General features: G+C 37.0%; 65 protein-coding genes, 1 riboswitch and 2 other annotated features (1 of these 68 only partly in view). Of the genes, 40 read left to right on the top strand and 25 right to left on the bottom strand.

Going from position 1 to position 56381, the window contains the following annotated elements; genetic code table 11:
• A protein-coding gene (locus tag FH508_RS22565) for an AI-2E family transporter (RefSeq protein WP_173479292.1) crosses the window boundary here: on the top strand, positions 1-598 show its 3' portion. 446 nt of this gene lie to the left of the window's left edge; only the last 598 of its 1044 coding nucleotides appear in the window; the start codon falls outside the window, past its left edge; it ends in the stop codon at positions 596-598.
• A 313-nt stretch (positions 599-911) separates the two neighbouring features.
• Here the strand turns inward: FH508_RS22565 and FH508_RS22560 are convergent, their stop codons facing one another.
• Together FH508_RS22560 and FH508_RS22555 are read right to left on the bottom strand one after the other, a co-directional pair.
• Positions 912-2246: an MATE family efflux transporter gene (locus FH508_RS22560; RefSeq protein ID WP_173479293.1), complete on the bottom strand. Its 1335-nt coding sequence runs from the start codon at positions 2244-2246 to the stop codon at positions 912-914.
• Positions 2233-2700, bottom strand: coding sequence for a GNAT family N-acetyltransferase (locus FH508_RS22555; protein ID WP_173479294.1), 468 nt, complete (start codon positions 2698-2700; stop codon positions 2233-2235). Before FH508_RS22555 ends, FH508_RS22560 begins: the two co-directional genes overlap by 14 nt.
• 84 nt (positions 2701-2784) lie before the next feature.
• Here FH508_RS22555 and FH508_RS22550 point away from each other — a divergent pair, with 84 nt between their 5' ends.
• Positions 2785-3618, top strand: a complete 834-nt coding sequence (locus FH508_RS22550) for a MerR family transcriptional regulator (RefSeq protein ID WP_173479295.1) — start codon at positions 2785-2787, stop codon at positions 3616-3618.
• Positions 3619-3676: 58 nt separating this feature from the next.
• Here the strand turns inward: FH508_RS22550 and FH508_RS22545 are convergent, their stop codons facing one another.
• Both FH508_RS22545 and FH508_RS22540 read right to left on the bottom strand, forming a co-directional pair.
• Positions 3677-4030, bottom strand: a complete 354-nt coding sequence (locus tag FH508_RS22545; protein WP_173479296.1) for a hypothetical protein — start codon at positions 4028-4030, stop codon at positions 3677-3679.
• 21 nt (positions 4031-4051) lie between these two features.
• Positions 4052-4747 carry a DUF2225 domain-containing protein gene (locus tag FH508_RS22540; protein WP_139860608.1) on the bottom strand — a complete coding sequence of 232 codons (696 nt, stop codon included), beginning with the start codon at positions 4745-4747 and terminating at the stop codon, positions 4052-4054.
• Between the two features lie 465 nt (positions 4748-5212).
• Here FH508_RS22540 and FH508_RS22535 point away from each other — a divergent pair, with 465 nt between their 5' ends.
• Together FH508_RS22535 and FH508_RS22530 are read left to right on the top strand one after the other, a co-directional pair.
• On the top strand, positions 5213-5986 hold the full coding sequence (locus FH508_RS22535) for a Cof-type HAD-IIB family hydrolase (protein ID WP_139860611.1): 774 nt from the start codon (positions 5213-5215) through the stop codon (positions 5984-5986).
• A 466-nt stretch (positions 5987-6452) separates the two neighbouring features.
• Positions 6453-7049 (top strand): DedA family protein, encoded by a 597-nt coding sequence (locus tag FH508_RS22530; protein WP_173479297.1) that lies wholly within the window; start codon positions 6453-6455, stop codon positions 7047-7049.
• Positions 7050-7114: 65 nt separating this feature from the next.
• On the opposite strand, the gene FH508_RS22525 is transcribed toward FH508_RS22530, so the two are convergent.
• Both FH508_RS22525 and FH508_RS22520 read right to left on the bottom strand, forming a co-directional pair.
• Entirely contained in the window at positions 7115-7852 is a 738-nt protein-coding gene (locus FH508_RS22525; RefSeq protein ID WP_173479298.1) for a cyclase family protein, read from the bottom strand.
• 250 nt (positions 7853-8102) lie between these two features.
• Positions 8103-8204: riboswitch (SAM riboswitch) on the bottom strand.
• 109 nt (positions 8205-8313) lie between these two features.
• Positions 8314-8619 carry a YuzC family spore coat inner layer protein gene (locus FH508_RS22520; protein ID WP_228134199.1) on the bottom strand — a complete coding sequence of 102 codons (306 nt, stop codon included), beginning with the start codon at positions 8617-8619 and terminating at the stop codon, positions 8314-8316.
• A gap of 455 nt (positions 8620-9074) precedes the next feature.
• Between FH508_RS22520 and FH508_RS22515 the strand changes: the two genes are divergently transcribed.
• From FH508_RS22515 to FH508_RS22505, 3 genes are all read left to right on the top strand, one after another.
• Entirely contained in the window at positions 9075-9518 is a 444-nt protein-coding gene (locus FH508_RS22515) for a VOC family protein (RefSeq protein ID WP_173479299.1), read from the top strand.
• Between the two features lie 69 nt (positions 9519-9587).
• A complete protein-coding gene (locus FH508_RS22510; protein WP_173479300.1) occupies positions 9588-10199 on the top strand; it encodes a methyltransferase domain-containing protein in 612 nt (203 codons plus the stop codon).
• A 108-nt stretch (positions 10200-10307) separates the two neighbouring features.
• Complete coding sequence (locus FH508_RS22505) at positions 10308-10466, top strand: DUF1540 domain-containing protein (RefSeq protein WP_173479301.1); 159 nt, start codon at positions 10308-10310, stop codon at positions 10464-10466.
• 38 nt (positions 10467-10504) lie between these two features.
• Here the strand turns inward: FH508_RS22505 and FH508_RS22500 are convergent, their stop codons facing one another.
• Positions 10505-10756, bottom strand: coding sequence for a group-specific protein (locus FH508_RS22500; protein ID WP_370635696.1), 252 nt, complete (start codon positions 10754-10756; stop codon positions 10505-10507).
• A 139-nt stretch (positions 10757-10895) separates the two neighbouring features.
• Here FH508_RS22500 and FH508_RS22495 point away from each other — a divergent pair, with 139 nt between their 5' ends.
• Positions 10896-11441: a histidine phosphatase family protein gene (locus FH508_RS22495; protein ID WP_173479303.1), complete on the top strand. Its 546-nt coding sequence runs from the start codon at positions 10896-10898 to the stop codon at positions 11439-11441.
• A 55-nt stretch (positions 11442-11496) separates the two neighbouring features.
• On the opposite strand, the gene FH508_RS22490 is transcribed toward FH508_RS22495, so the two are convergent.
• The 3 genes from FH508_RS22490 to FH508_RS24010 all read right to left on the bottom strand — a co-directional run bounded on the left by FH508_RS22490 (position 11497) and on the right by FH508_RS24010 (position 12710).
• Positions 11497-12147 (bottom strand): SIMPL domain-containing protein, encoded by a 651-nt coding sequence (locus FH508_RS22490; RefSeq protein WP_173479304.1) that lies wholly within the window; start codon positions 12145-12147, stop codon positions 11497-11499.
• A gap of 35 nt (positions 12148-12182) precedes the next feature.
• Complete coding sequence (locus tag FH508_RS22485; RefSeq protein ID WP_173479305.1) at positions 12183-12485, bottom strand: YunC family protein; 303 nt, start codon at positions 12483-12485, stop codon at positions 12183-12185.
• Positions 12486-12587: 102 nt separating this feature from the next.
• Positions 12588-12710, bottom strand: a complete 123-nt coding sequence (locus FH508_RS24010; RefSeq protein WP_255639596.1) for a hypothetical protein — start codon at positions 12708-12710, stop codon at positions 12588-12590.
• 434 nt (positions 12711-13144) lie between these two features.
• Between FH508_RS24010 and FH508_RS22480 the strand changes: the two genes are divergently transcribed.
• Positions 13145-13816 carry a polysaccharide deacetylase family protein gene (locus tag FH508_RS22480; protein WP_228134531.1) on the top strand — a complete coding sequence of 224 codons (672 nt, stop codon included), beginning with the start codon at positions 13145-13147 and terminating at the stop codon, positions 13814-13816.
• Positions 13817-13890: 74 nt separating this feature from the next.
• On the opposite strand, the gene FH508_RS22475 is transcribed toward FH508_RS22480, so the two are convergent.
• Entirely contained in the window at positions 13891-14148 is a 258-nt protein-coding gene (locus FH508_RS22475; RefSeq protein ID WP_173479307.1) for a hypothetical protein, read from the bottom strand.
• 108 nt (positions 14149-14256) lie between these two features.
• On the opposite strand from FH508_RS22475, the gene FH508_RS22470 reads away from it, so the two are divergent.
• Positions 14257-15045 (top strand): DUF2268 domain-containing putative Zn-dependent protease, encoded by a 789-nt coding sequence (locus FH508_RS22470; protein WP_173479308.1) that lies wholly within the window; start codon positions 14257-14259, stop codon positions 15043-15045.
• A gap of 49 nt (positions 15046-15094) precedes the next feature.
• Here the strand turns inward: FH508_RS22470 and FH508_RS22465 are convergent, their stop codons facing one another.
• From FH508_RS22465 to FH508_RS22450, 4 genes are all read right to left on the bottom strand, one after another.
• A complete protein-coding gene (locus tag FH508_RS22465) occupies positions 15095-16417 on the bottom strand; it encodes a CitMHS family transporter (protein ID WP_139860367.1) in 1323 nt (440 codons plus the stop codon).
• A 99-nt stretch (positions 16418-16516) separates the two neighbouring features.
• Entirely contained in the window at positions 16517-17224 is a 708-nt protein-coding gene (locus FH508_RS22460) for a response regulator (RefSeq protein WP_139860365.1), read from the bottom strand.
• Positions 17221-17826 carry a sensor histidine kinase gene (locus FH508_RS22455; protein ID WP_139860363.1) on the bottom strand — a complete coding sequence of 202 codons (606 nt, stop codon included), beginning with the start codon at positions 17824-17826 and terminating at the stop codon, positions 17221-17223. The genes FH508_RS22460 and FH508_RS22455 overlap by 4 nt, the downstream gene beginning before the upstream one ends.
• 50 nt (positions 17827-17876) lie before the next feature.
• Complete coding sequence (locus FH508_RS22450; RefSeq protein ID WP_173479309.1) at positions 17877-18731, bottom strand: sensor histidine kinase; 855 nt, start codon at positions 18729-18731, stop codon at positions 17877-17879.
• Between the two features lie 268 nt (positions 18732-18999).
• On the opposite strand from FH508_RS22450, the gene FH508_RS22445 reads away from it, so the two are divergent.
• The 4 genes from FH508_RS22445 (at position 19000) to FH508_RS22430 (ending at position 23230) form a co-directional block, all read left to right on the top strand.
• A complete protein-coding gene (locus FH508_RS22445; protein ID WP_173479310.1) occupies positions 19000-19512 on the top strand; it encodes a DNA-deoxyinosine glycosylase in 513 nt (170 codons plus the stop codon).
• Positions 19513-19966: 454 nt separating this feature from the next.
• The gene (locus tag FH508_RS22440) at positions 19967-20209 is read left to right on the top strand and encodes a hypothetical protein (RefSeq protein ID WP_173479311.1); all 243 of its coding nucleotides are present in this window, start codon (positions 19967-19969) and stop codon (positions 20207-20209) included.
• Between the two features lie 421 nt (positions 20210-20630).
• Positions 20631-22262 carry a ribosomal protection-like ABC-F family protein gene (gene abc-f / locus FH508_RS22435; protein ID WP_173479312.1) on the top strand — a complete coding sequence of 544 codons (1632 nt, stop codon included), beginning with the start codon at positions 20631-20633 and terminating at the stop codon, positions 22260-22262.
• 158 nt (positions 22263-22420) lie between these two features.
• Positions 22421-23230: a hypothetical protein gene (locus FH508_RS22430; RefSeq protein WP_139859639.1), complete on the top strand. Its 810-nt coding sequence runs from the start codon at positions 22421-22423 to the stop codon at positions 23228-23230.
• Positions 23231-23278: 48 nt separating this feature from the next.
• Here FH508_RS22430 and FH508_RS22425 read toward each other — a convergent pair whose 3' ends face one another.
• Together FH508_RS22425 and FH508_RS22420 are read right to left on the bottom strand one after the other, a co-directional pair.
• Positions 23279-23770: an SRPBCC domain-containing protein gene (locus FH508_RS22425; protein ID WP_139859641.1), complete on the bottom strand. Its 492-nt coding sequence runs from the start codon at positions 23768-23770 to the stop codon at positions 23279-23281.
• 35 nt (positions 23771-23805) lie between these two features.
• On the bottom strand, positions 23806-25197 hold the full coding sequence (locus tag FH508_RS22420) for a MocR-like pyridoxine biosynthesis transcription factor PdxR (protein ID WP_139859643.1): 1392 nt from the start codon (positions 25195-25197) through the stop codon (positions 23806-23808).
• A gap of 114 nt (positions 25198-25311) precedes the next feature.
• Between FH508_RS22420 and FH508_RS22415 the strand changes: the two genes are divergently transcribed.
• Genes FH508_RS22415 through FH508_RS22405 form a run of 3 tightly spaced genes read left to right on the top strand, consistent with a single transcriptional unit; the run spans position 25312 to position 27563 of the window.
• Positions 25312-26271: a proline dehydrogenase family protein gene (locus FH508_RS22415; protein WP_139859645.1), complete on the top strand. Its 960-nt coding sequence runs from the start codon at positions 25312-25314 to the stop codon at positions 26269-26271.
• On the top strand, positions 26268-27161 hold the full coding sequence (locus FH508_RS22410) for a DMT family transporter (RefSeq protein WP_139859646.1): 894 nt from the start codon (positions 26268-26270) through the stop codon (positions 27159-27161). The genes FH508_RS22415 and FH508_RS22410 overlap by 4 nt, the downstream gene beginning before the upstream one ends.
• Positions 27162-27203: 42 nt before the next feature.
• Positions 27204-27563, top strand: coding sequence for a YybH family protein (locus tag FH508_RS22405; protein ID WP_139859648.1), 360 nt, complete (start codon positions 27204-27206; stop codon positions 27561-27563).
• Positions 27564-27601: 38 nt separating this feature from the next.
• Here the strand turns inward: FH508_RS22405 and FH508_RS22400 are convergent, their stop codons facing one another.
• Positions 27602-28057: a GNAT family N-acetyltransferase gene (locus tag FH508_RS22400; protein ID WP_139859650.1), complete on the bottom strand. Its 456-nt coding sequence runs from the start codon at positions 28055-28057 to the stop codon at positions 27602-27604.
• Between the two features lie 96 nt (positions 28058-28153).
• On the opposite strand from FH508_RS22400, the gene FH508_RS22395 reads away from it, so the two are divergent.
• From FH508_RS22395 to FH508_RS22340, 12 genes are all read left to right on the top strand, one after another.
• Positions 28154-28585: a GNAT family N-acetyltransferase gene (locus FH508_RS22395; protein ID WP_139860273.1), complete on the top strand. Its 432-nt coding sequence runs from the start codon at positions 28154-28156 to the stop codon at positions 28583-28585.
• Positions 28586-28609: 24 nt separating this feature from the next.
• On the top strand, positions 28610-29182 hold the full coding sequence (locus FH508_RS22390; protein WP_139860275.1) for a nucleotidyltransferase family protein: 573 nt from the start codon (positions 28610-28612) through the stop codon (positions 29180-29182).
• Between the two features lie 18 nt (positions 29183-29200).
• Entirely contained in the window at positions 29201-29677 is a 477-nt protein-coding gene (locus FH508_RS22385) for a DinB family protein (RefSeq protein ID WP_139860277.1), read from the top strand.
• Positions 29668-30504, top strand: a complete 837-nt coding sequence (locus tag FH508_RS22380) for an AraC family transcriptional regulator (RefSeq protein WP_217270340.1) — start codon at positions 29668-29670, stop codon at positions 30502-30504. The genes FH508_RS22385 and FH508_RS22380 overlap by 10 nt, the downstream gene beginning before the upstream one ends.
• A 315-nt stretch (positions 30505-30819) precedes the next feature.
• On the top strand, positions 30820-31800 hold the full coding sequence (locus FH508_RS22375) for an ABC transporter substrate-binding protein (RefSeq protein WP_305068703.1): 981 nt from the start codon (positions 30820-30822) through the stop codon (positions 31798-31800).
• Between the two features lie 91 nt (positions 31801-31891).
• Positions 31892-32899 carry a FecCD family ABC transporter permease gene (locus FH508_RS22370; RefSeq protein ID WP_173479313.1) on the top strand — a complete coding sequence of 336 codons (1008 nt, stop codon included), beginning with the start codon at positions 31892-31894 and terminating at the stop codon, positions 32897-32899.
• A complete protein-coding gene (locus FH508_RS22365) occupies positions 32892-33923 on the top strand; it encodes a FecCD family ABC transporter permease (protein WP_173479314.1) in 1032 nt (343 codons plus the stop codon). The genes FH508_RS22370 and FH508_RS22365 overlap by 8 nt, the downstream gene beginning before the upstream one ends.
• Before the next feature lie 29 nt (positions 33924-33952).
• Positions 33953-34735 carry an ABC transporter ATP-binding protein gene (locus tag FH508_RS22360; protein WP_173479415.1) on the top strand — a complete coding sequence of 261 codons (783 nt, stop codon included), beginning with the start codon at positions 33953-33955 and terminating at the stop codon, positions 34733-34735.
• Entirely contained in the window at positions 34732-35511 is a 780-nt protein-coding gene (locus FH508_RS22355) for an alpha/beta hydrolase (RefSeq protein WP_228134198.1), read from the top strand. The genes FH508_RS22360 and FH508_RS22355 overlap by 4 nt, the downstream gene beginning before the upstream one ends.
• Positions 35512-35603: 92 nt before the next feature.
• On the top strand, positions 35604-36071 hold the full coding sequence (locus tag FH508_RS22350; RefSeq protein WP_173479315.1) for a GNAT family N-acetyltransferase: 468 nt from the start codon (positions 35604-35606) through the stop codon (positions 36069-36071).
• 5 nt (positions 36072-36076) lie between these two features.
• Complete coding sequence (locus FH508_RS22345; protein ID WP_173479316.1) at positions 36077-36718, top strand: hypothetical protein; 642 nt, start codon at positions 36077-36079, stop codon at positions 36716-36718.
• 176 nt (positions 36719-36894) lie between these two features.
• Positions 36895-37407 (top strand): YfiT family bacillithiol transferase, encoded by a 513-nt coding sequence (locus tag FH508_RS22340; RefSeq protein WP_139860199.1) that lies wholly within the window; start codon positions 36895-36897, stop codon positions 37405-37407.
• Positions 37408-37519: 112 nt separating this feature from the next.
• Here the strand turns inward: FH508_RS22340 and FH508_RS22335 are convergent, their stop codons facing one another.
• Together FH508_RS22335 and FH508_RS22330 are read right to left on the bottom strand one after the other, a co-directional pair.
• A complete protein-coding gene (locus FH508_RS22335; RefSeq protein ID WP_139860197.1) occupies positions 37520-38146 on the bottom strand; it encodes an exosporium glycoprotein BclB-related protein in 627 nt (208 codons plus the stop codon).
• 332 nt (positions 38147-38478) lie between these two features.
• Positions 38479-39789, bottom strand: coding sequence for a hypothetical protein (locus tag FH508_RS22330; protein ID WP_173479317.1), 1311 nt, complete (start codon positions 39787-39789; stop codon positions 38479-38481).
• 219 nt (positions 39790-40008) lie between these two features.
• Here FH508_RS22330 and FH508_RS22325 point away from each other — a divergent pair, with 219 nt between their 5' ends.
• The 4 genes from FH508_RS22325 (at position 40009) to FH508_RS22310 (ending at position 42435) form a co-directional block, all read left to right on the top strand.
• Positions 40009-40644, top strand: coding sequence for a BMQ_0737 family morphogenetic spore coat protein (locus tag FH508_RS22325; RefSeq protein WP_173479318.1), 636 nt, complete (start codon positions 40009-40011; stop codon positions 40642-40644).
• A gap of 102 nt (positions 40645-40746) precedes the next feature.
• Complete coding sequence (locus tag FH508_RS22320) at positions 40747-41322, top strand: hypothetical protein (protein WP_173479319.1); 576 nt, start codon at positions 40747-40749, stop codon at positions 41320-41322.
• Entirely contained in the window at positions 41315-41614 is a 300-nt protein-coding gene (locus FH508_RS22315) for a hypothetical protein (protein ID WP_173479320.1), read from the top strand. Before FH508_RS22320 ends, FH508_RS22315 begins: the two co-directional genes overlap by 8 nt.
• Before the next feature lie 14 nt (positions 41615-41628).
• Entirely contained in the window at positions 41629-42435 is an 807-nt protein-coding gene (locus FH508_RS22310) for a hypothetical protein (protein ID WP_173479321.1), read from the top strand.
• 220 nt (positions 42436-42655) lie between these two features.
• On the opposite strand, the gene rpmG is transcribed toward FH508_RS22310, so the two are convergent.
• On the bottom strand, positions 42656-42805 hold the full coding sequence (gene rpmG / locus FH508_RS22305) for a 50S ribosomal protein L33 (RefSeq protein WP_173479322.1): 150 nt from the start codon (positions 42803-42805) through the stop codon (positions 42656-42658).
• A 168-nt stretch (positions 42806-42973) separates the two neighbouring features.
• Between rpmG and FH508_RS22300 the strand changes: the two genes are divergently transcribed.
• Positions 42974-44167 carry a GTP-binding protein gene (locus FH508_RS22300; protein WP_173479323.1) on the top strand — a complete coding sequence of 398 codons (1194 nt, stop codon included), beginning with the start codon at positions 42974-42976 and terminating at the stop codon, positions 44165-44167.
• Positions 44168-44344: 177 nt separating this feature from the next.
• Here FH508_RS22300 and FH508_RS22295 read toward each other — a convergent pair whose 3' ends face one another.
• Both FH508_RS22295 and FH508_RS22290 read right to left on the bottom strand, forming a co-directional pair.
• The gene (locus tag FH508_RS22295; RefSeq protein WP_173479324.1) at positions 44345-44887 is read right to left on the bottom strand and encodes an isoprenylcysteine carboxyl methyltransferase family protein; all 543 of its coding nucleotides are present in this window, start codon (positions 44885-44887) and stop codon (positions 44345-44347) included.
• A gap of 1 nt (position 44888) precedes the next feature.
• Positions 44889-45971: a type III polyketide synthase gene (locus tag FH508_RS22290; RefSeq protein ID WP_139859676.1), complete on the bottom strand. Its 1083-nt coding sequence runs from the start codon at positions 45969-45971 to the stop codon at positions 44889-44891.
• A gap of 379 nt (positions 45972-46350) precedes the next feature.
• Between FH508_RS22290 and rsgA the strand changes: the two genes are divergently transcribed.
• The 4 genes from rsgA to metG all read left to right on the top strand — a co-directional run bounded on the left by rsgA (position 46351) and on the right by metG (position 50731).
• On the top strand, positions 46351-47421 hold the full coding sequence (rsgA, locus tag FH508_RS22285) for a ribosome small subunit-dependent GTPase A (protein ID WP_139859672.1): 1071 nt from the start codon (positions 46351-46353) through the stop codon (positions 47419-47421).
• Positions 47422-47505: 84 nt separating this feature from the next.
• Positions 47506-47931 carry a FosM family fosfomycin resistance protein gene (gene fosM / locus FH508_RS22280; protein ID WP_139859671.1) on the top strand — a complete coding sequence of 142 codons (426 nt, stop codon included), beginning with the start codon at positions 47506-47508 and terminating at the stop codon, positions 47929-47931.
• A 17-nt stretch (positions 47932-47948) separates the two neighbouring features.
• Complete coding sequence (locus FH508_RS22275; protein ID WP_139859669.1) at positions 47949-48605, top strand: HAD hydrolase-like protein; 657 nt, start codon at positions 47949-47951, stop codon at positions 48603-48605.
• Positions 48606-48672: 67 nt separating this feature from the next.
• Positions 48673-48934: a binding site (T-box leader), on the top strand.
• Positions 48935-49093: 159 nt separating this feature from the next.
• On the top strand, positions 49094-50731 hold the full coding sequence (metG, locus tag FH508_RS22270; protein ID WP_173479325.1) for a methionine--tRNA ligase: 1638 nt from the start codon (positions 49094-49096) through the stop codon (positions 50729-50731).
• A gap of 100 nt (positions 50732-50831) precedes the next feature.
• Here metG and FH508_RS22265 read toward each other — a convergent pair whose 3' ends face one another.
• Both FH508_RS22265 and FH508_RS22260 read right to left on the bottom strand, forming a co-directional pair.
• Positions 50832-52403, bottom strand: a complete 1572-nt coding sequence (locus tag FH508_RS22265) for a 2-isopropylmalate synthase (protein WP_173479326.1) — start codon at positions 52401-52403, stop codon at positions 50832-50834.
• 56 nt (positions 52404-52459) lie between these two features.
• Positions 52460-52753: a binding site (T-box leader), on the bottom strand.
• A gap of 488 nt (positions 52754-53241) precedes the next feature.
• On the bottom strand, positions 53242-54936 hold the full coding sequence (locus tag FH508_RS22260; protein ID WP_173479327.1) for a methyl-accepting chemotaxis protein: 1695 nt from the start codon (positions 54934-54936) through the stop codon (positions 53242-53244).
• Positions 54937-55241: 305 nt separating this feature from the next.
• On the opposite strand from FH508_RS22260, the gene FH508_RS22255 reads away from it, so the two are divergent.
• Together FH508_RS22255 and FH508_RS22250 are read left to right on the top strand one after the other, a co-directional pair.
• Complete coding sequence (locus FH508_RS22255) at positions 55242-55736, top strand: SdpI family protein (protein ID WP_173479328.1); 495 nt, start codon at positions 55242-55244, stop codon at positions 55734-55736.
• A gap of 129 nt (positions 55737-55865) precedes the next feature.
• A complete protein-coding gene (locus tag FH508_RS22250; RefSeq protein ID WP_173479329.1) occupies positions 55866-56273 on the top strand; it encodes a GNAT family N-acetyltransferase in 408 nt (135 codons plus the stop codon).
• The last annotated feature ends 108 nt before the right edge of the window (positions 56274-56381 follow it).

Here is a 56381-nt window from a genome sequence, read left to right as displayed (position 1 = left end):
TTTCATCGCCCTTATTTTGAGTTTGTTCATTCTTCTGGAGAAGAAGCGAATTATTGAATTCACTGCAAAATTTAAAGATAGTAAAATTGGTCCGCTTTACGATGAGTTAACGTATTTCTCTAAAATATTTATTCGTTCTTTTGGTAAAGTGATTGAAGCACAATTTATCATTGCTGCGGTCAATTGTGTTTTATCTGTTATAGCGCTCTCGATCATGGGCTTCCCACATTTAATTGCACTCGGAATAATGCTTTTCATTTTAGGTTTAATTCCTGTAGCAGGGGTTATTATTTCATTAGTTCCGTTGAGCATTATCGCTTATAGTATTGGTGGCCCGATGTACATTGTCTACATTCTTATTATTGTAGTGGTGCTACATGCTATCGAGGCATATTTCCTAAATCCAAAGCTCATGTCTGCTAAAACGAATCTCCCTATTTTTTATACATTTATTGTGATCCTTTTCTCAGAGCAATTTCTTGGGGTATGGGGACTCATTATCGGGATTCCGTTATTTATGTTCTTGCTCGATGTTCTAGGTGTAACATCCACCGAGGGAGAACCTAAACAATCTGTAGCTATAAAAGTAAATAAGTAAATTAAAAAAGGAAGCATCGCTCTAGGCGCATGCTTCCTTTTTAGGGTGCCAGGCACTCAAACAATTTCTATATGTCTTGCCAAGGAAAATCCACGTAGACTCCTGCGGGAACGCACGTAATGTAAGACGCAACAAACCGTGCGATAGCGAGGGTTGCGGCTTAGGTCGTGCCCGCGGAAAGCGAAGTGTTAGGAGCGATATTATGCTAGGAATGGGTGCCAGGCACTCAAACAATTCTCAAACAATTATTGGCGTTGATTGAAGCGGAAAGCGCCGCTTGTAACGCAAATCAACGATAGCAGTATATTACCCGTTAGTTGGAAAAAACCGCCCGCGGCTTTCTTCGGATATATAAGAAAATCAGCAATGCAGTAATACCTTCTGCGACGGGGAAAGTCCACCAAATTGCTTGTGCGCCTAGTAATTTAGGTAGCAATAAGAGCGCTGGAATAAATAAAATAATACTGCGTAGTAACATAATAGTTGTTGCAAGACGAATCTTTTCAATAGATTGGAAAAACTCTGCAAGTACCATATTTAAGCCTAAGAAAACATAGCCAATTGCAAATTGAACAAAACCTTGGGTTGCTATATGGCGAATTTCAAACGTACAATCGCCGAATAGGGCTATTAATTGGGAAGGGAATAGCATAGCAATAATGGCAATGCTTAATCCGAGTATAAGAGCGGTTGCTAAACCAATTTTCAAAAGTGCAGTTAATCGCTTTGTTAATCTGGCACCATGGTGGTAGCTGACAAGAGGTTGTAGAGCCATACCGATACCTAGGAATACGGTTAATAGTACTGTATGAATATAGTTAACCATTGCATATGCTGTTACACCGTTTGCACCAAGGTAGTGCAAAAACGATACATTATATAAAATCACGATAATCGCCATAGAAGCCTCTACGATAAAGCTTGGTAAACCGATGGCAAATATTTTCTTCAAATCGGATAAGTTGAAAAACGTAGATACAAATTTTAATTCAGATTGCTTTCGGAAGAAATGGAGACATAGCACCGACATGCCGATGATTGTAGAGATTGCTGTCGCTAAGGCGCAACCTTTTACACCGTAATGGAGCACGAAAATAAATACGTAGTTTAATATAATATTTAAAATGGATGTAGTAATTAAACCCATCATTGCGAGCTTTGGATTTCCATCATTGCGAATAAAAATACTTAGTAAGTTTTCGATTGTGTAAAAGACACCAAATATTAAAATTACATGTAAGTATTCTTGTACATAAGGATAAGTAACATCACTTGCCCCAAAAATATAGGCAATTTCTTTTAAGTTAAATAAAAGTACTAGCACTAAAGTTAAAACTACTGCAAGCATTGATGTAAACGCTAGTGTAAAAAGCTGATGTGCTCGTTTTTTATTGCCCTCCCCAAGTGAAATGGAGTACAAAGTGGCACCACCCATACCAATCCATAGGGAAATTGATAATAAAATGGAGAAAATCGGCACGGCAATATTGACGCCTGCAAGAGCGGTCGGGCCAACTCCGTGACTGACAAATATACCATCAACTAAAATGTTTACAGACATCAGTAGCATCCCAATCATCGCTGGGAATAAGTAGGATAAAAACAATGGCTTTAACGGTCTTGTTTCAATTGGATTAATTGTCGTCATGAGCAAGTACCTCTCTTACCATCACCTTTTCGCCCTTTTCATCTAATTCGCCGTTAAAGACGAATCCAAACTTTTTATAGAGCTGAATGGCTACTTTATTGTTGTCATAGACGCTTAAAAATATTTTTTGGCAATTGTACTTTGCTTGTAAGAAATTGATAAGCTGTTGTAAAAAGTACTTTCCAAGTCCTTTATGCTGATAACGCTCGTCAATTAGATAGCGGTCTAGCCAAACGCGTTGTGTATCATCCTCATGTGGAAATACACCATACATTGCGAAGCCTACCGCGATATCCTCCTTATACAAACCAACTGGAACAAATCGACGATCGTCATGTGCCTCGTCTAAGCACTCCTGTGTACTTTCAATAAAGTTCTGCTGATTGTCAGCGATGTGTAAAGCTAATACTTCTTCTTTGTTTAAAGCTGTGATGTCACGTATTTCCGTGAACATAATGTCAAAACCTTTCTAAATTTATTGTGAATAGCTACAATCTAAAGTATATAGTAACTATATAGTCAAGGAAGGAAACTTAAAATGCTTAATAAAAACGTAAAATATTTTACAACAGGTGAATTTGCTAAGCTTTGTAAGGTTAATAAACAAACGCTCATTTACTATGATCAAATCGGTCTTTTATCACCAATTATGAAAGATAGTAAGGACTATCGTTATTATTCCATCGCACAATATGATTTTTTTAGCGTTATTGAATTATTAAAGACGCTTGGTATGTCTTTAAAAGAAATTCAAAAGTATATGGCAGATAAATCACCAGAAAATTTTCTAGATTTAATGCGTCAGCAAAAGGAGCTTGTGGCAAAAAAAAGGCGAGAGCTTGAAATGATTGAAAGTATTATTGAGGTGAAAATAGAGACAACAGAGGAAGCGATGCATATAGATTTTGACAGTATGACGATTGGGCATTTCCCTGAGGAGACATTATATTTAAGCAAAAATATTGAAGATTCCACAGAGGAACAGTTTGTAAAGGCGGTCTCAGATTTTATCGATGAATTGGATCGCTCGCAACTTGATACAGGTTATCCAATTGGAGGCATCACAAAAAGAGAGCAAGTTTTAGCTGGTAACTATGATAATTATTGTTACTTATATATGGAACAGCCCCAACCACAAGAAGGGCATCCTTATTTTAAGGCGATTGAAGGCGATTTTATTATTGGTTACCATATCGGGTTATCAACGACGCTTGGGCAAACGTATGAAAGATTATTTAAGGTTATGGAAGAAAACGGCTACGAGCTTGGGCAGTACGTGTATGAGGAATATATTTATGATGCGGTTATTAAAAATCGAGAGGAAGACTATGTAACGAAAATTATGATGGAAATAGTCAAAAAGGCAAAGTAGCTTTGCAAAAAAGGAAACTACCTATACGCGATATAGGTAGTTTCTTGTGTTCAAAGATTTATTTGTAATGGTAAGTGCTAGCTCTTGAATTATTGCGTTGTATTTTATTAAACCACGCTTGATCTTTTTCTTCTTGCTGTAAGGTGTTAACAATGGATGAGGAACAATTAACGCAAATTTTGGCTTGTGTAATTTTACCGCATCGTTCACATGGTGCACCAAGATTAGGAAAGATAGAGGTTTTTAACTTGCCTGTCTTCACCCATTTATAAAGTAAGTCTGATGAAATACCTGTTAACGCAACAATTTCATCATTCGTTAAGTGCCGATTATTTTTTCGTAATAAAAAATGGTGTAAATCTGAAAAAACATCTTCTTCGCGAGCGTCTATTTTCTTTCCGAACAGCAGCATTCAATTCCTCTCCCTTCTCAATTATTTAATGATTTCTTGTTTATTTTCTGGAACATTATCGGGTTGTTCGTCATATTTATAGTTTTCCCAACGAGTACGAGCTAATTTACGATATTTATTGGAGACATTTCGATCCGCGATTAACCGAGAAAATCCTTTTTTTGCTTCTACAATATCACCGAGTCGAAGACTTAATTCGGCATGTAAGTATTGAATTCGTTCACTGCCTTCTTGATTGGACGCAAAAGATTTACTGTAAAAATCTCTTGCTGCATATAAGTAGTGATTTTCAGATTCACTTTCATTTTTTAAACGATACAGCCATGCTATTTTTAGTGCGATATTAGCCATTAAAAGTGCCTCTTCCATTGAAGCCTTCGCTACGAGATAGGCTAGTTTATAGCTAACAATCGCATCGTCCATAGTGCGTTCACGACAAATATTCATTGGCTTATGTAGTTCTTTAATATACAATTCATCAATTAGTAGCAAGAACGGTCCATAAGTTCTCGTCATAGATTTATGGTAAGCATATCCACAATGTGGACATACAGCAACTTCATATAGAAGTGGATTCAAGCCTTCGTAAACGGGCATAAAATCCGTTTGTTCTTCGATTATTTTAAAACGATTTGGTCGTACCTTATATGTTGTATATTGTTTTTTGCAAAATTTACATTCCACATTACTTTCGTAGTAGTAAATATTAAAACCCATATGAACCAACTCCTCTGTGTCGAGTTTTTAACATTTCTTTAGTTCTATTTAAATAGGGGGAATACTCGTTCAATATATGTAATGGATTTTCTACTATTTTAGCAATTCTATGTTTTTTGGTATACTCCTTCAGCATGATTAAAGTAGTACCAAGAAGAAAATATATTTTTTTATGTAAAGGGAATGTTTGCTTTAAATATACTAGCAATAGTATTTATCGGTGGTACTTAGGGAAAAGTTAACTGTTTTAAATCTACTTTATTAAATTAAGTCTGACATACCTAAAACGCTCTTTTTTATAAAAAAATTTAAGTAGTTTTATTATAATACACATAGGATAAATTTACTATTCAATAATATGGTTTTAGATAAGGAGTTTAAGGAAGTGGAAAGCTACTGTTTTCTTTATTTTCGAGTACAATAATTTCTATATTTTCTTATTTAATTGAAAGGGGCTAGATTGAAATGGACTGTAAAATTATTTTCTTTGATGTGGATGGTACGCTCATCAATTATGGCGATGGTTGTATTGAATCGAGTACAAAGAACGCTCTACAAATAGTAAGAAACAAAGGAATTCGATTAGTTGCTGCAACAGGAAGACCACTATCTATGTGCCATCGTTTACTAGAACTAGGTATCGATACGTTTATTACTGCGAATGGGGCTTATACTCAGCATGGTAATCAAATAATCCATAGTATGCCCATCGCACAAGATGTCGTACAAAGTGTAAAAGCGTTTGCTGATAATAATCAGGATAGCCTGACATTTTTTACTGACCACCTATTCATGAATAATGTTCGTCATCAAGCAACATTAAAGGCAATGAAGGAGACATTATCTTTAGATGACTATCCTCCCACGAATCATAATATTTTAAATGAGCAAGTTTACTTAATGTGTTTATATGCCAATGAGCAAGTGGAGAAAAAGTACATAACACAATTTCCTAATTTAAAGTTTGAAAGATGGCATCCGACAATTATGAATGTGCTACAAGATGATGTATCAAAATCCATCGCTGTTGAAGCAGTGCTAAAATATTTCAACATCCCTCGAGAAGAAGCAATTGCTTTTGGAGATGGAGAGAATGATATTGATATGTTAAAGCAAGTTGGATATGGTATTGCGATGGGAAATAGCAGTGTCGCATTAAAAAATATTGCTGATTATGTCACGTTAGATTCGCATGAAGGTGGCATTGATTATGCATTGCGTAAGCTCCAACTTATCTAGAGTAATAAATATTATTAGAAATAAAATTTTTCTGCTATCGTAATGGCCCCTAAGAGACCCTTTTTAGCTTTTAACATCTACTTCCATAGTATGTGCTCAACGCTACTTATATTTTGGATAGACAGGAATGTTATTAGATTGTATGAATAAATTGGAGTAGATGATGTCGTTGCCATTGTCACATGTATGTAGTTTTCAGTCAGCATATCCGTCACTGGTGGCGGTAAGGGAAATAAAGTGATGTGAAATAGAAATTTAGACTGAAAGAGATAGGGTGATACGGTAAAGAGAGTAATTGTTAAAAACTGAATTTATCAAAAATAAAGTTATGATGATTGTACAATATTAATATACATGTAATAATAATTAAACCTATACAAAAGTAATTGATAGAAATAATTGACTTTAAGAGGCTTATGGTAAGCTAAGATATTGGGAAAATTAAGGCTTTAGGTGGGGTAAATTTATGGTGCATCACGTGCAATCTCTTATTGAACATTACGGGTATTTCGGAATTATTCTTATACTAGTTGGAGGGATTGTCGGGCTGCCACTTCCTGACGAAATTTTTTTAACCTATGTAGGATATAATGTTTATCGTGAAAATTTAGAACATATTCCTGCATTAATAAGTGCTGCAGTGGGAGCTGCAGGAGGCATCACCCTCAGCTACTTTGTCGGTCGTCGATTTGGGTTACCGCTATTACAAAAATATGGGCCGAAAGTTCATATTACTGCACAAAAAATTGAGTTTACGAAAAAACTGTTTGAAAAGATAGGGCCTGTCCTATTATTAATTGGCTATTTTATACCTGGTGTTCGTCATCTAACAGCATATATTGCAGCTATTAATAATTATCCCTATAAAAAGTTTGCTGTTTATGCGTATGCAGGTGCAATAATATGGACTTTCACCTTTATTACTTTAGGGAAAGTACTCGGAAATAAATGGCGTTTTGTTGGCATGTATTTATCTCAATACAGCCTATATGCCATATTGGTGTTTATCGTATTAATGCTGATTGTGTACTTTGTATTTAAAAAAAGAAATACTATTAAATAAATAGTAAAAAAAGGTCTGCTTCAAATGTTTATTTGGCATTTGAGGCAGACCATTTTTATTTAAATTTAAGGCAAAATTGCAAATGAACGCACAGGGAATCCAGAAGCTTTTTCAGGCTTTGGCACAATATTGAAAATGACTGCTCCTTTGGCTGGTAGCTTATCTAAATTTGTCATCAGTTCAATTTGATATGTATCCTGATCTAGTACAAAATATTCGCCATCTAACGTTCCATTTTTACGGAAATCCGCCGCTGAATCTGTATCGAATGTTTCATGACCGATGGCATTGATTTTCCGTTCTGTAAATAAAAACTGCAACGCTTCTAATCCCCAACCTGGAATATGGTTATGACCGTCTTTATCTTTATTATTGAATAAGTCCTTATCTGGCCAACGTTTACTCCAATCAGTTCGCAGTGCAACAAATGTACCTGCTTCAATTTCTCCATATTCTGCTTCAAAATCTAAAATATCTTGTACGCTTAACGTCAAGTCATTGTTCAATTCTGCTTCCTTGGACTTATCTATAACAATAAGCGGAAGGACAAGTTCTTTTAATTCTAATTCGTCTAAGTAGCGCGTATTTGCAACAAAATGAATAGGTGGATCAATATGCGTTCCATATTGCCCAGGAAACGTAAATTGTTGTGCAAAAAAGCCGTCATTATGAGAAAATAGCGTTTCAAATTTTGCATCTTCAAACATAAAGAAATGAGGAGAGTCTGGCCCGAATGTATGTGTTAAGTCGACCCATTGCTTAGTTTTTAATAGCTGTAATGCTTGTAAAAGTTCATTTGTCATTTTTATTCCCTGCTTTCTTAATTATGAGTGGTGAATCAATTGCGTCATTAAATACGAACATCGAAGTGAAAAAAGAATGATTATTCCCATCGTTACGCTTCAGGCGAACGCTTTCGCGGACAAGCTCAAGCCTACTACATTCAAAAGTTCATAATTTTTCTTAGAAAAACTAATAGGAAATTAACCATTAATTAAAATAAAAAAAGAGCCCTACTTGTAGAAGAGGACTCTCGTGTAACAGAAGTCAGTCTTCTCATCTTTTGGTGAATTTCACCATTTGGAATTAGCACCATGCCTAAGACTGGTTGCTGAGACTTCATAGGGCCAATCCCTCCATCTCTCTTGATAAGAAAAATATATGAATTTTCAGAAATAGTAATAACAAATACTTTAGCATAATTATAAATAGTTTACAAGTTCTATAGGAGTGCATGGTTATAAAAAATAAGATGCCTTCTTTCTTACCAATATAAAATGATTGCGATACTACAGCACCCACCTTCTGATAAAACAATTCGAATATTGTCTGGCGTATATTTCGCTTCGAATTTCGCTGTAACACCTGCAGAAGAAATGAGTTTTTGGACTTCATCTTGCTTGGAAAGCTGTGCGGCATTTTTAAGATCATGGGCAAACTGATCGGACCCTTCAATTTTCTCTGTTAATAATTGGGCCTGCTGCATAATCGGCTGAATTTGTTTGGCAGATGTCTTCAACTTCAATGTATTAATAGGCGGGTACTGATTTGGGTTTGGAGATGTGGGCATCGCAAGCTGTCCAGGTAAATGGTGGGGGAAAGACGAATTAGCAACGCCCCAATTTGGATATTGATGTACATAAACATAATACGGATAAGGATTGTAATACAGCAGAATTCCTCCAATCTATAGCTAATATCTTAGTGTATCTTATGTAGTGGCATTCTATTTTGTGTTGAAGTAGCCCGTTCTTAGCTAACAAAGCTTAGCGTAGTCCTCTTTTTATATATGTTGCAATGAATGTAAAAAAAGTTCGGTACGGAGATAATATTATTTTTATCAGAAAAAATGGCAATCGAAATGGCTGAAATAAAGATGTTTGAATCGAGACAATAATGCAATGGGTACAGCCATGTAGCAATTTGATAATGCGTATACATTAATGGCAATAGCATAGAGCAAAAAGGATTTGCCACAAGAAAGGGAGAATATGTAATAGATACTGTAGAAAAGGGGACGATGGGATGAATCGTTTAAATTTAATTACATTAGGTGTGAAAAATATGGTTGAATCGTTGGCATTTTATCGTGATGGGCTTGGGTTCGAAGTAGTTGTCTATGGGGATGAAGCAAATCCAGATGTTATTTTCTTTAATAATGGAGGAACTAAAATATCCCTTTTCCAAATTGATCGCTTAGTAAAGGATATAAATGAAGCGAATCCACCAACTGTAGGTAATGGCTTTAATGGTATTACGCTTGCCTACAATGGAAAGTCTAAAGAAGAAGTCGATGAAGTATTTTTGTTAGCAAAAAAAGCTGGAGCAAACATTGTAAAGGAGCCTGAAACAGTGTTTTGGGGAGGCTATAGTGGCTATTTTCAAGATCCAAACGGCTTTTATTGGGAAGTGGCATACGGTGATATGTGGGAATTTGATGAAAACGATATGTTAATTATTAAACAATAGATTGGCAGTGCTTTGATGGAATTTTGTCAAAGCACATTTAGATAAACCTGATATAGAGGAGACGGTAGTGTGAAACCATTTTGGGAGAAAGATTACTTAGCTGATACCTATTATGCTTTTGGTAATCCTAGTGAGGAAGTGGTTGAATGGGCAAAAACATTGCAAGCTGGGGCGAGCATTTTAGATATAGGATGTGGTGATGGTAGGCATGCGGTCTATTTAGCGCAGCTTGGGTTTGAGGTGGAAGCTATTGATATTTCGGAGGCAGGTATTGCTAAAATCAATCGATACAAAGAGTTACACCAATTACATACCTTACAAGCAATTGTCCAAGATGCTACGACATATGAGTTTAAACGTTCCTTTGATTTAATTATTTCGCATGGCTTGTTCCATTTTTTAGAGCGAGATGCGTGGCATCACATTATACAATCAATGCAAATACATACGAAGCAACAAGGAATTAATATTATTACCGTTTTCACTGATGAAGTAGAGATTCCAGAAGATTTAGCACCATTTATTAAAGGGATATGTAAAGAAGGCGAAATCAAAGAACTATATCATCGTTGGTCAATTCCATATTATCGTTCCTACCAATTTGAAGATGAGCATGATAACAATATTCAACATTGTCACGCAGCAAATAAATTAGTTGCTGTTAAAACTGACGAAAGATAAAGCAAGACAGTGCCTTTGTAACTTAAGGGTATTTTTGGGTTTTATTTAAGTTAAGTATTGAAAACTCCGAATTTGTTAAAGATATAACAAAAGAGGAGGTGTGATACGATGGCACAACAAATTCTATGTGAAGTCAATAACTGCACGTATTGGGGCTCTGGTAATAAATGCACTGCAGAAGCGATTTACGTTGTAAGTCAAAAAGGTCAGCATGCATCGAATAGTGAAGAAACAGATTGCAAAACATTTACACCTGAAGAGCATTAATAGCGTTTGGGTAACCCTTAATGGGCTACCCTCTTTTTTCATAACTGATACATATCTACTTTGTCTTTTTTGAACAATAAAGTATGTGCAATTTTGACTTTTTCTTCTACATAATCTATCGAATAATTTCCATAAGCGTCTGTTAAATCACCGATTGCACGAGATAAATTATCAATGACAGGTATTAATCTTTCGAGCTCATTCAGTTCTTTCCCTGCGTTCATCTCATCCATAATTTCATGAGCAAGATGTTGAATTTTCCGAAGGCGTTTGTTTTCAGCCTGCATCATATCCTCCTCTAAGCATCATCTTTTACACTGACTAAATATATGATGATTATGGGCAGTTCATGAGTAAATCCATTTCCTTATAGTTGTTACAAATAGTAAAATGATCGGAATAATTTATTGGAATGCGGAGGGGAGTCAAATGAAGCGGATTTACGTAATTAGACATTGCGAAGCACAAGGCCAATCTTCTTATGCGCCTTTAACAGAAAGAGGACAAGAGCAGGCTAAACGTTTAGCTGACTTTTTTTATACTTATAACATCGACCGAATTATTTCGAGTCCTTATTTACGTGCTATCCAATCCATCGAACTATTAAGTAAAAGAACAAACAAAAAAATTGAATTAGATGACCGCCTTTCAGAGCGTACATTAAGCACGGATAATTTACCAGATTGGTATGAAAAACTAAAAATAACTTTTACTGATTTGGATTTGAAATATGAGGGCGGGGAGTCCAGTCAGGAGGCAATGACTCGCATCAAGAACGTTGTAAACGAAGTGGTTGTGAGAGGTACTGAACAGACGGTTATTGTCAGTCATGGCAATTTAATATCCTTGCTCGTAAAGAGTTATCAAAGTGACGTAGATTTTCAGTTTTGGCAAAGGCTCAGTAATCCAGATGTCTATCAAATAAGCTATATTCAAAACGAAGCGGTGATTGAACGTATTTGGAACGATCACTAATAGAAAAGAAGCCAGACTTCATTATGATAAATGGAGTCTGGCTTTGTTGTACTGCTTAGTATTGAAATGTAACGCGAACAGCGGCACTGATGGTGAGCTGTCCTTGTTCAATGGGCGTTACCATTGATGAATCTGCCATTGCCATCGATTTATATAGCACAGGGCCATTTTCGTTTTCTTCAACAATTTCTATCGCTTGAGGATGCACAGATAATTGCATTGTTTGTGCTATTGTATTAGCTTTCATTTGTGCATTATGAAGTGCTAAGCTAAGTGCCTGCTGATAATATACATCCCCATTATCAATTTTAAATTGGATAGAGGATATACGATTTGCGCCATTTTCCACAGCCGTATCAATAACAACCCCTACAAGATTAGTGTCAGGCACTTTTACTGTTATGGCGTTTGTCACCTCATAGCCTTTAAACACCTGTTTACCATCTACATAATCATAAAGAGGCGCAATCGAATAGGTGGCAGTTTGAATATTTTCTCTTGGAATAGATAGTGCCAAGATGGATTGAATTACACGATTCATAATGCTAGCATTTTCTTGCTGCGCTTGCTGCACATTTTCTCCTTGCGTAGATACTTCAATTTGAAGTTGCACATAACTGGCATTAGCCACTACTTTTCCGTTGCCTGTTACAGTCATTATGCGCGATGCAGGGAGCGATTGTGCATTTGTCTGTGTGAAATACATTTAATACCACCTCCCGACTGGGCTCTAGTCGTGTTTTAAATCATTTTTAATAATGCTTCTACTCCAGTCATTCCTGCAAAAATGCCTAGTTGTTCAGCCTCAAATGTAACGGATTCGAGAGGGGCTGTTAATAGCTCATCGATCGTTTTTACTCCAACCGCTCGACCTGCAATAATTTTCCGATCTAATAAGCGGCTATTTAAAAGACCGACATCTAATGCACCACACATGATGTAGCCCGTATCATTGGAAATAGTTAGTAGTGTCGTTTTTGGTAAATGTACAATTACAGCAGTGAAAAAATGACCTTTAATCATAATAGGTTCAATCGTCACCATGAACATCACACTCCTTTTCTCTCTATACATATGGCAATAGATAAAAAGGTGTTCGGTATTTCCACTAAAAAATTGTGTGTGAATTGTTTTGGTGCCTGGCACTTATCTTGTGTAAGAAAGCAATGCAGTTTGTTGTATATTTTTTAACGCTAATGTAGCCTCAGCTTGCGTAGTGTACTCGAACATACGGTATGTATCTTGTTCAAAAACAGTAATAACCCACATGTTTAATATCCCCTTTCACACAAATTTGTAATATAACAGTTGTTAAATTGTCTGTAGTTGTTATATATCAGATATGCCCCTTATTTTACACCGATTTTTTAAAAAATAAAGTGTTAAATGAAAGGTTTCACATTTCGTTCAAAAATTGACGCGGTTTTCATGAAAATTATTTAGAAATAAGAATGTGAAAAATGTTTAGATAAAAAAAGTTAGTAAAGTATGCGAAAAACGTTTATTGAACGATTTTTTAACATAATGTTTTATCGCGTATCAGTAAAATCAGGCAGTCTTTTTGAAGAATAAATTTGATGTGTTTCGTAAATAGTAAGATGAGCTGTAATATGCAATTAATTGTGGGAGGTGATACTGTGATACGTAAAAATGTATTGTTTTTGACGGCTTGCTTTTTATTCATTTCTATATGTTTTACGGAAATGAGTACCTCTGCAGAAAAAGGGCGTAGTGAATATGAGGAGACTGGTGAGGTTGTATGGGATATTAACACAAAGGATAAAATTGTAGCCTTAACCTTTGATGATGGACCTGATCCGAAATATACCTCTCAGGTGCTAGATATTTTAGCTAAGTATGAAGCAAAGGGGACCTTTTTTATTATTGGTCAAAATGCAGAAAAGTATCCAGATGTTGTGTCAAGAACTTATAAAGAGGGACATGAACTAGCCAACCATACTTATACGCACCCCTTCAAAGTTTCTGTTTCTAAATTACAGGATGAATTACAGCGGACAAACGAAATGATTAGTAATATTACTGGTTTTTCGCCTGTTTTATTTCGCCCTGTAGGTGGTAACTATAACGATAAAATAATTAATACAGCTGTAAAAAATGGTTACCAGGTCGTTATGTGGTCTTGGCATCAAGATACACAAGATTGGAAAGAACCAGGAGTAAATAAAATAGTCCAAAAAGTGCTTGGTGGAACTAAGCCAGGGGATGTTATTTTATTTCATGATGGAGGCGGCAACCGCACACAAACAATTAAAGCCCTAGAAGAAATAATCCCAACATTAAAAAAACAGGGCTATACATTTGTAACAGTATCGGAATTAATTGAAAGAAAACAGCAACAAGAGAAAGTCCAATAAAAAATAAGCCATTTCAAAAATATTGAAATGGCTTATTTTTCGGTTATATTAAACATGTATTTGAGGTATTTAAACTAGAAAAATAATAAAGGTGCTAATGCAATTCCGGCAATTGCACCAAGTGCGATTCCAACGCCAAACCCTGGTCCTCCGAAACCCCAACCCCAAAATCCTAAACCAAATCCTCTATTTTGTCTATCAGGTAGAATCCATACCTGTCTTCTATCCACTTTAGTTATTTCTCCGACATGAACATTCCCAGATGTATCAGTAATTCTTACACGTTTACCGTGATATTTACAGCAAAGATTATAGCATTCAGCTGGATTCACAGAATCTCCTCCTTTCTTAGTCCTTACAAGATAATATATGCCGTTGGTTACAACCATCACTAGCCGAATGTCTATTGGAAACATAAGCTACTGCAAGGGGGTGAACGTATGTCAGTCATATCAACTGATGATTGGCTTTACGAGTTAAAGACTAGTCAAAAGTTAAAAGACAGTAGAGATTTTGAAGAGTTGCAACGTACTATTCTTTGTAGCCGATTACTAGAACATTTCAATGGTGGAACACCGCTCGAAATACAGTTTGAGTTACAGCAACAAGGCCTTTTTCGTGCGCATGAAAAAATTAATATTAAGAAGTTACAGGATCAAAAAACTTGGGATATTGTTCAAGAAGAATATTATTATTTAAAGAAACAGTGGAACGGTCCAAATATTCCAATCTATATTTTTCCGATTACACAAGAGCAGACCATTACAAATAAAAATGGTGTTGCTTATCCAGATGCATTATTTTTATTTATAGGAGAGCTAGAAAGGGAAGAACTTAAAGCATTATTTGCACATGAGTACAATCATGTTTGCCGACTGCACTACTTAAACAAATCGCTACAAGAAGTAACGCTATTAGATTCAATAATTTTAGAAGGCTTAGCTGAATGTGCAGTAGAGGAAATTTACGGGTCTAAATGGTTAGCGCCTTGGCTGGGAGATTATACGTTGCAAAAGATGCTAGCAATTTGGAAGGATGATTTTGTGCCCAATATCCATGTCCAAGGCTTACACAATCATGTTGAATTTTTATATGGTGGGAAGCTTCCACCGTTGATAGGATATTGCATTGGTTATGAAATTGTAAGGACATATATACAAAAACATCCGTCTAATAAGCTTCTTAAAAAAAGCTCTAAAAGCATACTTGCAGGTTCAGCATTTCAATAATAGCTATAAACCAGTTGTCGATGTATGAATTGACAACTGGTTTTGATCTTTAGATAGTGATTATCCCTATTGCTATAGCAATGCCTAGTAAAACAATACTTAACCCCCACATCCAACAGAAAGAGTATTTTAAGTGTCTCCCCATTTCTAATCCTGATAAGCCTAATGCTAACCAGACAGCTGGCGCAAGTGGCGATACAAATGTACCTACAATATTTCCAATAATCATTGCATAAGCAGTTGAAAGTGAATCAATATTGAAAGTTAAGCCAATCTGTTCAACGACTGGAAATAAGGCGAAATAGTAGGCATCCGTACTTAACAACAAATCAAATGGTACGCCTAATACACCAATAATAATATGTAAATAAGATGATAGGGCAGACGGTAAAATCGTTACAGCATTGTTGGCGATAGCCGTTAACATTCCAGAGCCATTGAGGATGCCTAAAAATAATCCAGCTGCAATAATAATGGACGCCATCGTTAAAGCATTTGGGGCATGTGTTCGTATCCGCTCAATTTGTTCTTTAGGTGTACGATAGTTAATTGGTAGGGCGATGGCCACGCCGATTAAAAAGGCTAAACCCGCTGGTACAATGCCTGCTACTAAAATTCCTATTACTAAAATAGTAATTACCGCATTAACCCATAATAATTTTGGTCGACGTAAGGCTGTATCTACTTCTAATGATACGACTCCTAGATTTAAAGTAGAATCATCGTGCGAAACACCGAGTGTGCCATACTGTTTCAGAATGCGGTTCTTTTCTCTAAAGCCTAGGTATAGTGCTAAAACTAACATTAGTCCAACACCAATAATTTGAATTGTAATTAATGGATACCATAGCTCGGTAACATCCACCTCTAATACTGAAGCAACACGACCTAAAGGACCTCCCCAAGGTACCATATTTACAACAGCTGCAGCTCCTGCAATTAATAAAAGTAATAAATATGGGTTCATACGTAATCGTAAATATAGAGGTAATAATGCGGGAATTGTAATTAAAAACGTAGAAGCACCAGAACCATCTAACTGGGCTACTACAGCAATAAGTACTGTAATAACAGCGACGATAACGATATTCCCTTTTGAAAGCGCAATCATTTTGTTAATCAATGGTTCGAATAGTCCAACATCTTGCATAATACCAAAGAAAATAATTGCAAAGATAAACATAACAGCGACACTCATCACAGAGTTTAGTCCAGCATTAAAGAATTCGCCTAATTTATCGAAACTAAAACCAGCGATTAATGCAGCTATTATCGGTGGAATAACCATTGCTACAAGTGGCGATACACGACCACTTATGAGTAGAGAAATAATAACCATAATAGTAAAAAAGCCAATTACACTTAAGCTCAAAAAAACCCCTCCAATTTAATTGATTATTCTGATTATTTAAAGTTAGCATGGTGTTGGCTGGAAGGGAATAATATGGCCATATGTTAAATAAGAAACAAACTATTCATTTTGTTCATAAATTGCATGATGAATATATTTTCTTTCAGGTCTGCCAATTGTGCCGTAAATGGGCTTTATGTGCAAAAATTGTTCGCCAACTAAGTATTCTAAATAACGACGTGCTGTTGATCGGCTAGAACCGATAAGCTCACTTAATTGTGAGGCAGTAAGCTCTTGTGTTTGAGCTTTTTTAAATATACTTTTAACGGTTTGTAACGTATGTAAATCGATTCCTTTTGCTAGCGTCTCTTCTGGTGTAGTTGATTCACGATAAAGTAAGGAATCAAGGTCATGTTGCGTGATGTTCATGCTATTTTTAAACAAATGTTGCTCATTCAAATATTTTTTAAATGCTTGTTGAAGTCGGTGTTGTTCAAACGGTTTAATTAAGTAATCTAAAATTCCCAAATCTAAGACGTCTTTTATTAATCCTCTTTCTGTAGCGGCTGAAATAACAATTATTTTAATAGAAGGATAGTGATGACGTATATGGCGTACTAATGAACAGCCTTCAACATCAGGGATATACAAATCTGTTAAAATAATGGCTGGTAAGCTAGAGGATAGGTTTAGTTTTTTTATTGCTTCTTGACCTGTACGAAAACTTTCCGTAACCCTAAAACCTCCTATTGCATGTACATAATCTGCGTGAATGTTTGCTACTCTAAAGTCATCTTCGATAATCCACACACTTCTGCATGCAGTCATACGAGAACACCTCCTTTAGGAACTATAATTAAAAAACATGCTCCTGATAAATCACCAGAATCTAATATAATATCTCCATTGATTTTTTTGAGGATTTTTTTACTAATCGTCAAGCCATGCCCACGATCTAAGCCTTCCTTTGTGGAAACACCCTTTGTAAAAATTTTATCGTACAAATTATTATCAATACCAGGTCCATTATCTTGGATCTCCATTAAGTAATGATTTTTATAATCGTTGATGGAAAGTTGAATTACTTTATTGGAGGATGACCAGTTTTTTAAAGATTCAATGGCATTTTGTAGGACATTACCAAGTGCTGTTACAATAGCATCTTCCTGAGGTTTAGTTAATTGAATAGATGGGGAAATTTCCTTTAGCTCCAGTTTAATGCCCAGTTCAGCTGCTTCTGCCATTTTGCCCTGAATTAATGCTAGTAGTATGGGGGCTGTTATATTACTGTTTAAAAATGTCTGATTTTTAAGTTGTATGTTTTGCTCTTCTTTAATAAAATCGATAGCTTGATGGTAGTGTTTATGAACAAGCAAACCTAAAATAATATGAAGCTTGTTTGCAAACTCGTGTGTATAGGCCCGTTGCATATTGGCATATTGCTTGACCTGTTTTAGTTCATCGATAACTTTTTGAATGTCTATTTTTTTCTAAATGTATACAATGAACCAATTTTTCTTTTCTTTTCAACTAAAGGCGCTTTATTTAGGATGATAATATTTTCATCTAATGATAGTTCTAAGTTATGAATGTATTCTTGTGCAACAATTTCAGGAGTGAAAATATGCTCAACTTTTGTTCCCATCCATTCGCAAATGGATTGATTATGAGTAGAATCTAGCATCTCGTACGCACTTTTATTAATAGTAGTAATTTGATTTAAATGATTGACCGCCAGTATTCCTTCTTCTGTTGTCTCTAAAATTACTTTGTTTTGCTGATATAATTTAGCGATGTGAATGGGCTCCATATTGAACAATAACTTTTTTATATATATGGATATAGCGATTGCTCCAAGAATGCCTATGAGGAGAATCATGATTGTATATTGTAGCCACTTGTAAATATGTTCCTTAATGGTTGTATCGATATGCGCTGTTAAAAAACCGACAGAAACAACACCGATAATGTTATCGTCTAAAACAATTGGAGCTTTACCTCGAATAGATTCGCCTAATGACCCTATCGTTTTAGAAATATAAGCTTGTTTATTTTGTAATGCTGCATCATTGTCTCCACCAACCATCTTATGTCCTATTTTATCTTCTGATGGGTGTGAGTAACGAACACCTTCAACATTACCAACGACAATAAACGCGGCATCAATCTCCTGTCTTAACGGTTCAACAATTAGCTGAATCGATTCACTTGGATGTTCTTGATCGAAGGCTGTAATAATTTCCTCCATTGAAGCAATGGTTTTAGCAATATTTAATGCTTCTACGCCTATTTGTTTTTCTGTTGTTTCTCGTATATGTTCTTGTAAAAGATACATAAACAGTCCACATATTACAAGAATTAGAATAGTCATTAAAAAAATCATTTTAACCGTTAGAGATTGGAACAAATTCTTCATATTTCACCTCTATATAGTTAGTATTATTTTTTCGATTGTTTCTAAATTCAAGTGATATAAACCTCGTGAAAGAGCGTATTTGAAATAGTCTATCATAAATCTTCAACAAAATGAGAGTAGATAACAGCTCATCATTATGGGGAATATTCAAAACTTTACGCTACAATAAAAAAAAGGAGTGATGGCTATGTCAGATGAAGTAAAAAATGTATTGCCCCCTGTAATTGATGTCACAACAAAAGTGCTTATTGTCGGTTCAATGCCAGGAAAGCAATCATTAGAGAAGCAACAATATTATGGCAATCCACGCAATCACTTTTGGTCTATTATTGGGGAAATATTAAAGCAAGAAATACCTGTAGATTATAGTGAGCGAATAGCGTTGTTAAAGGAAAATCATATTGGTTTGTGGGATACAATCGAATCATGTGAGCGGAAGGGCAGTTTAGATGCAGCCATTAAAAATGAAAAACCGAATGATTTTAAAACACTTTTTATACGTTATCCAAATATCAAACTTGTGCTTTTTAATGGTGGTAAAGCATTTGAAGTGTTTAAAAAACATATTGGCTTTGAAGTTTTAGACGGGCGAGCATATCAAAAGATGCCATCGACAAGCCCAATCCCAGGCAAAAATATTAAGTCATTTGATGAAAAACTCGAGGATTGGCAAGTGATGCAATCGTGCTTAGCACAATAAAGGCTTAAACGTATGAACATAGCTTTGATGGCGAAAAAGTAAATGGTTAAGTAAAGACTAAATTGATGAATAGGCTAATGGCTCAATCAGCAATGGCCCTTACACATATATTGAAATATGTAAAAGGGGGAGTTTGCATTGAATATATTTCCTAATGATGATTTAGGGGAAAGACGTTTACCACCTAACTTTGGCCCACCAAATTTCGGTCCACCGAATATGGGACCACCTAACTTTGGCCCACCAAATTTCGGTCCACCGAATATGGGACCACCTAACTTTGGCCCGCCTAATTTCGGTCCACCGAATATGGGGCCGCCTAACTTTGGCCCACCAAATTTTGGTCCACCGAATATAGGACCACCTAATTACGGCCCGCCATCTACTGGACAAATGCCAACGAGTGCTCCACCAAGTTTTTCGCCAGCTATGCCTGCATGGCATGGAGGATCTAGTGGTATTCAAAGATGTTTATTTAGGAATACTTTTATATGGACGAGAAACGGAAGAAATTTCTGGTTTTTCCCAACGGTTATTGGCAGGGAAGTTATCGCAGGATTCCGCTGGAGCAGTAGATCTGGCTGGCGCTTCAGTACAATTTTGCGGGATAACATCCTCGCATTCGAATGTTTTAGATAAGGGACTTTTATTGCGAGGGATTCGTCGATTTAACGAGATGAATCCCTTTTTATTGTAGTGAACATAGTGTCTTTTTCGAAAATATAGAGAGAAATTTATGATAATTATTCTGTTTTTGAGAAAATGATGTTACAATTATTGTAACTAAAGATGAAGGGACGATGGGTGGCTGATGATTAACTAATCTTATTTTTTGCACATGAAATGTATATTTCAATGAACCAAAAATAGGATTAGTCTGCCCATTTTCCATAAGTGTAACGATACAGGCATAACCGCCGACTATCGTTAACCGTATACTTAAAACGCATATTTCCCCGTTAAAATTTCTTTAATGGGGTGTAGCTTTTTTAGTATTGGATCATCTCATAAACGAGGCTCTACGTTGGAGCTTTTTTATGTATGATATTTCGCGACTAATCCTTCCAAAATAATTGGAGGGATTTTTTTGTCCCTCTATACGGAGAGGAACGGATGAAATGAAAGAATTTTTAAAATTACAGAATGTACAGTATGAAGTGAATGATACATTAATTTTTGAAAATGTGAACGCTACGGTAAAACAAGGTGAAGTCATTGGCATAATTGGTAAAAATGGTGCTGGAAAATCGACATTATTACAGCTCATTCAAGGCATACTAACTCCTACAACAGGGCAGCTATTGTGGTTACAGCAAATCAAAATAGCTTATGTAGAGCAAGAGCAAGCAGCTATTGAAAATGGGGAAGTAAGTGCAGAGGAAGCCAATTTACTAGCGAAATGGCATGTGCCAAACACAGAGTTTACGGCTTTAAGTGGTGGCGAAAAGCTGAAAAGGCGACTAGCACGAGGCTTTTCACAGCATGCGCAATTACTATTATTGGATGAACCGACAAATCACTTAGATGAAGCAAGTACAGCACTGCTAATCGCTCAAGTAAAAAAATATGGCGGTACAATTATTGTCGTGTCACATGACCGTTATTTTTTGGATGAAGTTGCCACGAAAATATGGTCATTGGAAGATGGTAAATTGCATGAGCATAGTGGGCATTATACAAGTTATATGGCGGCTAGAGAGCAGCAACGATTAGCACAGCAACGTGCCTATGAAAAACAGCAAAAGAACATTGAACGTATTGAAGCGCAGATGAATGAGCTTTCGTCGTGGTCGCATAAGGCACATGCGCAATCGACGAAGCAAGAGGGTGTGAAGGAGTTTTATCGAGTTAAAGCTAAACGTATGGATGCGCAAGTAAAATCAAAGAAAAAACGATTGGAAAAGGAATTAGCAAAAAATAAAGTTGAACAACTTAAGCAAGAAGAGGAAGTACGATTTTCAGTAGAAACAAGCCAACGGGTAGGAAAACGATTTTTAGAGTGTAAGCATGTAACAAAATCTTTTCACCATCGTCTTATATTGAAAGATGTAAATATGACAATTAAATTTGGTGAAAAGATTGCGATTACTGGTCCAAATGGTAGCGGGAAAACGACTTTATTGAAAGTGCTGACAGGGCAAGAAAAAGCAGATGGCGATATATGGATTTCTCCTGCTGCCAATATTGGCTATTTAACGCAGGACGTATTTGATTTGCCACTTGAACTGACGCCAGAGCAATATTTTTACAAGGAGACGTTTGAGGAAAGAGGTAAAGTCCGCAATGTCATGAAACATTTAGGGTTTACAGCGAGTCATTGGACAGCGCCTATTGGTAATATGAGTATGGGTGAGCGTGTGAAGTGTAAGCTTATGGCCTATATATTAGAGGAAAAAAACGTTCTCATTTTAGATGAGCCAACGAACCATTTAGATTTGCCTTCACGAGAGCAATTGGAGAAAACATTGGAGCTGTATACAGGTACATTGCTCGTTGTTTCACACGATCGTTATTTTCTAGAAAAAACGACGAACATTGTTTGGGAGCTTAAAAATAATGGCATTGAAAGAAAATGGAAAGAGAGTTCACCTCCACAAGTAAATGATACGAGCGCACTACGATTAACGCTTGAAAACGAAAGACAAGAAATACTCGGCAAATTGAGCTTTCTAACGGCAAAGGATAAAGAATATGCAATGCTTGATCGAAAGTTTAATGACTTAACGAAGCAAATTAACGAACTTCGTTAGTTTCACGTTTAAGAGAGAAAAGAGTGGGGAAAATAAACTTGATTCAGCAGAAATTCTCGCATTTATTAATGTGGGGAAAACGGGCTTATATCATAGTTTTTCAAACAAATAAAAAACGCCAAAGCGTAATTGATATAAAGCCAAAGAGGGGTGTCTAGATGAAAAAATTACTTTTTACAAGCTTACTCACGATTAGTATGCTAAGCGCATGTACTACAAATGAGGATGAGAAAGTGAACGAGCAAGACCAAACACAGCAAAACAATACACAAGAAGAGCAGCAATCGAATGAAAATGAGCATGCAACAACTGAATCAAATGGTGAGGACACTGTTTCTTCTGTAACACAGGCAGAAGCATTAAAAACGATAAAAGAGCAGCTTGGCACAGAACTGGCAGTAGTAATGCCAAATAATCTTCCGCTTACAAAGGGGAATTTTTTAACGGCAACAACGAATGGCACTGATACACAGGCTGAAATACTATTTCTAGAAAGCAAAGAATATATTCCTGTTAATGATGTGAAGCTAAAAAATGCTTCAGCTGCTACACCGATTGCCAAGCTTACTGTAAAGCTATTTGACAGTGTAGATGAAGCAAACAAACAAATTGCTTATGAAGACTATAGTAAAAATGGTGGGCAACAAGTAGCGCTCGGCTACAATATTAATGGCTACCAAGATGCAGGCGCTGGCTCGTTATGGACTGGCTGGAATGAGGGGAGATGGGCCATTGCTACTCATACCCGAACAGATAATCCAGACGCTGGAGTAGATTTAGCGAAACAAGCAGTAGAATATTTAGAATCCCATACGCTTCCGATTCCACATGAGAACGGCATGGTACATTTAGACGTCTATGAATCAGGAAACTTAATCGTATGGCAAGATGGAAAACTAGTCTATACCCTTGATTCGATAAAGGATCCAATGAAGGCATTAGCAATTGCATCAGCCTTTAATCAATAAATCAAATTCCTTGAGCGGCAATTGCGCTCAAGGAATTTTTTTGTTTATTTACTTTTCAGCCTCATCTACTAGTAGCGTATACTCTGCTACTCTATTTTGCCATGCTTCCATTGGAAACTCCTTATGCACAATACCATTTAATAGGTCCGACAATTGCTCCAAGCAAATATGCCAACCCGCTAAATCTTTAGGTGTATGGTCAGATAGCTGACCAATTGTTTCACGCAATATTAATATAGAGCCATCATCACAAGTTGCCGATAGCATAAAGCGTACACTATCCTTGCCCCATTCAAATTCTAGTACCTCCTGCTCAATATAATCCGTAATCGCCATCTCTATAAAGGCATCTGTTCCATTATTCATATTAAAACGCATGTTACCATTTTTCTTAAGGTCAACCATTTCTAAATTGCTCATCCATTTTTGAAGTTTGCCATTGTCTGTTAGTACCGCCCAAACTTCACTAATTGCATGTGACAATGGGCAAGTAAATTGAGCGATGTAGACGGATTGGTGTTTTTGAATGGTAGCTAGCATAAATATCCTCCTTGAATTTAAGGCTATTTGACCTTTTATTTATGAAAGACTGCTTGGAATAATCTGGTCACTCCTTCTTGTATTTCATCTTTCTTTAAATGGCCAAATCCTAAAATAATTCGATTGTTATGGTTTCCTTTACTAATGGAATGATCTTCAACTGGATATACTTTCACCCCAAAGTGTTCAATTTTTTCAAGTAGTGCTCTTGAGAAGTTGATGTTTTGTATTTCCACAACAAGGTGCAAACCTGTAGAATAGCCTAAAATTTTTATTCGATTTGAAAAGGTTGTATGTAAACAATCGATAAGAAAATCTCTATTGTTTTTATAATACTTCTTCATTTTTGCAATATGTCGCTCTAAGTATCCCTCTTTAATAAAGCGAGCTAGAATTAGCTGTTCCACCGAAGGCGTATGTAAATCAGAGAACCATTTAAGTTGACGGCATTTCTCAACAAGGTCTATTGGAAGAACCAAATAGCCAATTCTTAATGCTGGCGAGAGAATTTTACTAAACGATCCAACGTAAAGAACACGATTGGGGTCTAATCCTTGTAAGGAGCTTACGGGAGGACCTTCATATCTAAATTCGCTATCATAGTCATCTTCCACCAAATAACACTGTTTTTGTCTTGCATAGTTTATTAACTGAATCCTGCGTTGGATTGGTAAAGTACCCCCTAATGGAAACTGATGAGAAGGGGTAATAAAGACGAATTTTGGCTGTTGATTATGTGGTAATAAGGATGTTCTCATACCAGATTGATCAACTGGAATTGCATAAATAGAAGCGCCAGAAGATGTAAATATTGTTTGAATATCATTTGTAATCGGGTCTTCCATAATAGCGATATCATTTGCTGATAATAATAATCTAGCAATGATGGTTAATGCCTGAGTAGCACCAGAAGTTATGACTATTTGTTCTGGATGGCATTCGACACCCCTTGTCCGCAATAAATAGTTGGCTAATACATCCCTTAATTCGTATCGACCTTCAGGTAGGTCGTAACCAAAAAGTGTAGGATTCGTATCATTCCATATACGATGAGATAATTTTGCCCATGTTTTACGCGGAAATAAACTTAATGCAGGAATGCCCGAACGAAAATCAATTTTCATTTCTTCCTTTTTTTCTTCCGTTCTGTTCTTTAATACAACTTTGTTAGATTGAGTTAATAAGGCACCATCTGCAACAAATGTACCAGAACCTCTATAGGAGACGATAAATCCTTCTGCTATTAGTTGGTCATAAGCTTCTAATATTACATTTCTAGACACACTTAACTCGGAACAGAGTTTACGTGTTGATGCCAACCTCTCGCCACCTTGTAAAGTGCCATTTAAAATTTTTTCACGAATTTGTTGATAGACCTGTTTATTTAAAGGTATATCTAATGCTCTATTTATTGGTATCCACAGCATGAATATTCGTCTCCTTCTTCAAATTGGTACCGTTAAAAAGTATAGTAAGTGGTTCTATTTTTACCAATATTACCATGATACAGTAACTTTAAATAATGAATAGGAGCTGAAAAAATGAAAAGGCCAGAAGAATTAGTTACTCAAGCATTGAAATTGGCTGCAAGAAATAATCAAATGAAAAATGATTTGCAACAATCGAAAGAACTTTATCCACTATTATCGAAGGCTGCAAGACGCTATGTAGCAGGGGAAGAAAGAGCGGAAGCCATTTCTATAGCAAAAAATTTTCTTGCTAAAGATTATCAAATTTCACTTGAGTTTATTGGAGAAAATACTGTCAATCTGGAGGAATGTCAAAAGGCTACAAACGAATTTATGAAGTTGATTGAAGAGCTTGGTACTTTAGCTATGGGGCAAACTGTATCATTTGATTTATCGCATATTGGATTGTCTATAAACAAAGAGATTGCTTATAAACACCTACTTCAACTTGTTCAGCAGGCAAAAAAATACGGCATTATTTTAATGATTAGTATGGAGGAATCCTCAAAGACGGATGATATTCTTAACATATATAAAAAGATAGCGATCGAATACAACAATATCGGCATCACGTTACAAGCTCATTTATACCGAACTGCGTTGGATATACAGGAGCTTGTTCAATATTCTGGGAAGATAAGAATCGTGAAAGGTGCTTTTCAAGAGCCAAATACAATTGCATTGAAGCGATCAGAAGAGTTGAATCGTCGCTATCTTCAATATGTAGATCAATTAGTTAAATTAAATCATCCTATTTCAATAGCTACGCATGATGAATCCATTATACAAGTGATGGAACAACGACAATATTTCCAGCAAACGAATGTAGAAATTGAGACGCTTTATGGAATTCGACCAGAGTTAATTCGGGGTTTAAAAGAAAAAGGATATAACGGTAAGGTATATTTGCCGTATGGTCAGGATTGGTATTTATATTTATGTCATCGTCTTGCCGAAAATCCAGAGAACCTATATTTAGCAGTAACGGACATGTTAAGTACAGTATTAGTAGACAGCAGTGAAGATTATTGAAGAATCAAATCATTCCTATTATCAATATAAGCCTTGCTATGAGTATAGTAGGAAGCTCTGTTGTTGCGGGTAAACTCATTGTTCAAAGTTTCCCTGTATTTCTTGCTTCTGAACTGAGGTTTTTAGTGGCAACAATCATTTTAGTGCCGATATTATTAATAGCTGAAGGTATGCCTTCAATACGAAAAAAAGACTATCTCTTGTTATTTTTACAAGCATTATCAGGTGTGTTTTTATTTAATATTTTTATGCTTTATGGACTGACGCAAACGACAGCAACTGAAGCAGGTTTAATTACAAGTACTGTCCCTGCCTGTACGGGGTTGCTGTCATTTTTTCTATTGAAAGAGAAATTAACAAAGAATATTGTATTGGGCATATGCATTGCAATGATGGGAATTACGACGATTCATGCTCCTGGGATGTTTGGTATTTCTAACACTCCTCATATATCAGTAGTTGGTAATCTACTTGTATTTGGTGCAATTATGTGCGAGTCATTGTTTATTATCGTTGGGAAATTTATTTCCCAACGTGTTAGTGCGTTAGCTATTTCTACAATTGTTTGCTGTTTTGGGACAATATTATTTCTACCATTTGCTCTATATGAAAGTAGGCAGTTTGCATATGAAAAAGTGTCGTTTGCTGAATGGGGTATAATTCTTTATTTTGGAATCGTTGTAACGGTCATCGCATTTATTTTAATGCATCTGGGGATAGCAAAAGTGTCAGCGAGTATGGCGGGCATTTTAACGAGCTTTTTGCCAATCAGTAGTATTGCGTTATCTTCTTTGTTGTTAGGTGAAGCGATTACTTCTGTTCAATTAATTGGATGTGTACTAGTTTTAGTTGCCATATTTTATCTATCAAGACAACCAGCAACTAAATAAGTGTTTTGAAGAGCAGGAAAGAAGAAAACAGGAGGAATGGGTATGGATTATCAACAAGCTTTAACACGGTACATTGACGCAACAAATACGCATGACTTTAATAATGTCAAAGCGCTATTACACCCACAAGCAGTTTATTGGTTTACTGATAAAACATGCACAACGCTAGTGGAGATAGAAGCTTATTTCAATCATGCATGGCATGTCATAAAAGATGAAGTTTATCGAGCGGCAAATGTTCAGTGGCTTACCGTTGATGAAACTACCGCTACCTGTATTTATACATACCATTACGAAGGATATCATAATGGCACATTTGTATCAGGGAGCGGGAGAGCAACAAACGTATTTACTGTAGTAAATAATGAATGGAAGCTTATTCATGAGCATTTAAGTAGCTAGTGCAGTTGGCATTGGGCACCCTTTTGCAATCAACCCTCTTAATCTAGCTTTGCTGCATAAATGCGTGAGCTTTCGCCCCAAGGATGATAGCCAGTACCGATATGTGAAAAGCCATAGCGCTCATATAAGCCAATATGGTCTGTACAAAGATACAGATGTGAAAAACCGTGTTGCTGAGCATCCTTTTTAGCTTGCTCTAATAGCAATGCTCCATAGGCATGCCCGCGATAGTTTTCTTCAATATATACCGCACATACCCAAGGATATAAATCCATACGACTAATAAAATCATTCGTTATTAAACCTGCACAGCCAATAATTTCATCATTGTCCATTAATAAATACCACTGCGGAAGTGGTGCCTGCGCTTCAATGCAATGTGAAATACAATCCTCATAGAGCATCATAGTTTCCTCACTTGCCCATTTGCTTTGTATATAGCTGGTCGCCATTAGAGCATAACGAGGCTCCTCACGTACAGAAATAATTTTCATACTCACACCCCTTTGAAAAATAATAGCATACAGTTATTATTGTAATAAATGGAAACGTTTATAAGCAATACTAAACCTATGGGAGGGGCAATAAAGGTGCAAATTAGATCCGCGGGTATACATGATATTAAAGCTTTAACTTTGTTAATGGAGCAGCTTGGCTACCCAACGACAGAGGACAAAATGATGCAAAGATTTCAAGCTTTAGCAGCCAATCCAAGCTACCATACATTAGTTGCTGAAGTGGATGGATACGTAGTTGGGATGGCAGGGTTATGCCATAGCTTGTTTTATGAGCATGATGGTTGTTATGTACGCATTGTCGCCTTTGTCGTAGATTCTAACTATCGCAGAAAGGGCATTGGACAGAAGCTACTTGAAGCGATAGAATACTGGGCAGTGGAACAGGATGCATCTGCACTTGTGTTGAATAGCGGTAATCGTGAAGAACGTATTGCTGCGCACCACTTTTACAGACAGCAGGGCTTTGAAGGGAAAAGTACAGGCTTTAGTAAGCCGTTAAAATAGCGAAATATCAAGGAGTTTGATGGAATGGAGCGGTTATTAACTGAAAGTGATTTAATAACGTTAATTGAGTCAGATACATGGATGATGACTATTTTACGCTGTGTCGAGCAACTACAATTACCTGACTGCTGGGTATGTGCTGGATTTATTCGTTCAAAGGTATGGGACCATTTGCATGAATATAAAGATAGAACGCCTTTGGGGGATATTGATGTCATTTATTTTGATAAACAATGTATCTCAGAACAACTAGAGAAGCAATATGAGCAGCGATTGTTACAATCCTTACCAAAAGAACCGTGGTCTGTGAAAAATCAAGCTAGAATGCATGTTATTAACGATAGTGAACCCTATCAATCTGCCGTTGATGGCATTGCGCATTTTCCTGAAATACCAACAGCGATTGGCGTAAGGCTTACACAAGGTGCACTGGAAATTGTAGCGCCCTATGGCACACACCAATTGCTGTCGGGCATTGTTGCGCCTACACCTTATTTTGATGAAAATACACATTTACATGATATTTATCAAAAGAGGATACATAACAAACAATGGCAAAAGGTGTGGCCGAAACTAGCATTCGTATCCTCGATATAGCGAAAGGTGCTGACAAAATTGCAGTCAGAAAAGAAGCAAATCATTATGCATTATGAAAAATCGATACTGTGGCTAGAGCGACTTTCGGATGTTACGGACAAGCAGTGGCGTTTGCCAATCCAACAAGGAAAATGGACTGTGGCCGAAGTTATTGGACATCTAAGCCCGTGGGATGAATTTGTATTGCATGAACGAATTCCCTTTCTCTCGACACAAGAGCAGATGCCTAAGGGGCCCAATGTGGAACAGATGAATGATAAAGCAGCCAGCATTAGTCGTTTGCAAAGTATGGAGCAAACATTGCAAGCGCTACTTAAGAATCGGCGTTTACTGTTAGAGGCGATTGTTCATTTAACGGATGAATTGTGGCAGCAACGCTTACAAATAGGGCGTTCGGAGCTTACATTGTACAGTTATTTTTCAGGGTTAGTCGAACATGATCGGCATCATTTTTCACAAGTTCAAAATGTTATAGGTGAGATGGAATGGAAATAAATATAAATCACATTATTGATTATTATGCACAGGCAACTGTGAATTTCGTTGATATTTTTACAAATAAAATGGAACCAAATCTAAAAGATATAGGGCGTACAACAGCGCCAGGGAAATGTGGATTAGTGTTCCCACTGGCAGGCAGAGCGTCTTTTAGTTTTAATGGTACCCCCTATCTAATGGAGCCAGGAATGGTTGTCCATGCAGGGCCGCAAATGCCAATAGAAATTCAGACGATTGGTGATAAGGCGTGGGAGTATGCGGTAGTCCATTATCATCTACCAGCAGAAGAGGTGGCTCTTTATCCATTAGCAACACAGCATTTCTCAATCAAAACAGGTGAGCACTCAAAAATGATAAATCTCGTGCAACAACTAATAGAAAGCTACGCAATGCCAGGGAGTATGGCAACATTTAAATCAAAGTCGTTATTTATGAATTTAGTAGAAGCGATATTAATTTCGGCAAAAATGAAGGTGCTTGATACAGCAAATGAAATGATGGAGCAGGTAATACAATACATACACGAGCATTATTCGAAACCATTGTCGGTGTCGAAAATTGCACAGGAATTCGGTGTGGAGCGTCGGCGATTTGCCTATCTTTTTGAACAGCATACAGGTATGAATCCTAGTAGCTATTTAACAGAATACCGCATGCGGAGGGCAAAGGAATTGCTACAATTTTGTGACTCTACTGTAGCTGAAATTGCTGAATGTATAGGCTATGTTGATAGCTTTTATTTTAGCCGTGTCTTTAAAAAAAGTACTGGTATGTCTCCAACAGCATATCGCAAAGTAATGCTAGAAGAAGCTAAGTATGTTTAAAGAAGTCAATAGAAAACATCGTTAAAAACCCGTAAACCCGTGGAACGCATCATTAATAGCTGGATAAAAAGTGTTAGATTGATTGCAGTCAATCTAACACTTTTTCTTTTATGATTAGTCTCTTTTTTTTAAAATACATTCGGCAAAAATCCATATAGAAAATAAAATTGTCCATTCACAACTATTTTTCTCTTTGGTAGGATAGAATTCGTAAATGATAATGACTATCAATTAAATAATCAATTGCTATTGACATATAAATGAAAATGATTATCATTATCGTTAGTAGATAAAAATAATGAGGAGAGATTCATTGTGAATAAATATATTAAAATGTGTGCACCTGCACTTTTAGCACTATCCCTTGCTGCGTGTGGTACTGATAAAGAGGAGTCCACACCTGTCAAAAATGACACAGCCGAAACAAGTACGACTGCAACGCAAACGGAACAAGCGTCAACACAAAACATTACATATTTAGGTGAGACATATGAACTGCCAGCAAAGGTTGAAAACATTGTAGCGGCAAGTTTAGAGTCTATGGAAGACGCGGCAATGCTTGGTATCAAGCCAATTGGTGTACTTGACATTGGTGGGAAAATTCCATCATATCTTTCAAAAGAATTAGAAGGTGCAACACTAGTCGGCAATAAAATGGAGCCGAATGCTGAAGCAATTTTAGCCCTTGATCCTGATGTTATTATAGGTACTTCAAAATTCCCTGAGGAAACGGCTGAAAAACTTAATAAAATTCAAACAATGATTCCTTACTCACATATTTCAACAAACTGGAAAGAAAATTTAACACTCCTTGCACAGCTTACTGGAAAAGAAGACGATGCTAAAAAGATTATTGCAGACTATGAAGCGAAAGTAGCGGATGCTCAAGCTAAATCAAAAGAGCAACTAGCGGACAAGGAAGTATTAATTATTCGCTTACGTGGCGGTGTTATGTACATCTATCCTGCAGGCGTTTACTTAAATCCAGTACTTTATGAGGATTTAGGTGCACCAGTACCTGAAATTTTAAATAATACAAAAGCGCAAGCGGAACTTTCACTTGAAACGTTAGCAGAGATTGACCCAGATGCGATTTTCTTACAATTTGAGGAATCTGAAAATACAGATGCTCCGAAAGCATTAGAAGATTTGCAAAAAAATCCGATTTTTGCAAGCTTAAAAGCAACAAAAAGTGAACAGGTTTTCGTCAATGCCATTGATCCTCTAGCTCAAGGTGGTACTGCTTGGTCTAAGGTTAAATTCCTAGATGTCGCAGCGGAAAAATTACTTAAATAGAAGCAAGTAGGCTGGTAGTAGAATTGGTGCAAGCACCGGGCTATTACCAGCCTTTTATAAGATACAGATTAAATAGAAAAAGGTGTGGCAGGTGAAAAAATCAAACATAGTATCATTTTCTATATTAGTAGCTTCACCTTTCTTAATTGCGATTGTGGCTTTAATTTCTGTCATGTACGGCACAAAGGATATTAGCACCTTAACCGTATGGCAATCACTTACGGCATTTGATGCTGGGAATATTGATCATCAAATTGTTCGAACTAGTCGTATTCCTAGAATTTGCGCTGTCTTACTAGTAGGTGCGTTTTTGGCAGTAGCTGGTGCGGTTATGCAAGGTATTACACGAAATTATTTAGCATCTCCGTCATTAATGGGCGTTAATGATGGCTCTGCATTTGTTATTACAATAGCAATTGTATTTTTTCCAGGACTTCCAAATTACCAAATGATTTTGCTATCTATGCTCGGCTCTGCACTAGGCGCTGGCATCGTTTTCGGTTTTGGCTCTCTAATCCGAAATGGACTTTCTCCAGTTCGGTTAGCGATTATTGGAACAGTAATAGGTACATTTTTGAGTAGTATAGCGACAGCAATTGCAATGTATTTCCAAGTGTCGCAGACGGTTAGTGCTTGGTATAACACCAAGGTACATATGGTAGACAATGATATGCTCATGCTATCAATACCTTTTGGATTAATTGGCCTTATTCTTGCATTAATATCGGCAAGGGCAATTACAATTACCGCATTAGGTGACGATATTGCCGTAGGACTCGGACAAAAAACAAAAGCAGTAAAAATTGTGAGTATGCTTGCAGTTGTATGTTTAACAGGAACTGCCGTTGCACTTGTCGGAAAAATAGCCTTTGTTGGGCTCGTTATTCCGCACATTACACGTTTCCTCGTAGGTGTTGATTACCGTTTTATCATTCCATGTGCAGCAGTAATAGGAGCGTTCTTTTTAGCACTTTGCGATGTGCTTAGTCGCTATGTGAATTATCCATACGAAACGCCAATTGGTGTATTAACAGCGCTAGTCGGCGTCCCATTTTTCTTATACTTAGTTCGTAAGCGCGGAGGTGAAAAGCATGCATAAAAAAACTTCCCGTGCAGTTATGATGACGGTTGCTATACTTCTATTATTTATTTTAGGGGCAAGCTACCTCCATATTACAAATGGCGTTTTTGATATGTCGGTAATAGATGTATTAAAAACACTCCTCCGCATTGAACCAAACCCGAAATTTGATCTTGTCATTTTTGAATTTCGTTTACCACGAATTGTTATAGCAGCACTTGTTGGTGTCGGTCTTGGGATGGCAGGTGTCGTATTGCAAGGCATTACACGCAATGGCTTGGCAGACCCAGGGATTCTGGGTATTAACGCTGGTGCGGGTGCTGCAGTAGTTATTTTTATGTTTTTCTTTCAATTCCGTGTAGTGACAGCGGATATTCATAGCTGGTTATCTATTTTAATCATGCCGATTTTTGGTTTTGTCGGTGGTACGATGGCCGCAGCTTTAATTTTTTCATTTGCTATAAAAAATGGTCATTTAGATATGCAGCGGTTAATTTTAACGGGTATCGCTATTAATAGCGGATTTGGTGCGTTATCGCTGTTTCTATCTTTGAAAATGAACGCACAAGATTATGAATCCGCAGCAGTATGGATGGCTGGTTCTATTTATAATGCTAATTGGATTTTTGTTGTATCCATGCTACCATGGCTTCTTTTGCTAGGTTTTTATGTTTATCGGAAATCGTATTTACTCGACTATTTTCAATTAGAAGAAGACAGTATTACTAGCTTAGGCATAGCGCTTGAAAAGGAGAAAATTAAATTATTATTAGCGAGTGTTGGCTTAGTGAGCGCCTGTGTCTCCGTATCTGGAAGTATTGGCTTTATTGGCTTAATGGCGCCTCATATTGCGAAACAGCTTGTTGGCATTCAACATCGTTATGTTATGCCAGTAAGTGCTTTAATAGGTGCGTGCCTGCTTGTGTTCGCTGACTTTATTGGTAAAACGGTCTTTGCACCTTCAGAGCTAGCAGTTGGGATTGTTGTTTCGATTATTGGTATTCCGTACTTCTTATATTTACTAGTGAAGTCAAAAGCATAGGAGGAAATAGTGTGCAAACTGCATTTAGAATGGAAAATTTGTCCTCAGGTTATGAGCATGTTCGTGTATTTGAAGGATTGAATTTAACGATAGAAGAAGGAAAAGTGACAACGATTATAGGCCCTAATGGCTGTGGAAAATCAACCTTATTAAAAACAATAGGGCGCATTTTAAAGAAACAACAGGGAACGGTTTATTTACAGGAACAAAATATGCAAAATTTGTCGACGAAAGAAATTGCAAAAAAGTTAGCCATCTTATCACAAACACCTATTGCACCAGGACAGTTAAAGGTAGAGGAGCTTATCGCTTACGGTCGGTACCCACATCGTAATAATGTCAATCGCTTAACAAAGAAGGATGAAGAAATGATAGAGTGGGCCTTAACGGTCACGAATACATTGGAGTATCGCAACCGAGAGCTTGCACAGCTTTCTGGAGGTCAACGTCAGCGTGTTTGGCTAGCAATGGCATTAGCACAAGAAACGAGTATTTTGCTGTTAGACGAGCCAACGACTTATTTAGATATGGCGCATCAGTTAGAAGTTTTAGATATCGTCAAAAATTTAAATGAACAACATAACTGTACGATTGTCATGGTTTTGCATGATATTAACCATGCAGCAAGATATTCAGACCATCTAATAGCAATGCGTCAAGGAGTTATAATGGAGACGGGAACACCACAGGAAATTTTATGTGAGGACGTTATGCGAAAAGTGTTCAATATTTCGGCAAGAATTATGGAAGACCCAGCAACAAACACCCCCGTATGCTATGGCTATGATGTGTTAAAGGAGGAAGATAAATGACAGTAGAACAAGCAATGAACATAAATGACTTTAAATCTATTGAAATGACTTCGAAGTTTACAGATTATACGTATACGATAAACATCTATGTACCTCAAGGGGAAATACCTCAAGGTGGCTTTCCTGTTTTATATGTATTAGATGGATCTTCATACTTCCATTTAGTGAAGGAAGCAGTTCGTCTACAAAGTCGAAATGCGCCTAAAACAGGCATCGTACCTGCTATTGTCGTCGGTGTAGGACATGGGGCTGATATGCATGAACGACGTTTTTATGATTTTACAGCACCAGCCGAAACGTATAGCTATCCTGCAAGATTTAAAGGAAATGGCTATGATAAGCATGGTGGTGCGGTGGGCTTTAGTCGCTTTTTACAGGAGGAACTAAAGCCACAAATTCAACAGCAATTCCTTATAAATGAACAGCAACAAACTTTATTTGGTCACTCTTTAGCAGGTTATTTTGTGTTGTGGCAATTATTTAATGAAAAGTCTAGTTTCCAACGCTATATCGCCATTAGCCCTTCCATTTGGTGGAATGAACACGAATTATTCCATAAAGCAAATGTATTTATGAAAGAGCACAAGCAAGTGAACGAACATTTATTTATCGGTGTTGGAGAGCTAGAAACTTTTATGGTAGATGATGGACGGCAAATGACAAATGAGTTAGAGAAAATAATGGGCATTGAATTTTATGAAGCATTAGAAGAGAATCATGCGTCTGTCGTACCGACTGTAATGAGTAGAGCAATACGTTTTATGAATAAAAATTAATTTTGTAACCGCATTATCTTTAATAATGCGGTTTACTTATGGATAAAAATTCAATATTATGTATTTATAATCAAAGAAGGGGTGTGACATAGATGAGGGTACTTTTAGCAGATTGTCGGGATGCACCAGTAGTGCATAATTTAATGCTTCAGGCTTTTAAAGAATACGAACATGCAACGCCACCCTCCAGTGCATTAAGTGAAACAGTGGAATCCATTGAACAGGCGCTAAATAAAGGTGAGCAAGCTTTTATTAGTTATATGGAAGATCAACCAGTAGCAATGGTTCGATTTACGTTAAATGATGAAGGTATTTATTTCTTTCGATTATCTGTCATTCCACAAATGCAAGGTCAAGGGCTGGCTAAAGCATTAATAGCGAAGCTTGAAGATTATGCACGTGCACAAGGGAAAAGGATTAGTGAATGTAAAGTGCGTATGAATGTTCCGCGAAATATTGAGTTATACCGTTCGTTAGGATATGTTATCACTAAAGAAATGTTAGGAGAAAATCGTAATGGCTTTTCTCTTCCGATAGTAACAATGGAAAAGAAACTTTAGGGGGAGTGCATTTGAAGAAAAAAATAGGCTGTTTGCACGCACATTATTCGAATATAGACTATATAGAGCAGGCATTTCAAAGCTTTCAGGACATAGAGCTTAAGCACTTTGTTGATCCTGGACTTATTCACCATGTAGCAAAGGGTACTTGCGATTTGTCATTAAAGGTGAAGGAGCAAGTAGAGTGGATAGCCAGCTGTGATGTCGATGCCATTTTAATTACGTGTACGAATTATATTGCGTTATTGCAGGAAGATCAACTGTCATTATCCATACCTATGATTAAAATTGATGAACCCTTTTTTAAAACGATTTGCGAAGTGACACAACCACAAATAATACTTTTTACAAACCCTGCCACTGTAGATGGAACGATGGAGAGGCTTTACCAATATGCTAAGCTACATAATAAATCGATAAATGTTCAGGCGCAGGTCATAGCCAATACATTCGAACTTATTATGCAAGGGGAAAAGCAGGCATACAACAATGCCATTTTGCAATATTTCCAGGAAATAATGAACGATAACCTGTTCATTTCTGTTGCGCAGCTTTCGATGGTCGAAGCGGCTCAACAATTTGAAAATGAGTTCGACATGACGATTATACATCCTTTGAAATCATTAGTAGAATTTGTGAAGAAATAGGATAATCGCCGATAAAAATGCTGTAATCGCCGATAGACCTCAAGCAATCGCCGATAAACCTCAAGCAATCGCCGATAAACCTGAAAGTATCGCCGATAGAATTTTTAATTCAAATGAAATGAAACTTCTAAATTGGTAGTATAATGAAATGAGAAAGAGAAATGGGGGAGAGCTAAATGAATGATTTACGATATCCGATTGGACAATTTCAATTTCCAGAAGTAGTGACCGCACAGCAAGTAAAAAAATGGATTGATGATATCCGTCTGTTGCCGAGACAATTAGCGGAGGCATTAAGTGGAGCAAGTGAACAATCATTAGCAAAATCCTACCGGGAGAATGGCTGGACTGTAACGCAGCTAGTCCATCATCTAGCGGATAGCCACATGAATAGTTTTATTCGCTTTAAGTTAGCTTTAACCGAAGATACACCGAAGATTAAACCCTACAATGAAGTGGACTGGGCAATGCTTCCAGATTCGGATATGCCAGTTGCGACTTCCTATAGGTTGCTTGAAAGTTTACATGAACGTTGGGTTTATTTGCTGACAACTTTAACAAGTGAGCAATTACAACGAGCTTTTCAACATCCAGACAGCGGGCTAATGACGCTTGAAAAAGCACTCGCTCTCTATGCATGGCATGGAAAGCATCATCTTGCCCATATACAGAATGCTCTTGCGAAATAGAAAAAAGGCGACTTATCCTCACTGCTGAGGAAAGTCGCCTTTTTGAATTTTGACTATTCAAATGTGTGTGTGGATTCTTTAGTCGAATAAACTGCGAAGTTAAAAAGTTAAATTATAGAATTGTAATACCTGCACTTGCAGTACCTGTAAGTACTTGAGCAATAGCAACACCAGCTGTAGTAATGGAGTACACCATTACTAGTTTGTCACCAGCAGCGACTGGAACTGGTGCAAAACTGCCTGAACCAAATGCAGTAGCACCTAGCGCAATTAAGCCTGTAAATGGAGGAGCTAAGTTAACAGTAGCAGTTGTAGCTGTATAAACCGAGCTTCCAGCAGGTGCACGATAGATTGTAGCCGTAACTGTAGTAGTGCCCACTAACGTAACGGCAGCCGTAGCCGAGAATGATGCAGAAAGGCCTGTAATACTACCAGCACGTGGCACTGTAAATGCTTCTGTTATTATGCCAGTTAAATCAAGTGTTTCTCCAACAAGCGTAACGCCAGGAACGGCAGTACCGAATCCGATAAGGGACGGTGTAGCAATTAAACCAGTCACTAAAGAAGTTAACACAACAGGTGTAACCCCAGAAGAGAATGGAATAATAGAACCTTCTGTAGTTGGCTGTATTGGTGGAATGCATGCAACATCAACTGCTAAAAATGGACCGAAGTTTGGGCAATCCATATTACCAGATCTTGATGAGCAACCACATCCATTAGGATCATTTAAGAACATATTTACACCTCCTTTCTTCATTATTCTATTCGTAGAGGTATAAAGTAAAAGGGCTATTAACTACATACATAAAGCTATTTTTACAATACAAGTAAAAGAGAATAATCACCTGTAAATGCTGCGAATTAGTCTATTGTCTATATAAAAATTCATACACTAATATTATATGTTCAACATTTGGATAAGTTATTAAAGTGCACATGGAAGCAATTTAGAGTATTTGGACGAAAAAAAGTCCAATATGTATTTGGTGATACCTATTGGACAGTACATATAGGAATAGAGATAGCTAATTTCATATCGTTTAATGAATATTCCTCCGCGTTTTCAAACTAATTGCGTCTGCGGAATAGATTGAAAAACAAAGAATTTTTTTCTTTCTTCGGTTCTTCCTCCGCTTCTTCATTAATGTCTAAGTTTTCTGGTTCGTTATTGAAGTCCAATTGTGCAATACTTTCTTCCATTACATCACTCACTTCGCCTATAGGAGAAGGCTCCACCTCAATTATTGAAGTTGCAGGAACTATAGAAGAAGCTTCGATAGTTGTCACGTTATTTGTAGTAGGCGTAAAGGTTTCTGTTATCTCCAAATCATCTGCAGTAGGAGTAGAGGGTTCTATAATGTCCAAGTCATTAGCAGTAGGAATAGAGGCTTCTATAATCTCCGTATCATTAACGGTAGGAGCAGCGGTTTCTATAATGTCCAAGTCATTAGCAGCAGGAACAGAAGCTTCTATGATCTCCGTATCATTAACGGTAGGAGCAGAGGCCTCTATGATGCCCAAGTCATTAGCAGTAGGAGTAGAGGCTTCGGTATTCTCCAGTTCATTAGCGGTAGGAGCAGTAGCTTCAGTATTCTCCAGTTCATTAGTAAGAGGAGCGGAGACCACTGTATTGTCCAATTCATTTGCTAAAGGAGCTGTAATATTATTTGCATCTACAACGCTGACTGGAATTCCTTGTGTGTCAGTTGCATTTTTAAAATGAAATGTGGATTCTGCTGTATTATTTCTATATAAACCATTATAAATTTGGCTTGGATGTGTATTAATTGATTGAAAATAATGCTGATTAAAATGGCGTTCTTCCTGTTTTTTCACGGCATTTTCATTAGCAGTATAAGGGATCCCATTGTTCATATTAGAGGCTTTACCTGCCAAGCTTTGAAGGAATTTATAACTTGGTTCATTGGTAGGTAATGATGGTTGTACAGTCGTTTGTGCTATTTGTTCTAGAAGTTTTCTTGAAGGAAGGGCTATTTTTTTTGCGGTATTTTCTTCAACAGTCGTTGGAGTATTTTTTGATGGTTCATTTTCTTCTACTATTATTAATTTATTCAGTACGGCTAAAATTTCATGATTCATCTCTTCAATTACTTGATTCAGTGATTCTATTTGGATGGATAAATGCTTGACTTGCCCTTCATATTCTTTAATTTGCATACTTTGATTACCTTCCATTGTTTCTGTAAGTTCCTCTAGTTGCGCGACTTGTGGCTTAAGCTCCTCAAATTCATTTTTCATAAATAAGTAATCTTCAATTGAAGTACCCGTTTTTAATGTTGTTAACGTTTCTTTATAACTATCGATTTTTTCCTTTAGTTTTTCAATGTCTTGAGTGGAGTACAACTTAGAATCTTCCATTGCATTTCACCCCTTTCAGTCCATTATATTTTATTAAAAAACTTTACTTTCTGTTACAAATCATTTGCACATAAGAGTGAAGAATTGCATTCATTATAAGTAGTAGCAACATTACCACTTGAATAATAATCATGGAAATTATTTGTTAGCCCATGCACGTAACGCTAAAAATCATATGCTACAAACGAAAGATAAAAAACTTATGGAGGTGTCAAAAGGATGCAAGATAATATGCCATCCCAGGCAAGCGAACTAATTTGTATAAATGTGGATAAGGTTTATGACTGGATTGTAAAAGAAATGTCATTTGATATTTCTCCAACGGGTGCAATTACATTCCCAGGCATTACACCGACTACAGCTTTAACAGGTGCAATTGTTACATGTAGAGTAACTCCTGCTACGACAAACCCAATCGTAATTTTAAGTCGTGAGAATCGTCAATTCTCTATTGATGGATCAACAGTTTGTCTGCAACACTTAAATATTCAAAAGAATTTTGTTCTGACAATTGTTGTTACTTTACCAAATGGAACTATGTACACAAGTAGTGAAATTCCAGTATCACGTTGTGAGCAAGTTACATTATGCGCGCCTAAAGGAACAGATGTGGAAATCCTTTATACAGACTTAGATTGCTTCGTGTGTACAACAGGTACGCTTACTGCTGGTACGGGAACAATCACGTTTTCTGCGTTAACAATTACAGTAGCTGTATGTCAAAGCATTCAGTCTACATTCCCTGTAACTGTTGAATTCTTAGCAAATTACTGCGACCCAAGAGCAGATTTACCATTCTCATGTCCGTCAACGGTTCGTCCTAAGCAATGTTCCGTTATTTTCCCAACGGTTTGATAATGGTGCTAACAGATAAATAAAAGTCATACCTTAAAGAGAGGATTATCCTCTCTTTTTTTTAGTTTTGTTACATATTATATAGGCAAGGGGGCACTAATTATGAATACTCAAAAAGATTCTATAGAAGGAAAAATAAAGGATCTTAAAGAGCAAACGACTTTTTATATCCATGAAATAAAAAAGCTAGTGGAAGAACAGGGCTTTCATAAAAATGTAAGTGTCATTAGTTATTTCACAACTTCACTTAATATTTCTTATGATGCAGAACAGGAAAGTTTATGTCTTGGTTCATATCATATTCGCAATATAGGTAATCAACCATTAACAAATCCTTATTTGTGCATCAAACTACCTGAAGATTCTCCGTTTTCCTTCTCGGGAAGGTATGTATATGAGCATTTTAATCAAAATTTAAAAACAACGGGTAGTTGGGAACGAATAAATGATACTTCTAATAATGCAGAATTTTGGCTTAAACCAATAGGTAAAACAACAATTGAGCCAAATGAGACGATCTCTTTTACTAATTTCCAAATAAAATGGTCCCATAATTTATCCTATGCGGGTACTATAACAGGCTTTACATATTGTGATGAGCTGCAAGACGGTGTCTTAGTGCTAAATCCTATTAATCTTAATGGAATTAATGTTGGACAGGAGGGAAGTGATGAGTGAGTTAGAAGGACAAAACGTAGAAGCAAGTTTAGACCAAATTGTACGTCATTTTATGAGTGATCAGCTTCATAATGTCTCGGACTTACGAAAGGAGGGGGATAATAGTTTTGCATTTCTTGAAAAAAGCACGTTGCAATTACTGCTTTCCCATTTATTATCAGGAGATAGAGCACCTGTAGAAAATTTAACGGGGCAGTTCGAATTGCGTGTTATAAACGAACTCGATGATTTGATAGCTAATAATAAAGTGCAATTTGAGGAAATAATGGATTATTTGAAAAAGCTATCGTGATAGGAGGTACTAACGTGGATAATCAAAGCGTTAAAAATAACGATCCTATACAGCTCCAGCAAATGATTATTTTTTTAAGAGCGGAACTTGCGAAATATAAAAATGAAATAAATAGACTTAGAGATAGCGATTATTATTCACTCGTACTTAGACTAGAGCGGGAAAATGTTCATTTAACGAAACGTAATAAAGAGCTTTCAATGGATCGAATGAAATTAAAAAGAACGAATGAGAAGGAAGCCAAGGCTTATTATGAGGATATACAGAGAAGGGAAACTCAACGGAAAAAGCACATTTCTTCGATAGATACATTATTAAGAGAGATAGAACATTTGCGTTCTGAAAATAAAGAATTACGGCAAATAACAAAGACTACCGAGGATGAGTTGCTTTCTATTAAAGGTGAATATGTATTAGAAGAAAAGAAGGCAATGGAAAGTTTCGAAATACAGTTAAGTACATTTACAAAAGCAGCGCATGAAAAAATGAATACTATAATCGAAGCTATACAGAGACAGGACGAAAATAATGTACATGATTATTTAGTTAAAGCATTAGCAGAAAAAGACAATGAAATTAATAGATTAACCATGGAATTAGTGGATATTAAAAACAAAAATAAAAGTGCTGAAGCATTAGATGGTGACAATACGAAAGTGAACGCTAAGTTGCTTCATAATCTAAATGCTAAAATTGAAAAAATAATAGCTCAATCAAATGATTTTGAGGCACAACTAGACAAGAAAGTTCGAATGCTTAATGACATAGAGCAACAATTGACCGAGCTTGCAATAGAAATTAATGTGAATGAAACTACGTAAAAAGCAGGTTGTAAAAAATAAATAAAGTCAAGCTGGAGTTTGTAGCGGTAGAAAACACTCCTGCTCAGAACGCACACAACGTAAGACGCAGCAGATCGCACGCAAGCGAGGATTGCGGCTTACGTTGTGCTGAGCGGAAAGCGACCGCAATAGTGGACAATAACGGTCGCAGCAAGTGTTTTGTCTTAGTCCCAGCCGCAAGCTATTTTTATTAACTTTTTTATTTTGTTTCTCGGTGTAATGTAACACGCTTCAAACGTGGGGAATATTTTTTTAGCTCCAGTCTTTCGGGGCTATTTCGTTTGTTTTTTGTTGTGATGTAGTTTTTATCGCCTGTTTCTGTACAAGCTAATGTAATTTGCACACGCATAGTTTCAACTCCTTTTTAAATAGTAATCATTACGATTTATACAATATTATTTTTTTATACTATTGTCAATGTGCAGTTCACAAAAAGTTAAACATTGCATTTTCAGCTTCTCTATGGTTAAAATACAAAATGTAAATAGTAATGATTACGATTTAAGGAGATTGGAAAATGACAAAGAAAATTCCAGTGACAGTTTTAAGTGGTTATTTAGGTTCAGGTAAAACAACGATGATGAATCATGTTCTTCAAAATGAGAAAAATATGCGTGTGGCAGTTATTGTCAATGATATGAGTGAAATTAATATTGATGCAGAACTGATTGCAAGTGGTAGTGGTATTTCTCGAACAGAGGAAAAGTTTGTAGAGCTCTCCAATGGCTGTATATGTTGCACGCTACGTGAGGATTTATTGCAAGAGGTTGAACGCCTAGCGATGCTTGGAAATATTGATTATATATTAATTGAGTCGACGGGAATTAGTGAACCGATACCAGTTGCACAAACGTTTAGTTATTTGGATGAGGAGCTTGGAATAGATTTAACACAGTTTTGTCAGCTCGATACGATGGTGACTGTAGTGGATGCACACCGTTTTTGGCATGATTTTCAATCAGGTGAAAGCTTGCTAGAACGCAAGGAAGCAGTTGGTCATTTAGATGAGCGAGATGTGGCAGACCTTCTGATTGACCAGATTGAATTTTGTGATGTGCTAGTATTGAACAAGTGTGACCTCGTAACGGAAGAAGAACTTGAACGGTTAGAGCGTATTTTGCGTGCATTACAACCTGAGGCAAAGCTAATTCGTACAATAAATGGTGTAATTGAGCCAAGTGCAATTTTAAGTACAGGGAGTTTTGATTTTGAGCGAGTATCGGAATCTGCTGGCTGGTTAAAAGAATTAGAACTCGGTCATGAAAATCATACGCCCGAGACAGAGGAATATGGCATTACTTCATTCACTTATAAGCGCAAAATACCTTTCCATCCAATGCGTTTTGTGGAGTGGTGTGATAATATGCCAGAATCCATTGTTCGTGCGAAGGGTATTATTTGGAGCGCAAAACATCAGGAAGTGGCATTACTACTGTCACAGGCAGGTTCATCTGCGAAAATTGAGCCCGTTTCATATTGGGTAGCGGCATTACCAGCAACACAGCAACAGGATGTATTTTTACAAGACCCAGAGGTTTTGGAGGATTGGGATGAGGAATTTGGTGACCGTATGACACAACTAGTCATTATAGGTATCGATCTGGACAAAAGTGCAATTATTAAGGAGTTAGATGCATGTCTGTTGACAGCGAATGAGTTTGCGGAGCCATGGGAGCATCTAGAGGATCCTTTTAATTGGGAGTGGAGTTAAAGAAATAGGGGTGGCCGAATTCAGAAGTAGCATGAGTATTAAATTACGCTTACGGAATGCCAGCAACCCGAATTGAAAATCAACGTGCATATAACCATTAAAGAGAAGACTCAACACTTGCCTTGGACTCACGAATGGAAAGTAGAATACTTTAGGAGACAAGCTGAATCTACCACATTATTTTTGTGGTAGATTCTTTTTAAATACATGATTATAATTTGTCGCATCACGTAACGCTTTTTCCTCAACAGGAATTCGTACCGACAGCATCGTAATGTTCAACAGCGTAAAGCAAAATGCTGTGAAATATGCTTGAAACATAAGTGGTAAAAGAAGAATTTCCAAGCTAACAACGGCATAATTTGGGTGGCGCATAAATGTGTAGGGCCCTTTGCATACAACTTCTGCGCCAGGCAAAATCAGTATTTTCGTATTCCAATATGGTCCTAGTGAACGGATACACCAAATACGCAAAGCTTGCACCAGAAGAAATAATAAGAAAAATAACGGGAATAAGGACGATGGACCGTTTTTATTTGAAACTACCTCAACAATAAAAAATAGAAAAAAGCTAACATGCATAGCAACCATGTATGAATAATGGGAGGCACCAACCTCATAGGCTCCTTTGGCAAGCATCCATTTTTCATGACGTTTTGCTATTAAAACTTCAGCTAATCTTTGTAGAATAACAAGAATTAAAATAATGTAAAAAAGCATACTACTCCCTCCATTTAAGTAATACAGCTTCTGCACAGAAGCCTGGACCGAGGGCGATAAGCAACCCAATATCATCGGTTTGGCCTTTGTTTAACATAAATTGCTCTAAAACATACAACACAGTAGGAGAAGACATATTACCATGTTGACGTAATATTTCCCGAGAAATGTCGGTTTTTTGTTCAGAAAGAAATAGTGTGTCCTCATAAGCTTTTAATACTTTTTTTCCGCCAGGATGTGCAATAAAGTGGTCGAGCTGTTCACTGTATAGATGTTGTTCAAGTAAAAACTGTTCAATGAAAGGACCGAGCCAAGTCGTAATAATGGCTGGAATACTTTTTTGGAAAACGACATGAAGGCCGTTGTTTTTTATATTCCAGCCCATTACATTTTCTGAATCAGGCATCCACTTGGAGCCTGTTGTAACTATCGAAGGAATGGCTTTTTTCGTTGGTATTGCTACTTCGTCTCCACATACGAGTATGCAGGCTGCACCATCAGCGAAAAGGGAAGCGCCGATTAAATTACTTTTTGAAAAATCGTTTTGCTGAAAGGTTAGGCTACAAAGTTCGACACAGACAACAAGTACTTTTGCTTGAGGATGCGCTTTGCAATAATCATTAGCACGACTGACACCAGCAGCTCCGCCCGCACAGCCTAACCCCCATAAAGGTATGCGCTGTAACCTATCTGAGAATGGTAGCTGATTCATAACACGTGCATCTATACTTGGTGTAGATATACCTGTGCTACTTACAAAAATAATGGCATCAATATCTTCAGGAGAAATAGGTGACTTTAAAAAAGATTCATTTTGTAAGCAGGCTTGAATGACTTCAACGCTATATTGCGTTGCTAACTCTATATAAAGATTGTTACGCTCTTCGAAAGTATGCTCGCTGCGATGCCACTCAGCGGGTACACAAAAATGACGAGTCTCGATGCCACCATTATCAAATACTTTTAAATAACGCTCTAGCTTCGGGATCTTTTCGTAAAATAGCTCCTTCGTTAAGGCCTCTGCGTTTGCCTGTTGCAATGTGTAAGGTGGTTGATATGTACTGATAGAAATAATTTTTGACAAGTCAACAGCTCCTCCGTAAATAGTGGTCTTGTACATTGTATGCTTATAGGGAGGGCATACATGCTTCGATAAATATAATTGACAATTTTGAAAAATTTAGATATATTGGTAACATCTAAATCGGAAGTAGGTGATGTGACATGATGAATAGAGCCGTTTTTAACGAACTGCAATTCGGTTTGTTCAATTTCACACGCCTAAACTATGCAATTTGACCTTGTCTGTAGCGTAACTACTATTTGACAAAGGGTTATTTGTGTATTCCCTTAAACGTGCCTGTGAAACCTTGGAACTGCCGAATTGCAGTTGCAAGGTTTTTTTATGCTTATTGCGCAAAAAAAGCGTAATTGATGATAGACACATTTAGGAGGAATAACAATTGAATTTAACAACATTAGGGTTTTCAACATATTTTGAAGAGCAACTAACTGCGTTTAAAGAGGAATCAAAGTTAGCAAATTGTGTACCTGCGCGAGTTACATTGGAGCATAAGCATTCATACCGTGTGCTTGCTGAAGAAGGAGAGTGGCTAGCTACAGTCGCTGGACATTTTGCGTATACATCGCAAGCAAGAGAAGACTATCCAGCAGTTGGAGATTGGGTATTAGTCGAGAAGATGGCTGGAGAAGAAAAAGCCATTATTCATAAATTATTTAACCGAAAGTCTGTTTTTTCTCGTAAAGTTGCAGGGCAGGAAATAAAGGAACAAATTGTAGCATCGAATGTCGATATTGTGCTACTTGTAATGAGCTTAAATGCAGATTTTAATATTCGTCGTTTAGAGCGCTATTTAGTAGCAGCATGGGATTCTGGCGCAAAGCCAGTCATTGTACTGACAAAGGCTGATTTATGTGAAGATATTACGAGCATGGTAAGGGAGGTTGAGCTTGTCGCTTTTGGTGTGGATATTTTTGTAACTAGTGCACGATCAGGTGAAGGCATAGAAGCTATTCAGACCCTCTTTATAGAAGGAGTGACAGGTGCACTGCTCGGTTCGTCTGGTGCGGGGAAATCCACTTTAATGAATGCATTAAGTGGAGAAGAGCTGATGAAAGTTTCTGGGATTCGTGAGGATGATGCGAAAGGGCGCCATACAACAACACATCGAGAATTAATTGTGTTGCCAAGTGGGGGTTGCTTAATTGATACTCCAGGAATGCGTGAGTTGCAATTATGGGATCAAAGTGAAAGTCTATCCTCAAGTTTTCGCGATATTGAAGAATTCGCAGCTGCATGTCGCTATAGAGATTGTACACATCATATGGAGCCGCACTGTGCTGTGCAACAAGCTATTAGTGATGGAGCACTCGAACAATCACGTTTGCAAAGCTATTTTAAGTTGCAAAAAGAGCTTGCTTTTATTGAACGAAAAACGAATATACAAGCAAAGCTAAATGAGCAACGTAAATGGAAGCAAATTGCGAAAGGTATGAAGAAGGGGAAAAAATAGTTAAAAAGCTTTTAGAGGCAACTTCGCTATTGTGTTGCGAAGTTGCTATCTAATAAGTGAGTTAATCATTTAAGGAGTTGTCCTATGGCGATACAAAATATTAACCATTTTTTATTTTCTGTTTCGAATTTAGAGCAATCAATTGCATTTTATCAAAATATTTTTGATGCAAAGCTACTAGTGAAAGGGAGAAGCACTGCTTATTTTGATTTAAATGGGCTGTGGCTAGCTTTAAATGAGGAAGCTGATATTCCACGCAACGACATACAGCACTCCTATACACATATTGCTTTTTCTATCGATGCTGATGATTTTGAAAAAATCTATGACAAGCTTGTGTATTACAATGTCAATATTTTAGCGGGCAGACAAAGAGATGTGCGGGATAAACAGTCCATTTATTTTACAGATCCAGATGGCCATAAGTTCGAGTTTCATACAGGTACGTTACAGGATCGCCTAGAGTATTATAAAAAGGAAAAAACACATATGGAATTTTTCAATGATTAAAAATTGGGAGTGATAGTATGAAAAAAGCAATTATTTTCGATATGGATGGTACTTTATTTCAAACGAATCTTATATTGGAGCCTGCACTGACAGCAACTTTCGATGTGCTACGCACAAAGGGGTTATGGCAAGGGGACACACCGATTGAACAATATCGTGAAATTATGGGTGTTTCATTGCCTGTTGTATGGGAAACATTATGTCCGATGCATACATTAGAGGTGCGTAAAGCAAGTAATGCGCTATTTCATGACAAGCTTATTGAGCTGATAATAGATGGAAAAGGTGCATTATATCCGAATGCAGAGCAAGCACTTGCGGTGTTAGCGAACGACTATCATTTATACATAGCGAGCAATGGACAGAAGGAGTATTTGCAAGCAATTGTGGATACCTATAAGCTGAATCGTTATATAGAAGGGACATATAGTATTCAATCTATCCCAAGTGGTCATAAATCTGATTTGGTGAAAAGTGTAGTAGAGCAAAATGCCATTCAAGCTGGCGCTGTTGTTGGAGATCGTGCGTCTGATATCCAAGCAGCATTGGATAATCAGCTGTTTTCAATAGGTGTTCGCTTTGATTTTGCTCAAGATGCTGAATTACAAAAGGCACATGTTGTAATAGATAATCTACTGGATATTACAAAGCATCTAACTACTTTTTCTCACTAATGCGAGGTCGATTTAAAGGTTTACATTGCATTTCATAAGGGGAAAGAGTAAAATAGTGCCAAACTATATTAAAGCGTTGAAAAGGAAAAGTAAATTGGACAAGCATTTAATAGAGAGCCTCTGCTGGTGGAAATGAGGTAAATGAACCCTTTTGAAAATGACCTTTGAGCTTCGTACCGAAAGCATGTGTGTGAGTAGATTACGACGAGATGGGCACTCGTTACAACAGCGGCAGTATCTCTTAAATGAATGCAAGACGTACTGATTGAGGCAAATAGTGTGAGCTATTTGTAAATATAGGTGGTAACACGGGTATACTCGTCCTAATCAGTCATGATTAGGGCGTTTTTTTTATCTTCAAAAACAGTGGACAAGGAGAGAAATTCTTTTTGTCTCTAAATGAAGGTAAAGCCGCTGACAGCTGTCTCATTGATTTTCATGCCAGCTTAAAAGATTGAAATTTAATAATTCGAGGGGAGCAACTTAGGATGACAATTGTAATAGGAGGAGCGTGGCCTTATGCCAATGGCTCATTGCATTTAGGGCATATTGCCGCATTATTACCAGGTGATATTTTGGCTAGATATTACCGACAAAAAGGTGACAACGTATTGTATGTTTCAGGTAGTGATTGTAATGGAACCCCAATATCGATTCGAGCTGCACAGGAAAACACGACAACAAGTGCGATTGCAGATCGGTATCATCAGGATTTCACGCAATGTTTTCATGATTTAGGATTTACTTATGATTTATATACGAGAACGGATGCTCAGCATCACCATGAAGCTGTTCAGGCAATATTTCTACAATTGATGGCAAATAACTATTTATACAAAAAGAAAATTGAGCAGGCTTATTGTGAAACAGACAAACAGTTTTTACCTGACCGCTTTGTGGAAGGTACTTGTCCGAATTGCGGGGCAAAGGCACGTGGAGATCAGTGCGATAATTGTTCGAAAATTTTAGATCCACTAGAATTAATCGATAAGCGTTGTAAAATTTGTGGCAATGAGCCTGTTATTCGAGAAACAGAGCATTTTTATTTCACATTTAGTCAATTCCAAGGAAGGCTAGAAACTTATGTAGCTGAGGCAAAGGCGGATAAGCGCTGGCGAGACAATGCAATAGGTTTAACCGAACGCTACTTAGCGGAAGGCGTTCCAGACCGTGCAGTTACGCGAGATTTGCCAAACGGCATTGATGTGCCTGTACCTGGCTTTGAAGGGAAGAAAATTTATGTGTGGATTGAAGCCGTAGCAGGGTATTTAACAGCAAGCATGGAATGGGCAAAACAACATAATATAGCGCTTGAGGAATTATGGAATGAAGAAACAGTCTCCTATTATGTGCATGGCAAAGATAATATTCCGTTCCATACAGTTATTTGGCCAGCGATATTGATGGGGATGGGTGCGAAAGCATTGCCAACACATATTGTCTCCAATGAATATTTAACATTGGAAAAAAGAAAATTATCAACAAGTCAAAATTGGGCTGTTTGGGTGCCATATATTTTAAGCCGCTATGACGCAGATTCTATTCGTTATTTTTTAACTATAAATGCGCCTGAAAATCGTGATACAGATTTTTCGTGGCGAGAATTTATATATAGTCATAATGGAGAATTGCTAGGAGCTTACGGCAATTTTGTTAATCGGACGTTGAAGTTTTTAGAAAAGTCATTTGCTAGTCAAGTACCACAGGTTGATGTAGATGGAACTATAAGAAAACAGACGATACAGTTGTTTAGTGATGTCGGTGTAGCGATTGAAGGGGGACATTTTAAACAAGGATTAGAGGAAATCTTTGCTTATATTCGTGCAGCCAATCGCTATTTTGATGAGCAGCAACCATGGTTACAGGTGAAGGAGAATATAGCAGCCTGTCATCAAACGCTTGCAACGTGTGTCTACATCATTGCAAATTTAGGACAAGTGCTACAACCATTTTTACCGTTCTCTACAGAGAAAATTCGAGACATGTTAGGCATCACAGAATTAATGTGGTATGAGCAAGTGGAGCTACCGAAAAGCATTGGCGAGGTGACACCGCTATTTGAACGACTTGATGTAGCGCTAATTGAAGAAGAATATCAGAAGCTAGTTAATGACAGTCATTCATAATTACACTGTTGATTTTTAGGGGACACCGCGAAATTGTGTGTGTGCCTGACACTAAATAAAAGGCCTTAAGAATATTCTTAAGGCCTTTTATCTTTGTAGATTAGCTCATAACAGGAGTTAAGTTCGCCACAACAATGCTGTTAATTGCATTGATATATGCAAGCGCACTTGCTTTTAAAATATCTGTATCTGCAGCTTTTGCAATATACTTTTCGCCGTCATGCTCAATCGTTATTTTAACTTTTCCTAGCGCTTCTTTACCACGCGATACACTGTTAATATTATACTCTACTAGCTTTACATCAATCTTTACAATTTCAGCGATGGCAGAATACAATGCATCAATTGGGCCCGAACCAACAGCACTTGCTTTCAATACTTCGTCACCTTTGCGAATTTTTACACTAGCAGAAGGGAAGCTTGTGTTGCTGACGACTTGTAAATCTTCAATATCAAAAAATTGCTCGCTATAATGAGTAGCATTGGCATGATTTACGTCATGCTTTTCATAATAACTTTCCACGATAACATATAAGTCATGGTCATAAACTTCTTTTTTCGCATCAGCTAATTTTAGGAAACCATCGAAAATGCCTTCGAATTCCTCAGTAGAAAGATTAGAAAAGCCTAATTTTTCAAGTGCATTTTTTACAGCATGGCGTCCTGAACGAGCTGTTAGGACAAGTTCCATATCATCTAGACCTACATCTTCTGGATGCACGATTTCGTAGGCATCACGAGATTTAAGTAGACCATCTTGGTGAATGCCAGATGAGTGTGCAAATGCATTATCTCCAGTAATAGCTTTGTTTACTTGGACATCCAAGCCCATAAAGCTTGAAACAAGGCGTGAAGTGTTCATAATTTCTCTTGTGTTAATGCGTGTCTCTGCATTGTAAACAGAACTACGTGTTTTGAGTGCCATTACTACTTCTTCAAGTGCTGCATTTCCTGCGCGTTCCCCAATGCCGTTAATTGTACATTCCACTTTATCTGCACCGTTTTTAATAGCTGCAAGTGTGTTAGCTGTTGCCATACCAAGGTCATTGTGACAATGTACACTTAATAAAACACTATCATTTACATTTTTCATGCGGTCGTTCAGCTTATAAATCATAGCCCCAAATTCCTCTGGTTCAGCGAAACCAACAGTGTCAGGCACATTAATCATGGTTGCGCCAGCCTTCATAACAGCCTCTATCGTTTTCCATAGATACTCAAAATCTGAACGTGAAGCATCTTCTGTTGAGTATTGTACTTGTGGTAGCAGCGTTTTGGCATATTTCACAGCATCTACGCCAATTTGTAGTATTTGATCTTTAGATTTACTGAATTTCTTTTCAACATGTATATCAGAAGTGCCAAGCACCATATGAATCATTGGATTTTCTGCATATTTTACTGCGTTATAGACGGAATCAATATCAGCTTTTACAGCGCGTGCTAAAGCTGTAATCATAATGTCATTTGTGTTGCCAACCTTTTGTGCAACAGCTTTTACCGCATCAAAGTCTCCTTGTGAAGAAGCAGGGAAACCAGCTTCGATAATATCGACGCCTAATTTTTTGAGTTGCTGTGCAATCTCTACTTTTTCGTATAAGTTCAGTTTTGCTCCTGGCACTTGCTCTCCATCACGTAAAGTTGTATCAAACACCCAAATTTTTCTTCCCATTTTCAAACACTCCTTTTGTTGTAATAAAATAAAAAAAACCCGCCTCTATATAAAAATATAGAGACGAGTTATTTGCTCGCGGTACCACTCTAATTGACCTTCCCTTTAAAGAAAAAGCCCCCTTATCGACAGCTATCACTGTCTATCCCAATAACGGTGGAAACCGACTTCCCTTACTTTTTGGACGTCATCCAACTTACTGCTTTACATGCAGGCATGTTGTGCCGACTCATTTTGGTTCAGGGAGTAGCTCATGGATGAGTTCAAAATGTGTGCCTACCAGTTTACACCAACCACTGGCTCTCTAAAAGTACACGGGCATTTTTACTATTTCCAATCTTTGCTTAACAATGTGTTGTTGAAAGCTATAATACGTTGATATTGTCAGTATGTCAACAATATTCTAAAAATTATTTGTTTTCAGTTTTAATAATGGTGATTTTAAAGGTCACTAGTAAGGTGGCATGCTAAAAAGTAAATTTCACAAATAAAGGCATTTTTTTTATGAAATAATGAGAGGGGATTTTATACATAGAAAGTAGGATGAAAGGTGAAATTTGTATTTGATTTAGATGGTACGATTTGTTTTAAAGGTCAGCCTTTAAGTACAGGAACAGCAGTGATCGAAATAATAAAGTGTCAGGCACTCAAACAATTTTGAAAATTTTAACCAAGTAAAAACCCTTGTAGACTCTGCGCGAGCGCACAAGAAGTAGGACGCAACAAGCAGCGTGTTTGCGACTGCTCGTTGCGTCCTACGATGTGCCCGCGGAAAGCGAAGTGGGCTAAAGTGCCAGGCACTCAAACAATTCTGAATTTTGTAAGGTCAGTTACTTAGCTATTGCACCTTAAAGCGAGAAACTTGTGTTTGCAATTCCTCAGCCATTGTCGATAAAGTTGCCGCAGAAGCTGCCACTTCTTCGATTGTCGCAAGCTGCTCTTCAGATGCAGAAGCTACATTTTGAAGGTTAGAAGATGACGTTTGTGCAATTGTCGCAATTTCATCGAAGGACGCATAAATTTGTTCTGCACTAGAAGACATTTCTTCTGAAACAGTTGTTGCTTCTTGTATTTGTTTCGATACTTGCTCAATAAGGTCAACAATTTTTGAAAAACCTTCCTCAGCTACTTTCACAACTTTCATTCCGACTTGAACTTCTTGTGTACCTGTATCCATCACTGTAACAGCGCGGTTTGTCTCCTGTTGAATTTCAGAAATTAACCCTGCTATTTGTTCAGCTGATTTTTTAGATTGCTCAGCTAATTTTTTCACTTCGTCAGCAACGACGGCAAAGCCTCGACCATGATCACCTGCTCGAGCTGCTTCAATAGCAGCGTTCAAAGCTAGTAAATTGGTTTGCTCAGCGATGTCCGTAATAATACTAATAATGTTACCAATCTCAACAGAATGATTGCCTAAGTTTTTGACAACGTTGGCAGATTCCAAAACAGCCGTATTAATCGTATCCATTTGCGTAATGACGCGATGTAGCGACTCATTGCCCTTGTTTGCTTCCGTATTTGTTTCAATGGCAAGTTCAGAAACAGCAGCAGTTGTTGATGCTAATTGTTGAATGCCGTTGGTCATATTTTTCATAGCTTGTGAGCTTTCTGTAGCATTTTTTCCTTGTGCCTCAGAGCCACTAGCGACTTCCTGCATAGCGGATGTAATTTGTTCAGTAGCTTGGATAGTTTGATCTGCACTTGCAGTTAACTCAGCTGCTGAAGCACTTACTTGAGCTGTATTTTGACTAACATTCGTAATTAAGCCTTTTAAATTTTGCGCCATTTGATTAAAGGCAAGGGCTAAATCACCAACTTCATCGCGATTTTTAATGCGAATTTGTTCAGCTGTTAAATCACCTTCAGCAATTTTTTGCGCAGCTTTTGCCATCCCTTTGATAGGTCGAGAAATGATAGTTCCCATAATCATGGCAATTATCAGACTAATGATGACGGCAAACACGCCAAGAGAAATCATGTTCAATTTAATAGCATCAATATCTTTTGAGGTTGCAGCTATTTTTGCTTCTACAGCTTCGCTTTGATAGTTAGCTAGATTTTCAACACGTTCATCGAATTGTTTAAGAATAAGTCGCCCTTGAGTGCTGTCCAATTTCTCATATTTTTCTGTTTCGCCAGCATCCTTTAAAGAAAACATACGATCAGCAAATTGCTGAACATTTTGTTCACTTTTATTGACAGCCTCTAATAATTCAATTGATTTTTTTGAATCTAATGTTGCCATTAAACTTTCGGATTTTACTTTAAATTCTTCACGAGCGGATTCATTACCATCACGATTTTGTTTATCTCCAAGTAAAAGATATCCACGCATACTTACAATTTCCTGTTTTGCAATTACTCTAAGCTCTTGAATGCTAATAGATTTTTGGGTTTGTTCTTCGAGTAACTCTTGATAAGTGCCATTTACTGAATTAAGCTGCTTAAAGTTTAAAGCTATCGTGCCAATTAAAACTAAAATAACAATAAAAAAACCGAGAATTAATTTTTTGTAAATCGTAAATCGCATGTATTGTAAGTCCCTTCCTAGTAATTTAGTAGAAATGTTACAAAAAAGTGAAATATGTATATATACTTATTTATAGCAGATTATATGTATTTTAAAAAGCATTATGAGTTTATTCATAGTGAAAAATATGAAATAAGAGGGAATTTAGTTACAGGGTGGGTTTGTAAAGGTGGAATTTTTTGCACTATCTATTATGTCTTTACCTATGAAGAAGCAACTAAATGACATGATAAAAAAGGCAATTTTGAAACCTAATTGCTGGAAGTTACGTAAATACAATTAACGATAAACGAGGATGTGGAGCAATGTATAGACCCGTTATAAAATTACCGAAAACAAGGTATGAAAAAATTTTGAACGTCATTGGTGGCGGATTATTTATCGTCTCCATCATATTTATTATTTCTCAGTGGAGCGCCCTACCTGAAGAAATTCCAGCACATTTTAATGGTGCGGGAGAAGTGGATCGATGGGGATCGAAAATAGAATTGTTCATTTTACCAGGTATCGGCATTTTTTTATGGATATTTCTAGGACTTATTGAGAAGGCACCACATATGCACAATTATCCAGCGCGCTTAAATGAGGATAACGTTCAGGCATTTTATTTAAATAGTCGTAAATTATGTAATGAAATGAAAAACTTTTGCTTAATGTTATTTGCAGTCATTTCTTGTGAAATGGTACTTGTTGCATTAGGGAAGACAGATGGATTAGGATGGTGGTTCTTGCCCCTTGTACTCATAGGCACAGGTATTCCAATCGCTAAAGGCTTAATTGCTGCATCGAAAATTAAGTAATCGGCTGGGAATTGAAAACGAAAGAAGAATAACTTAGATAATTACAAATACAGTAGGTCGCATTTTGCTACTATTCTTTTGATTTCTAGCAACTATCTAATAACTAAATAAATTAGGAGTTGATAGAGAATGATTTATAAAAATTCACTAGAAGGTATTTCTTCAAATATGTTAAAAGGTTTTTTTGTAGGTTGGCCGAGTCCACCTAATCCACAAACACATTTACGCTTGCTGGAGAACAGCAGTAAATTCATTTTGGCGATTGATGAAAATACAAATGAAGTAATAGGGTTTATTACTGCGATAAGTGATGGCGTTCTGTCTGCTTACATTCCATTACTCGAGATATTACCACAATATAAAAACAAAGGTATTGGCAAGGAGTTAGTAAGACGAATGTTGAAAGAACTCGATCATCTTTATATGATCGACTTATGCTGTGATGATGACCTCGTACCTTACTATGAAAAATTCGGCATGACTAAAACAAATGGAATGGTTTATAGAAACTATAAAATGCAATCTGGAAATGATTAAAAGGTGAGAACGCTTGAGAAATTGTTCAAGCGTTTTTTTGTCTATTATGTTGTGGGCATGGAATTAGCGTTAAAGTAAATATTTTGTGATAAATTTAGTGTAAATAAA

The organism is Lysinibacillus sp. CD3-6 (assembly GCF_006351725.2).
Classification (GTDB): domain Bacteria; phylum Bacillota; class Bacilli; order Bacillales_A; family Planococcaceae; genus Lysinibacillus.
The sequence above is the reverse complement of the archived record's forward strand: the minus strand, read 5'-3'. Positions and strand labels throughout refer to the sequence as shown.

What these genes read in the sequence shown, in the direction of transcription:
- FH508_RS22560 (WP_173479293.1), bottom strand. Translation starts at nt 2,246, where the DNA reads ATGACGACAATTAATCCAATTGAAACAAGACCGTTAAAGCCATTGTTT.
- FH508_RS22555 (WP_173479294.1), bottom strand. Translation starts at nt 2,700, where the DNA reads ATGTTCACGGAAATACGTGACATCACAGCTTTAAACAAAGAAGAAGTA.
- FH508_RS22550 (WP_173479295.1), top strand. Translation starts at nt 2,785, where the DNA reads ATGCTTAATAAAAACGTAAAATATTTTACAACAGGTGAATTTGCTAAG.
- FH508_RS22545 (WP_173479296.1), bottom strand. Translation starts at nt 4,030, where the DNA reads ATGCTGCTGTTCGGAAAGAAAATAGACGCTCGCGAAGAAGATGTTTTT.
- FH508_RS22540 (WP_139860608.1), bottom strand. Translation starts at nt 4,747, where the DNA reads ATGGGTTTTAATATTTACTACTACGAAAGTAATGTGGAATGTAAATTT.
- FH508_RS22535 (WP_139860611.1), top strand. Translation starts at nt 5,213, where the DNA reads ATGGACTGTAAAATTATTTTCTTTGATGTGGATGGTACGCTCATCAAT.
- FH508_RS22530 (WP_173479297.1), top strand. Translation starts at nt 6,453, where the DNA reads ATGGTGCATCACGTGCAATCTCTTATTGAACATTACGGGTATTTCGGA.
- FH508_RS22525 (WP_173479298.1), bottom strand. Translation starts at nt 7,852, where the DNA reads ATGACAAATGAACTTTTACAAGCATTACAGCTATTAAAAACTAAGCAA.
- FH508_RS22520 (WP_228134199.1), bottom strand. Translation starts at nt 8,619, where the DNA reads ATGCCCACATCTCCAAACCCAAATCAGTACCCGCCTATTAATACATTG.
- FH508_RS22515 (WP_173479299.1), top strand. Translation starts at nt 9,075, where the DNA reads ATGAATCGTTTAAATTTAATTACATTAGGTGTGAAAAATATGGTTGAA.
- FH508_RS22505 (WP_173479301.1), top strand. Translation starts at nt 10,308, where the DNA reads ATGGCACAACAAATTCTATGTGAAGTCAATAACTGCACGTATTGGGGC.
- FH508_RS22500 (WP_370635696.1), bottom strand. Translation starts at nt 10,756, where the DNA reads ATGATGCAGGCTGAAAACAAACGCCTTCGGAAAATTCAACATCTTGCT.
- FH508_RS22495 (WP_173479303.1), top strand. Translation starts at nt 10,896, where the DNA reads ATGAAGCGGATTTACGTAATTAGACATTGCGAAGCACAAGGCCAATCT.
- FH508_RS22490 (WP_173479304.1), bottom strand. Translation starts at nt 12,147, where the DNA reads ATGTATTTCACACAGACAAATGCACAATCGCTCCCTGCATCGCGCATA.
- FH508_RS22485 (WP_173479305.1), bottom strand. Translation starts at nt 12,485, where the DNA reads ATGGTGACGATTGAACCTATTATGATTAAAGGTCATTTTTTCACTGCT.
- FH508_RS24010 (WP_255639596.1), bottom strand. Translation starts at nt 12,710, where the DNA reads ATGTGGGTTATTACTGTTTTTGAACAAGATACATACCGTATGTTCGAG.
- FH508_RS22480 (WP_228134531.1), top strand. Translation starts at nt 13,145, where the DNA reads ATGAGTACCTCTGCAGAAAAAGGGCGTAGTGAATATGAGGAGACTGGT.
- FH508_RS22470 (WP_173479308.1), top strand. Translation starts at nt 14,257, where the DNA reads ATGTCAGTCATATCAACTGATGATTGGCTTTACGAGTTAAAGACTAGT.
- FH508_RS22460 (WP_139860365.1), bottom strand. Translation starts at nt 17,224, where the DNA reads ATGACTGCATGCAGAAGTGTGTGGATTATCGAAGATGACTTTAGAGTA.
- FH508_RS22455 (WP_139860363.1), bottom strand. Translation starts at nt 17,826, where the DNA reads ATGCAACGGGCCTATACACACGAGTTTGCAAACAAGCTTCATATTATT.
- FH508_RS22450 (WP_173479309.1), bottom strand. Translation starts at nt 18,731, where the DNA reads ATGTATCTTTTACAAGAACATATACGAGAAACAACAGAAAAACAAATA.
- FH508_RS22445 (WP_173479310.1), top strand. Translation starts at nt 19,000, where the DNA reads ATGTCAGATGAAGTAAAAAATGTATTGCCCCCTGTAATTGATGTCACA.
- abc-f (WP_173479312.1), top strand. Translation starts at nt 20,631, where the DNA reads ATGAAAGAATTTTTAAAATTACAGAATGTACAGTATGAAGTGAATGAT.
- FH508_RS22430 (WP_139859639.1), top strand. Translation starts at nt 22,421, where the DNA reads ATGAAAAAATTACTTTTTACAAGCTTACTCACGATTAGTATGCTAAGC.
- FH508_RS22425 (WP_139859641.1), bottom strand. Translation starts at nt 23,770, where the DNA reads ATGCTAGCTACCATTCAAAAACACCAATCCGTCTACATCGCTCAATTT.
- FH508_RS22420 (WP_139859643.1), bottom strand. Translation starts at nt 25,197, where the DNA reads ATGCTGTGGATACCAATAAATAGAGCATTAGATATACCTTTAAATAAA.
- FH508_RS22415 (WP_139859645.1), top strand. Translation starts at nt 25,312, where the DNA reads ATGAAAAGGCCAGAAGAATTAGTTACTCAAGCATTGAAATTGGCTGCA.
- FH508_RS22405 (WP_139859648.1), top strand. Translation starts at nt 27,204, where the DNA reads ATGGATTATCAACAAGCTTTAACACGGTACATTGACGCAACAAATACG.
- FH508_RS22400 (WP_139859650.1), bottom strand. Translation starts at nt 28,057, where the DNA reads ATGAAAATTATTTCTGTACGTGAGGAGCCTCGTTATGCTCTAATGGCG.
- FH508_RS22390 (WP_139860275.1), top strand. Translation starts at nt 28,610, where the DNA reads ATGGAGCGGTTATTAACTGAAAGTGATTTAATAACGTTAATTGAGTCA.
- FH508_RS22380 (WP_217270340.1), top strand. Translation starts at nt 29,668, where the DNA reads ATGGAAATAAATATAAATCACATTATTGATTATTATGCACAGGCAACT.
- FH508_RS22365 (WP_173479314.1), top strand. Translation starts at nt 32,892, where the DNA reads ATGCATAAAAAAACTTCCCGTGCAGTTATGATGACGGTTGCTATACTT.
- FH508_RS22360 (WP_173479415.1), top strand. Translation starts at nt 33,953, where the DNA reads ATGGAAAATTTGTCCTCAGGTTATGAGCATGTTCGTGTATTTGAAGGA.
- FH508_RS22355 (WP_228134198.1), top strand. Translation starts at nt 34,732, where the DNA reads ATGACAGTAGAACAAGCAATGAACATAAATGACTTTAAATCTATTGAA.
- FH508_RS22350 (WP_173479315.1), top strand. Translation starts at nt 35,604, where the DNA reads ATGAGGGTACTTTTAGCAGATTGTCGGGATGCACCAGTAGTGCATAAT.
- FH508_RS22340 (WP_139860199.1), top strand. Translation starts at nt 36,895, where the DNA reads ATGAATGATTTACGATATCCGATTGGACAATTTCAATTTCCAGAAGTA.
- FH508_RS22335 (WP_139860197.1), bottom strand. Translation starts at nt 38,146, where the DNA reads ATGTTCTTAAATGATCCTAATGGATGTGGTTGCTCATCAAGATCTGGT.
- FH508_RS22330 (WP_173479317.1), bottom strand. Translation starts at nt 39,789, where the DNA reads ATGGAAGATTCTAAGTTGTACTCCACTCAAGACATTGAAAAACTAAAG.
- FH508_RS22325 (WP_173479318.1), top strand. Translation starts at nt 40,009, where the DNA reads ATGCAAGATAATATGCCATCCCAGGCAAGCGAACTAATTTGTATAAAT.
- FH508_RS22320 (WP_173479319.1), top strand. Translation starts at nt 40,747, where the DNA reads ATGAATACTCAAAAAGATTCTATAGAAGGAAAAATAAAGGATCTTAAA.
- FH508_RS22315 (WP_173479320.1), top strand. Translation starts at nt 41,315, where the DNA reads ATGAGTGAGTTAGAAGGACAAAACGTAGAAGCAAGTTTAGACCAAATT.
- rpmG (WP_173479322.1), bottom strand. Translation starts at nt 42,805, where the DNA reads ATGCGTGTGCAAATTACATTAGCTTGTACAGAAACAGGCGATAAAAAC.
- FH508_RS22300 (WP_173479323.1), top strand. Translation starts at nt 42,974, where the DNA reads ATGACAAAGAAAATTCCAGTGACAGTTTTAAGTGGTTATTTAGGTTCA.
- FH508_RS22295 (WP_173479324.1), bottom strand. Translation starts at nt 44,887, where the DNA reads ATGCTTTTTTACATTATTTTAATTCTTGTTATTCTACAAAGATTAGCT.
- fosM (WP_139859671.1), top strand. Translation starts at nt 47,506, where the DNA reads ATGGCGATACAAAATATTAACCATTTTTTATTTTCTGTTTCGAATTTA.
- FH508_RS22275 (WP_139859669.1), top strand. Translation starts at nt 47,949, where the DNA reads ATGAAAAAAGCAATTATTTTCGATATGGATGGTACTTTATTTCAAACG.
- metG (WP_173479325.1), top strand. Translation starts at nt 49,094, where the DNA reads ATGACAATTGTAATAGGAGGAGCGTGGCCTTATGCCAATGGCTCATTG.
- FH508_RS22265 (WP_173479326.1), bottom strand. Translation starts at nt 52,403, where the DNA reads ATGGGAAGAAAAATTTGGGTGTTTGATACAACTTTACGTGATGGAGAG.
- FH508_RS22260 (WP_173479327.1), bottom strand. Translation starts at nt 54,936, where the DNA reads ATGCGATTTACGATTTACAAAAAATTAATTCTCGGTTTTTTTATTGTT.
- FH508_RS22255 (WP_173479328.1), top strand. Translation starts at nt 55,242, where the DNA reads ATGTATAGACCCGTTATAAAATTACCGAAAACAAGGTATGAAAAAATT.
- FH508_RS22250 (WP_173479329.1), top strand. Translation starts at nt 55,866, where the DNA reads ATGATTTATAAAAATTCACTAGAAGGTATTTCTTCAAATATGTTAAAA.